The sequence below is a fragment of the Pseudomonas tremae genome (assembly GCF_001401155.1).
Lineage (GTDB): Bacteria > Pseudomonadota > Gammaproteobacteria > Pseudomonadales > Pseudomonadaceae > Aquipseudomonas > Aquipseudomonas tremae.
The window spans coordinates 115,344-173,014 of record NZ_LJRO01000384.1; the positions used below are offsets into that span (position 1 = coordinate 115,344).

Sequence of the window (57,671 nt, forward strand, 5' to 3'; positions counted from 1 at the left end):
GCGCGGCCACTCATGCTCAGGCGATTGCCACCGGCATGGCGCTGACCCGCGACCTGGGCAACCTGCCGCCGAACATCTGCCACCCGGTCTATCTGGGCGAAGAAGCCAAGGCGCTGGGCAAGGCGCACAAGAATCTGAAAGTGGAAGTCCACGACGAGAAGAAACTTGCCGATTTGGGCATGGGCTCGTTTCTCGCAGTGGCCCAGGGCAGCGCCCAGCCACCTCGCCTGATCGTCATGAACTATCAGGGCGGCAAGAAAGGCGACCAGCCTTTCGTGCTGGTCGGCAAAGGCATCACCTTCGACACGGGCGGTATCAGCATCAAACCCGCTGCCGGCATGGACGAGATGAAGTTCGACATGTGCGGCGCTGCCAGTGTGTTCGGCACCCTGCGCGCCGTACTCGAACTGAAACTGCCGATCAACCTGGTGTGCATTCTGGCCTGCGCCGAGAACATGCCAAGCGGCACCGCCACGCGACCGGGCGACATTGTCACCACCATGAGCGGCCAGACAGTCGAAATCCTCAACACCGACGCCGAAGGCCGCCTGGTGCTGTGCGATGCACTGACCTACGCCGAACGTTTCAAGCCACAGGCGGTGATCGATATCGCAACCCTGACCGGCGCCTGCGTGGTTGCATTGGGCGGCCATACCTCCGGCCTGCTGGGCAATAACGATGCGCTGATCAATCAGTTGCTCGACGCGGGCAAGCTCGCGGATGACCGTGCATGGCAACTGCCGCTGTTCGACGAGTATCAGGAACAGCTGGACAGCCCGTTCGCCGACATCGCCAACATCGGTGGCCCGAAAGGCGGCACCATTACGGCGGCCTGCTTCCTGTCACGCTTCACCAAGGCTTATGACTGGGCTCACCTGGACATCGCCGGCACTGCGTGGCTGAGCGGCGGCAAGGAAAAAGGCGCCACCGGGCGTCCGGTTCCTCTGCTCACTCAATACCTGATCGACCGCGCTGGCGTTTAAGTAAAGCAACCCTGGCGTATCGGGCTGCCCCCTGATACGCCACAGGTTCCGGACCGCACATGACCCAAGTCGACTTTTACATTCTGCCCAGCGCCGATCCAGCAGCGCGCCTGGACTTTGCCTGCAAGCTCACGGAAAAGGCCTGGCGCCTGGGCCACAAGGTTTATCTGCATTGCAGCAATGCAGCGCAGCGTACCGACCTTGATGCCCGGCTCTGGCGTTTCAAGGGCGAAGTGTTCCTGCCCCACGGCGACGCCGAGAGCGATCACGATGCCGCAGTGGTGCTGGGCCTGGGCGATGACTCGGGCACGCATCAGGACCTGCTGGTCAATCTGGACTTGAACATTCCGGCGTTCTTCACCCGCTTTGCCCGCGTGGCCGAAGTGGTTGTCGAAGACCCGGCCATACGCCTTGCCGCACGCGAGAGTTTCCGTTCCTACCGGGAACGAGGCTATCCTCCGCAAGATCACCGACTGCAGCGTCTTTGAGGACACGATGGACACTTCAAAAAAAGCTGAATCCGCGCATTTGCTGGACGACCTTGAATCGATCCGCCAATTGCTCGGCGAAGACTCCACTCATTCCACCCTGCCGAACGACCCCGCTCGCTCTGAAGGTCAGATCCCGCTGCTGTTCGACGTGGTCGGCGCCCGCTCCGACACCGCGCATCGACAGGACTTCGACGAAGACGATATTCCGACCCTGACGCTTGATGCGCCTGATGCGCAAGTCGAGCAAGTGCAGCAGGCTCAACAGGCATCCCCTGCCCCCCAGCCTCAGGCGTTGCCCAATCCCGATGCGTTGCTGCATCTGGATAACGAGTTGCGTGCCGCTGCGCAGTTGATCATGCAGGATGTGATCGACGACTTCGCCCCGCACATCGAAAACGAAATCAAGCGGCGGCTGGAGGCAAGGCTGGAGCGGCTGTTGGCGCAGCAGAAGTGAACTGTGCGGTTCGCGAGTCACAGTTGGGAGCGGATTCTGGTTGCCAACTGTTGCATCCCTCTGCGCTCAAGGGTGAGTGAATTCAACTTTTTGTTCAGTCCTGCCAACTCGTTCACTGCCCAATCAATATTTTCTAATATGTCGGGATTCTTCGCGTACAACTTCCTATCACCATCGACCTTAGCCTTAAAATCTTTGTAGGTGGCACGCGGCCGCATCGTCACGCTATCAAGAAAAACCTGCACGTCATTATCAACCCTCGCAACATGAGCACTCAAATTTAGATCGGTACGCCTCGCTACGTCACCAATATGTGCTCTGACATGTTCTTTGTAGAGGGCGTTATTCCCGGGCACGCCCGTTCCGCTTTGCAAATTGCGTTGAATGGTCAACAGTGCGCTTGGATCGTCTGTATCGATCTTGGGAATATTTAACAACCCGTATATTTTCTCACGCATCGTACGGGATGTTTTACTCAGTGAAACCAGATCCGATGGGGGCAGGTGCTTGATCACCTGACTGAACATTTCATTCGGTAGTTTATGAAAATAAAAGCCCGTGAGTCTTGGCGCATGCCCACCAGGATCACTCCTGTTCACCGGATCGCCCTGACAATACGCATATGCATTCATGCCTCCCCGCCCGAATGGGCTCAGGCTGTCCGGGCTATTGAACCGCATCAGCACCGGATTGAAAGCCCGATAGCCGTTACCCAGCAAGTAATGCCCGGTCACAGGGTCCGGGCGCTCTCCGTTGAAGCCCGACATGGGGCTGCTCTGCAAGCGATGTCCATAAGGGCTATAGGCCAGCGAATGCTGCCCCTGCGAACTCACCGCTTGCAGCACAGTGCTTTGCAGGTCGGTGCCCAGCAGGTCCAGACGGGCGCTTGTGCCGCCAGTCTTATACTCTGCAAGCAAGTGTCCTTGGCTGCGAAATACACGACGATGCACCGCGCCCTGTATCTCGACGGTCAGACGGTTCTTTTGATAAAAACGCGACACTGCGCCCTTCACCCCGGGATCAACTACGGCTATCCGGTCCAGCGCGTCGTAGCGATATCGACACAGTATGCGGCTGCTTTCAGGTGTCTCGTTCATGGCGGTGTGCGCCCGGCAATCAAAGGTTTGAATAGCGGATAATGCTCCCTCGCCCACTCGCCGCCTACTGACAGATCTGCCAGTTGTGGCCCGGCGCTTATGGCTTGTCGCTTGCCGTCAGGTCTATACTTACCGGTTTCCGAATCAATGCCACAGGTTCCCGCCGCGCATGGACAAGACTTACCAGCCGCACGCCATCGAAACTTCCTGGTATCAGACCTGGGAGTCCGAGAATTACTTCGCTCCGCAAGGCGTGGGTGACTCGTACACCATCATGATCCCGCCGCCGAACGTCACCGGCAGCCTGCACATGGGCCACGGTTTCAATAACGCGATCATGGACGCGCTGATCCGTTTCCGTCGCATGCAGGGTCGCAACACGCTGTGGCAACCGGGCACCGACCACGCCGGTATCGCCACGCAGATGCTGGTGGAGCGTCGTCTCGAAGCTCAGGGCGTGAGCCGCCATGAGCTGGGCCGCGAAAAGTTTCTCGACAAGATATGGGAATGGAAAGCCGAGTCCGGTGGCAATATCAGCCGTCAGATCCGCCGCCTGGGTTCGTCCGTCGACTGGAGCCGTGAACGTTTCACGATGGACGACGGCTTGTCCGAGGCCGTGAAAGAGGCGTTCGTGCGCCTGCATGAAGACGGTCTTATTTACCGTGGCAAGCGTCTGGTCAACTGGGACACCAAGCTGCACACGGCGATCTCTGACCTCGAAGTGGAAAACCACGACGAAAAAGGTCACCTGTGGAACCTGCGCTACCCGCTGGCTGATGGCGCAAAAACCGCCGAAGGCCTGGATTACCTGATCGTCGCCACCACCCGTCCGGAAACCATGCTGGGTGACGCGGCCGTTGCCGTGAACCCGCAGGACGAGCGTTACCAGGCCTTGATCGGCAAGTTCGTCGAACTGCCACTGGTAGGCCGTCGCATCCCGATCATCGCGGATGATTACTGCGACCCTGAATTCGGCACCGGCTGCGTGAAAATCACCCCGGCCCACGATTTCAACGACTACGAAGTCGGCAAGCGCCACAACCTGCCGCTGCTGAACATTTTCGACAAGAACGCCGCCGTTCTCGCGGTAGCCCAGGTGTTCAACCTTGATGGCACACTGAACGAAAGCGTCGACGGCGACCTGCCTGCGGCCTATGCCGGCCTGGATCGTTTTGAAGCGCGCAAGCAGATTGTCGCTGCGTTCGATGCTGCCGGACTGTTGGTCAGCGTTGATGACCACGCCCTGAAGGTGCCGAAAGGCGACCGCTCCGGCACCATCATAGAACCGTGGCTGACCGACCAATGGTACGTGTCCACCAAGCCATTGGCCGAGCCTGCGATTGCCGCTGTCGAGGACGGCCGCATCGCGTTCGTGCCCAAGCAGTACGAAAACATGTACTTCTCGTGGATGCGTGACATTCAGGACTGGTGCATCAGCCGTCAGCTCTGGTGGGGCCACCGCATTCCGGCCTGGTATGACGAGTCCGGCAAAGTCTATGTCGGTCGTGACGAAGCCGAAGTCCGCGCCAAAAACAACCTTGGCCCGGAGATCACGCTGCAGCAGGACAACGACGTACTCGATACCTGGTTCAGCTCGGGCCTGTGGACCTTCTCCACGCTCGGCTGGCCGGAAAAGACCAAGGCACTGGAAACCTTCCACTCAACCGACGTGCTGGTTACCGGCTTCGATATCATTTTCTTCTGGGTCGCCCGGATGATCATGCTCACCATGCACCTGGTGAAGAACGAAGACGGCACGGCGCAAGTTCCGTTCAAGACTGTTTATGTGCACGGCTTGGTACGTGATGGCCAGGGCCAGAAGATGTCCAAGTCCAAGGGCAACGTCCTCGACCCGCTGGACATCGTTGACGGTATCGACCTCGAAACCCTGGTAGAAAAGCGCACCAGCGGCCTCATGCAGCCGCAACTGGCGAAGAAGATCGAGAAGCAGACCCGTCAGGAGTTCGCTGACGGCATCGCCAGCTACGGCACCGACGCGCTGCGCTTCACCTTCTGTTCGCTGGCCTCCACGGGTCGCGACATCAAGTTCGACATGGGCCGCGTCGAAGGCTATCGCAACTTCTGCAACAAGATCTGGAACGCCGCGCGCTACGTGCTGGACAAGGGCGAAGACTGCGGCCAGAACGGCGAAGCTGTCGAACTGTCGCTGGCTGATCGCTGGATCATCTCGCAACTGCAGCGCACCGAAGCCGAGGTGACCCGTCAGCTGGATCAGTTCCGTTTCGACCTCGCGGCGCAGGCGCTGTACGAGTTCATCTGGAACCAGTATTGCGACTGGTATCTGGAGCTTTCCAAGCCTGTGCTGTGGGACGAAACCGCGCCGGTCGAACGCCAGCGCGGCACGCGTCGCACGCTGGTTCGCGTGCTGGAAGTCGCGCTGCGTCTGGCGCACCCGTTCATGCCGTTCATCACTGAAGAAATCTGGCAGCGCCTTGCGCCGCTGGCCGGCGTGCAAGGCAAGACCATCATGCTGCAAGCCTGGCCGGTGGCCAACGAAGCACGCATTGATCAGGCTGCCGAGGATGACATCGAATGGCTCAAGGGCCTGATGCTCGCCGTGCGTAACATCCGTGGTGAAATGAACATTGGTCCGGGCAAACCGCTGCAACTGTTCCTCAAGAACGTCAGCGCCGAAGACCAGCGTCGCCTGAGCGAGAATGACTACCTGCTCAGGAAGCTGGCCAAGCTCGAGTCCATGACTGTGCTGACCGATGGTGCCGAAGCGCCGTTGTCCGCCACCGCTCTGGTCGGTGACATGGAAGTGCTGGTGCCAATGGCCGGGTTGATCGACAAGGGCGCCGAACTCGCACGCCTCGACAAGGAAATCCAGCGCCTGCAGGGTGAAGTGCAGCGTGTGGGCGGCAAGCTGTCCAACGCAGCCTTCGTCGACAAGGCGCCGCCTGAAGTGATCGCCAAGGAACGCGCCAAGCTGGCCGAAGCCGAACAGGCTCTGGGCAAACTGGCCGAGCAGCACGCACGCATCGCCAGCCTGTAAGGTGGCCAGACAAGCCAGCCCATAATATGGGCTGGCTTTTTGTTATCTGAAGTTTCTCTACTGACTTATTCTCGAGCAAGGCGTATTACCGGCTTGCTCGAGAATAAGCCGGACAACTCAACATCACGGCTGAAAAATCGAACCCATGACCGATACCCGGAAACCACCGCGCAAAAAGCCTCAGCGCCCGGCAAAACCAGCAGCGCCACGCGAAAAGGCCACTTTGCACCCGCGCAATCGTCATCAGGGGCATTACGATTTTCCGAAGCTGATCAAATCCAGCCCCGAGCTGGCAGCATTCGTGATCCTCAACCCCTACGGCAAGGAAAGCATCGACTTTGCCAATCCGCAGGCAGTGCGGGTGTTCAACCGCGCATTGCTCAAGGCGTTCTATGGCATCGCGCATTGGGACATCCCGGCAGATTACCTGTGCCCGCCCATTCCGGGCCGTGCGGACTACCTGCATTTCCTCGCCGACCTGCTGGCCGAGGACAATCAGGGGGTAATCCCACGCGGGCCGTCGGTCAAGGCACTGGATATCGGCACCGGGGCCAACTGTATTTACCCGCTGTTGGGGCACAGCGACTATGGCTGGGAGTTTGTCGGTTCGGACATTGACAGCGTAGCCATCGCTGCAGCCACCACAATCGTCAAAGCCAACGGCCTGCACAAGGCCATCAGCGTGCGCCAGCAGGCCAATCGCAAACAGATCCTGCTAGGGTTGCTCGACAACAGCGAACGCTTCCACGTGAGCCTCTGCAACCCTCCGTTCCATGCCTCACTGGACGAAGCACAACGCGGTAGCCAGCGCAAATGGCGCGCACTGGGCAAAGCCGACCCCAAGCGCAAACTGCCGGTACTCAATTTCGGCGGTCAGTCCCAAGAGCTGTGGTGCGAAGGCGGCGAAATAGGTTTCGTGACGCAACTGATCCAGGAAAGCGCGAAATTGCCTGCCCAGGTGGTCTGGTTCAGCACACTGGTGTCCAAGGCATCCAACCTGCCGCCTATCCAGAGCGCTCTGAAAAAAGCCGGCGTGCTTGAGGTGAAGGTCGTGGAGATGGGCCAAGGCCAGAAACAAAGCCGCTTCGTGGCCTGGACCTTTCTCGACAAGGCACAGCGTACACCCCACTGATCTCGCCGCCGCACCGCTGCTTGGCGTGAGGAACAATGGTGTCAGGGCTGGCGCGTGAGGGATGAGTAGCGCGCGCCCACAAAAAAGCCGTGCCCGGTTGACCGGCGCACGGCTTTTTACAGCAAGCGGATGCTTACTTGTTGATCGAGTCAGTCAGCACTTTGGCTGGTACGAACTTGATAACTTTCTTGGCAGCGATTTCGATGGCAGCGCCAGTCGAAGGGTTGCGGCCAGTGCGAGCTGGACGCTCTGCAACTTTCAGCTTGCCGATACCTGGCAAAGTGATTTCCACGCCGTTTTCCAATTGGTCGGCAACAATTTGGCCCAATTGCTCAAGAGCATTACGCGCGGTGGTTTTTGGCGCGTCGATGGCTTCAGCGATATCGGCGATCAATTGGTCTTTAGTAAGAGCCATGGTGGTGTTCCTTCCCTATCAAATTCATTTGGATTGCAGAGCGCAACGTCGGCCCGTGGCCAGGCAAAGAACCTGGCCACCCGCTAGCAGCCACGATTAATCGCGAAAGTGTAGATACTGAAACCTGGCAATGGTTCGACCTACGTGTGCGCTAACTGCATGCTTGACGCGCTAAGTGCGCAAGACCGCGCAAAACTAGCACAGAGCCGGGCAAATATCCGCCTCTACCTATCCTTTTGGTCAGGTTTTAGTGGTAATCGCACAAAAAACGCTCAACACACACACACTGTAGGCGAAATCCCGTCAGCCCGGAGGTCACTGACGTATGCGTGCGTTACACTTGGCGCCTGCAACGAGCTGCACGCTCTTCACCCTTTTCAACCGAGACGCCCATGCCGATCCGTCACTGCATCGTTCATCTGATCGAAAAAAAACCCGACGGTACGCCCGCTGTTCTCCATGCCCGCGACTCCGAACTCGCTGAGTCCCAGGCCATCGAGAACATGCTGGCAGACCTCAACGAAAGCTATAACGCCAAACAAGGCAAAGCGTGGGGCTTGTTTCATCCCGAGTCCGGCGCGCATCCCTTCAGCGGCTGGCTGAAGGAATACATCGACGGCGGCAGCGACTTCACCGCGTTCTCCCGGGTGGCCGTCGAACACCTGCAGAAGCTGATGGAAGAATCCAACCTGTCAGTGGGCGGCCATGTGCTGTTCGCGCATTACCAGCAAGGCATGACTGATTACCTGGCCATCGCCCTGCTGCACCACAGCGAAGGCGTGGCTGTGAATGCCGAGCTGGACGTGACCCCGTCCCGGCATCTCGACCTTGGCCAGTTGCACCTCGCCGCGCGAATCAATATTTCCGAGTGGCAGAACAACAAACAGTCCAAGCAATACATCTCGTTTATCAAGGGCAAGAACGGCAAGAAGGTCTCGGAGTATTTCCGCGACTTCATTGGTTGCCAGGAAGGTGTGGACGGTCCCGGCGAAACCCGCACGCTGCTCAAGGCCTTCAGTGACTTCGTCGAAAGCGAAGACTTGCCCGAAGAGTCGGCTCGCGAGAAGACCAAGACGCTGGTCGACTACGCCAGCAGCCAGAGCAAGATGGGCGAGCCTATGGGCCTGCAAGAGCTCTCCGAGCTGATCGATGAAGATCGACCTCGAGCGTTTTACGATCATATTCGTAACAAGGATTACGGCCTGTCGCCGGAAATCCCGGCGGACAAGCGCACCCTGAACCAGTTTCGCCGTTTCACCGGTCGTGCAGAGGGCCTTTCGATCAGCTTCGAAGCGCACCTGTTGGGCGACAAGATCGAGTACGACGAAACTGCAGGCACCCTGATCATCAAGGGGTTGCCGACCCAGCTGACCGACCAGTTGAAGCGACGGTAACCAGCATGCTGATGCGCACCCTCAAGAAGTTTGCCCTGATCATGCTCGTGGTGGTCATTTACCAGAACTGGGGCAGAATCGAAAACTTCGTCAATCCGCCCCCGGCGGACGTCGCACAGAGCTACAGCCAGGCAAGGGTGGTGATGTACGCCACCGAATGGTGTGGCTACTGCAAACAGACGCGGCGTTTTCTGGACAGCAAAGGGATTGCGTATCAGGAGTTCGACATCGAGAAGTCCGAGGAAGGCCGCAAGGCCTATGAGGCCTTGGGCGGACGAGGCATCCCGCTGATCGACGTGAACGGCACACTCATCCGCGGTTTCGCCCCGGATGAGATATTGGCGGCCTTGAAATAGGCCACCGTGGCTATCGGCCAGTACTCTGCGTCGGCATGTCGTTCAGGACGCTCTAAGTCAGCGCTTCTCGATCCGGTACCCCATTCTCGGGAAGTGTACGTGTACAGCACCCGCACGATCGTCCTCGCGGCGCAGGATCAGCTCTTCGCGCCCTGAAAACACCAGCTCGCCCTCAACCGCTTCAACGCCATAATCGACCGCGGCAATGGCAACCTTGTCACCCGCCTTGAAGCCGCTCGGGTCAACCAACACTTCGTCGGGCAGCGGCGCAGGCGTGGCGTTTCTGGCGATGTCGATGGCCTCGGTCGAACTCAGGTCGGTAAATGTGCCGTGACCAAAGCCCAGAACGCGATCCAGCCAGACGCTGACGCTTGGGTAATCATCGACGAATGGCGCCGTCACGGCTGTTTGCTTGAGAAACCACAGCGTGTGGGCGACCGAGAAATCAGCAATCGAAGGTTCGCCGAACAAAAAAGCACCACCACGTGAAAGCTGTAGCTCGAGCCGCGACATAAGTGTCGGCCATTGATGTTTGACCTGCTCGACCGGCGGACGAGACGCCGTACCACCGTTGAACAGCGTCGAGCGATCGGCAATGAAGGCTTTGGCAGCATCTGCTGGCACTTTGGCAAACCGCACCGCCATTGATTCAGGCTGAAACACTAGGCTCACGGCGTGCATGAAAAGCACCGAATCGGCCCAGGCAGCCAGACCGGCCACCGCAAATTCCTGACCTTGCGGGAAAAACGCGGGCGAGGCCTTTTCCTGCTCCAGACGCCGCGCCATCAATGCCGTGTCACAGTAGATATCCGCACCGGCCTGCAAAACTGGCGTTCTGCGATAGCCGCCAGTCAGTGCGGTCAGGTCAGGCTTGGGCATAATCGAAGGGATGGTCACCGAGCGCCATGCAAGGCCTTTGAAACCCAGCATCAGACGGGCTTTTTCGGCGAACAGCGACGTGGGGTAATGGTGAAGAATCAGTTCGGACATGTTCAGCCTCTGCGCAGGTGGAAACATTCAGCTTAACGCCCTGCGCCCTGCCCGCCCACAGGCTCAAACTGATGGGACGCCATCACGCGCATGAATCGGCAGTTTTGCGTAGCTGGCTACCAGTGACTCCTTGGCGCTTTTTCTCAGCTTTTTGATCAACCGCTCGTGGCGCAGCGCTTCTCCCTTGCTGGGCCATTGTTCAACGTAAACAAGCGCAGTCGCCGGACTGGAACAGAAAAAGCGCGCACCCTTGCCGCTTTGGTGCGCGGCGAAGCGTCGCTGCGGATCGTCGCTGATGCCGCAGTACAGCGAGCCGTTGGCAGCTCGCACCAGATAGACAAACCAGGGCTTGGCGGTTATCTGCTCGGCAACCTGAGCTGTGGCATCAGTCAAAACCTCAGGCACGGCGGCTCTCGGTAAAGGCCTTCAGGCCCTTGAGCGCCTGGGCCCTGACTGCATTGCGTACCAGCGGCGTCCAGCCAAGCAGCAGGCCTTTGACGCCCAGGGCTTGCCTCGACCAGCGCCACATATCGAAATGATCGCGATGCTCGCAGATCTTGCCATCGCGAAACACGAAGCGAGCCTGAATGTCATTCACCACCGTGCGCCCGGTCTGACTGAACAGATAAGTCGCCACCCAATGGGCACTGCCCGCACGATCGTCAGCCCGCACCTGATCGAAGATCACCGAAAAGTCCTTCGCCTTCGAGGTCAGCATGCGCCACATGTCGCTCACCTGAGGCCCTCGCAATTCGCCAAACGCAGGGTCACTGAACACCACGTCTTCGGTGTAGCAGGCACTCATTGCCTCGGCATCCAGCTGCGCGAACGCTTCATAAAAACGGGCGATCAGTGCGCTGTTGGCCTGACTTTCTTCTTCGTAACTCATGCGTGCAAATCCCTTGGCGATTTATCCGTGCACGATAAGCGGCGCAGCGAAAAATGGCGAGGGGTTGATGGCCTTATACTTTCTCGCTGCTGACCTGCACATGCAGCGCTCGACCGGCGCCCATGCCAGCAATCATCGCGCCCAGGCCCAGTACGGCGAAAATCCAGCCAATCGCGTTCCAGCTGCCGGTCATGTCGTGTACCACGCCCACCGCAAACGGGCCGGTCGAGGCAATGGTGTAGCCAAAGCCCTGCGCCATGCTCGACAGGTTGGCTGCCACATGGGAATCCCGTGAGCGAAGAACGATCAAGGCCAGCGCCAGACTGAACGTGCCGCCCTGCCCGATTCCGAGCAGGATCGCCCAGCCCCAGAGCCCGCCCAGCGGCGCGTACAGGCAGCCGAACAGGCCGGTCAGGGTCAACGACATGACCAGCATGATCGCCAGGCGTTGGTCTTTCCCGCGGGTCGCCAGATACGGTACGGCCAGAGAGCTGATGACCTGCGCAATGATCGAGCCGGACAACAGCAACCCGGCCTCGGTCGGTGTCATACCGCGGCCGATGAGGATAGACGGCAACCAGCCGAAAACGATGTAAGACAGCGACGATTGCAGCCCCATGTACAGCGTGACCTGCCATGCCAGCGGGTCACGCAGCAAACCGCGCACTCGATAGACGTCGCGATGCGTGCCATGTACTTCGCGCGTTTGCGGTAACCAGAAGAACGCAGCGATGAGCGCAGGAATCAGCCAGAAACCCAGGCCAATCTGCCAGCTTCCATCGAAGTACTGGCTTAACGGTACGGTCGAACCTGCGGCAATCGCAGCGCCCAGGCACAGCGCCATGGTGTAGACCCCGGTCATTGCACCGGCCTTGTGCGGGAAATCGCGCTTGACGATACCGGGCAGCAACACACCGATCACCCCAATGCTCGCGCCTGCCAGCAGGCTGCCACCAAACAGCCCGACTTCGCCAGCCAGGCTACGCAGCGCCAAGCCGCCTGCCAGCGTCAAAAGCACCATCAACACCACACGCTCGCTGCCGAAACGACGGGCCAGAATCGGTGCCAGTGGCGCAAACAGACCCAGACACAGCACTGGCAATGTGGTCAGCAGGCCAGCTTCGGCTGCCGACATGCCGAGGCTTTCGGACACGTTATTGAGCAGAGGCGCAATACTGGACAACGCTGGGCGCAGGTTGAGCGCTACCAGCACCAGGCCCAGCAGCAAAAGCCAGGGACGCTTCAGGACAGGATGGGGTTGAGCAGGATTCGGTTGAGGGCTGGATTGAGCCTTGGCAGTCATCGGTTTCTCGGTAATCAGGTATGTCGACCCGTTTCAGGGGGGCGGTATCCTGTTGGAGAATCGTCTTGAATACAAGGTTCAGCTGAAATTGCACACAAGGCCGACAGCAAAAGACGGCCCAAAAAAACCGGGCGCCTGGCCCGGTTTGCTGTGCAGCCTCTGCGACTCAGTGAATGATCTGACTGAGGAACAGCTTGGTACGGTCGCTTTGCGGGTTGTCGAAGAAGTCGTTTGGCGCGGCCTGCTCGACGATTTCGCCCTTGTCCATAAAGATCACCCGGTTCGCCACGGTGCGGGCAAAGCCCATCTCGTGAGTCACGCAGAGCATGGTCATGCCTTCTTCCGCCAGGCCGACCATGGTGTCGAGTACTTCCTTGACCATTTCCGGGTCCAGCGCCGAGGTCGGTTCGTCGAACAGCATGATTTTCGGCTTCATGCACAAGGCACGGGCAATCGCCACACGCTGCTGCTGACCGCCGGAAAGCTGACCCGGAAACTTGTGGGCCTGCTCCGGAATACGCACACGCTCCAGATAGTGCATGGCGATTTCTTCGGCTTTCTTCTTCGGCATCTTGCGTACCCACATCGGTGCCAGCGTGCAGTTCTGCAGGATGGTCAGGTGCGGGAACAGGTTGAAATGCTGAAACACCATGCCGACTTCACGGCGGATGGTTTCGATCTGCTTCAGATCGGAAGTCAGCTCGGTACCATCAACGATGATACGACCCTGCTGGTGCTCTTCCAGACGGTTGAGGCAGCGAATGGTAGTGGATTTGCCCGAGCCCGACGGGCCGCACAGCACGATACGCTCACCCTGGCGGACGTTCAGGTTGATGTCCTTGAGCACGTGGAACTGGCCGTACCACTTATGGACGCCCTCCATGCGGATCATGCCTTCAGCGCCCAGAGGCTTATTGATAGCTTCACTCATCACAAAACTCCTAACGCTTGTGGCCTGTGTCCAGCTTACGTTCCAAATGCATGGAATAGCGGGACATACCGAAACAGAAGATCCAGAACACCAGGGCCGCGAAGACGTAGCCTTCGGTGGCCATACCCAGCCAGGCGGGGTCGGCGGTGGCTTGCTTGACGCTGTTGAGCAGGTCGAACAGGCCGATAATGATCACCAGACTGGTGTCTTTGAACAGGGCAATGAAGGTGTTGACGATACCGGGGATGACCATCTTCAACGCCTGCGGCAGAATCACCAGGCCCATGCTGCGCCAGTAACCGAGGCCCATCGCAGAAGCGGCTTCGTACTGACCTTTAGGGATGGCCTGCATGCCACCGCGCACCACTTCGGCGATGTACGCCGACTGGAACAGGATGACGCCGATCAGCGCCCGCAGCAGTTTGTCGAAGTTCATCCCCTCAGGCATGAACAGCGGCAGCATGACCGAAGACATGAACAGCACGGTAATCAACGGCACGCCGCGCCAGAACTCGATGAACGTCACGCACACCACACGCACAGCCGGCATGTTGGAGCGACGGCCGAGCGCCAGCAGGATACCCAACGGCAAGGCACCGACGATACCCACGGTGGCAATCACCAGGGTCAGCATCAGGCCGCCCCACTGGCTGGTCGGTACGTTGGTCAGACCGAACACGCCGCCGTGCAGCAGGTAAAACGCGACGACCGGGTAGATCACCAGGAAGCAGATGCCGTAGACAGCCTTGCGCTGAAACTTCGAAATGAACAGCGGCGCAGCACCGACAATCGCCAGGATTGCAGTCAGATCGACCCTCCAGCGCAGTTCATTGGGAAAGTATCCGTACATGAACTGGCCGAATCGCTGCTCGATGAACACCCAGCAGGCGCCAGCCTTGGTGCAGTCCTCCTTGGTGGTGCCGACCCAGTTGGCATCCAGCAAGGCCCAACTGAGAATCGGCGGCACGATCAGATAGATCAGGTACAGCGAGAGCAGGGTCAGCAGGGTGTTGAGCCAGCTGGAGAACAGGTTCTGCCGCATCCACGCCACCGGGCCGAACACTTTGCCCGGTGGTGGCATATCAGGTTTGAAAGTATGAGTTGTCATGCGCGTTTCCTCACCGCTCGATCAGCGCAATGCGCTTGTTGTACCAGTTCATCAGCATGGAAATGCTGATACTGATCGCCAGGTACACGCTCATGGTGATGGCAATGACTTCAATGGCTTGGCCGGTCTGGTTGAGCACCGTACCGGCGAACAGGGAAACCATTTCCGGGTAACCGATGGCCGCTGCCAGCGAAGAGTTTTTCGCCAGGTTCAGGAACTGACTGGTCAACGGCGGAATGATCACCCGCAGAGCCTGCGGAATGATGACCTTGCGCAACGTCGGCCCAGGGCGAAGCCCCAGTGAACGGGCAGCTTCGGTCTGACCGTGGCTGACCGACTTGATACCCGACCGCACGATTTCAGCAATGAACGCTGCGGTGTAGATGGTCAGTGCCAGGGTCAGGGAAATCAATTCCGGGATCAGCACCCAGCCGCCCGTGAAGTTGAAGCCTTTGAGCTGCGGCAACTCCCAATGCACCGGGCTGCCGAAAATCAGCATGCTCAGGCCGGGAATGACCAGCAATAACGCCAGGCCGACCCAGAACTTGTGGAACGGCTGGCCAGTGGCTTCGAAACGCTTGTTGGCCCAGCGCACCATCATCACGATCGCGATCACTGCGACCACCAGACTGATCAGAAATGCCCAGGCACCTTCGGCAGGCAAGGCTCTGGGCATGTTGAGCCCGCGGCTGCTGACGAAGAACATGTCCAGATAACCATGCGCCTGACGCGGACCGGGCAGCGTCAGGAATACAGCGGTGTACCAGAACAGAATTTGCAGCAATGGCGGGATGTTGCGGAAGACTTCTACATAAACGGTTGCCAGCTTGCTGATCATCCAGTTCGGAGACAGACGAGCGACGCCGATGATGAAGCCCAGCAAGGTCGCCAGGACAACACCGATAACCGACACCAGCAGGGTATTCAGCAGGCCGATGACGAACACACGTGCATACGTGTCCGATTCGGTGTAGTCGATCAGGTGTTGAGCAATACCAAAACCGGCACTGTTCTCTAGAAAACCGAAACCCGAGGTAATACCACGGTGTTGCAGGTTGGTCTGGGTATTATCGAATATGAACCAGCCCAACGAGATCACCGCCACGACAGTGATGATCTGAAATAACCACGCGCGCACTTTCGGATCGCTCAGCGTGAGCTTTTGCTTGGGTGCGACGATTTGCTTTTCCATGAAAGGCCCCAGGAAAAATCCAACAGAACAACGCCCGACAGGCTGGAAAGCCTGTCGGGCGCCGGGTCAATCAACGAATCGGTGGAGCGTACTGGATGCCGCCGGCATTCCACAGAGCATTCTGGCCACGCTTGATTTTCAGCGGGGTGTTTTCGCCCAGGTTGCGTTCGAACACTTCGCCGTAGTTGCCGACTTGCTTGACGATCTGTACGACCCAGTCCTTCGGCAGTTTGAGGTCCTTGCCGTAAGTACCGTCGGCACCCAGCATACGGGCTACGTCAGGGTTCTTGGTCGACTTGGCTTCAGCTTCGACGTTCTTGGAAGTGATCTTTGCTTCCTCGGCGTTGAGCATTGCGAACAGGGTCCAACGAACGATCGAGAACCACTCTTCGTCGCCTTTACGTACGACAGGGCCCAGAGGCTCCTTGGAAATCACTTCAGGCAGAACAACGTAATCGTCTGGCTTGGCCAGCTTGCTGCGCTGTGCGTAGAGCTGCGACTGGTCGGAGGTCAGTACGTCGCAACGGCCGCCTTCCAGCGACTTGGCGCTTTCATCGGAGGTGTCGAAGGTGATCGGGGTGTATTTCAGGCCGTTCGAGCGGAAGTAGTCGGAAACGTTCAGCTCGGTAGTGGTACCGGCCTGGATGCAGATGGTCGCACCGTCCAGTTCCTTGGCGCTTTTGACGCCCAGCTTGTTGTTCACCAGGAAGCCGATACCGTCGTAATAAGTCACGCCGGTGAAGACCAGGCCCATGCCCGCGTCGCGGGAGCTGGTCCAGGTGGTGTTACGCGAAAGGATGTCGATCTCGCCGGATTGCAGCGCAGTGAAGCGTTCCTTGGCGTTCAACTGGCTGAACTTGACCTTGGTAGCGTCGCCGAATACAGCAGCGGCTACTGCGCGGCAGACGTCAGCATCGATACCGGTGATCTTGCCGGTAGAGTCCGGAACGGAAAAGCCCGGCAGGCCGTCGCTGACGCCGCACTGTACAAAGCCTTTCTTCTGGATTGCGTCAAGGGTGGCGCCTGCATTGGCAGCCCCGGCCACACCGAATGCGGCAAGCGCCGTGACAACAGCAAGGGTGGATTTCAACATCTTCATTCAAAAACTCCAGTTTGCTCTTTGTTGTGTGGAAGCTTCAGCCGCATCGCACCTTTGTGAGGCGCTTATAACCCGTGCTGGCTTATTTTTGGGTCATGCGGTACCGAGTATGAATATCGAGTCTGCCGCAGGATCGCCCTGCAATTGCTTTTCGTCATTCAGAATCGACCCCGTGGACTGAAGCCTCATGATTTCCCGAACCAGAGAGGTACGGGTCGAACCGTGCCGCGAATCCTGACGCAGGAACTCCCGGGCCGCTTTTCGATCGCTACAAGTAATAGCCTTATAGTGTTACCGAACGATGAGAATGCCTAGACTCCAGCTCTGCTGTAGCAAAGCCCGTACCAGCATGCTGGCGATGTCGAATTAGCGGCAGGTCAAGACAAAAACTTGTAACCTTGCGACATCTTCTTTCATTTTTAATCTATCTGCGCACCTTATTAAAGCGCCATAAACGCGCCCGCGCACACAAATGGAGCAGTCATGAGTGAGCCACTAGTCATCCAACCCTCCGGCACCGCAGATGCGTGCGTCATCTGGCTGCATGGACTGGGCGCCGACCGGTACGATTTTCTGCCGGTCGCTGAAGCCCTGCAGGAAACGCTGCTGACTACCCGCTTCGTTCTGCCACAGGCGCCGACACGCGCCGTGACGGTCAACGGCGGCTATGAAATGCCTAGCTGGTACGACATCAAGGCCATGAGCAGCGAGGCTCGCGCCATTGATCACGACCAAATGGACGCCTCGGCGCAGAGTGTTCTGGAGCTGATCGAGCAACAGCGGGACAGCGGCATAGACCCGGCGCGGATATTTCTCGCAGGGTTTTCCCAAGGCGGCGCAGTAGTGCTGCATACCGGCTACAAGCGCTGGCAGGGTCCACTGGGTGGCGTGCTTGCCCTCTCCACTTATGCCCCGACATTCAGCGCCCAGATGCAATTGTCGGCCAGCCAGCAACGCACACCGGCGTATTGCCTGCACGGTCAGCACGACGAGGTGGTCCCCAATGCGATGGGACGCACCGCTTACGAGCATCTGCTGACTCAGGGTGTAACCGCACAATGGCAGGAATACCCAATGGGCCATCAAGTGTTACCGCAGGAAATTCATGACATCGGTGTCTGGCTCGCTGAAAAGCTTCGCTAAGACCGGTTTTTCCTCTCGGGACGGACCGCTTCTGTAGCTCGCCAAGGATGGCACTACGCCGAGCACGGTTCTTGCTTTACACTCCCCGGCGTACATTCCTTAACCAATTGACGAGATGACCGTGCTCAAAGCACTTAAAAAGATGTTCGGTAAGAGTGACGCTGAGCAACGCGCGCCTATACCGACAGCCTCCATCCCTGCTTCCCCTTCGCCTGACAACGGCGCCCCACCGGATCATGCTGTCCAGACTCAGGCTCTGGACACCGTCGCCGAGCACTCCAAAGTCACAGCGCCGCGTGCCGACAAGCCAAGGGCCGAGCGCCCACGTCGCGAACGTGTGACCAAGCCGCCTGCGCCGGAATGGAAACTCGAAGATTTTGCCGTAGAACCGCAGGAAGGAAAAACCCGCTTCCACGATTTCAACCTGGCTCCCGAGCTGATGCACGCTATTCAGGACCTGGGCTTTCCGTATTGCACGCCCATCCAGGCAGGCGTGCTGGGCTTCACCCTCAAGGGCAAGGACGCAATCGGCCGCGCCCAGACCGGCACCGGCAAGACCGCTGCATTCCTGATCTCGATCATCGAGCAACTGACCCAGACGCCACCACCGGCCGAGCGCTACATGGGTGAGCCCCGCGCGCTGATCATCGCGCCGACCCGCGAACTGGTGGTGCAGATCGCCAAGGACGCCGCCGACCTGACCAAGTACACCAACCTGAACGTCATGACCTTCGTCGGCGGAATGGACTTTGACAAGCAGCTCAAGCAGCTTGAAGCGCGCCACTGCGACATTCTGGTAGCCACACCTGGCCGCCTGCTGGACTTCAACCAGCGCGGCGAAGTGCATCTGGACATGGTCGAAGTGATGGTCCTCGACGAAGCCGACCGCATGCTGGACATGGGTTTCATCCCGCAGGTACGGCAGATCATTCGCCAGACCCCGCACAAGGGCGAACGCCAGACCCTGCTGTTTTCCGCGACATTCACCGAAGACGTGATGAACCTCGCCAAACAGTGGACCACCGAGCCTTCCATCGTCGAGATCGAGTCGCTGAACGTTGCCAGCGATAACGTCGAGCAGCATATCTACGCCGTGGCCGGTGCCGACAAATACAAGTTGCTGTACAACCTGGTGACCGACAACGGCTGGGAACGGGTCATGGTCTTTGCCAATCGCAAGGACGAAGTACGCCGCATCGAAGAACGCCTGGTGCGCGACGGCGTCAACGCTGCGCAATTGTCAGGCGACGTGCCGCAGCACAAGCGCATCAAGACCCTAGAAGGCTTCCGCGAAGGCAAGATTCGCGTGCTGGTCGCCACGGATGTAGCAGGTCGAGGCATCCACATCGATGGCATCAGCCACGTGATCAACTTCACCCTGCCGGAAGTGCCGGACGATTACGTCCACCGCATAGGCCGTACCGGTCGTGCAGGTGCCGACGGCGTCTCGATCAGCTTTGCCGGCGAAGACGATTCGTATCAGCTACCCTCCATCGAGGAAAAACTGGGCCGCAAGATCAGCTGTGAAACACCGCCGACTCACTTGCTCAGGGCCGTGGTACGCAACAACGCCTGACGGTTATTTCCAGCGATCAGCCGCTTGGTGATCGCTGTGGCGGCCTTCTACCCAACGCGGACCTTCAGGTGTGTTTTCACGCTTCCAGAACGGCGCCCGGGTCTTGAGGTAGTCCATGACAAAATCGCAGGCCTCGAATGCGGCCTGCCGATGAGCACTGGCAACGCCGACGAAAACGATGGGCTCGCCCGGCTCCAGCGCACCTACCCGGTGCAGCACATCAACCCTGAGCAACGGCCAGCGCTGCCCCGCCTCTTCGGCGATCGTCGCCAGCGCCTTCTCGGTCATGCCCGGATAATGCTCCAGGAACATGCCGGATACCTCGCGGCCGTCGTTGAAATCACGCACGTAGCCGACAAAACTGACCACCGCACCGATGCCACGATTGGCGGCGTGCAGCGCGTTGACTTCAGCGCCAGGATCAAAGGCGGCTGCCTGTACACGAATCGCCATGATCAACCTCCGGTCACGGGCGGAAAGAACGCGACTTCATCGCCGTCAGCCAACGGCTCGGTCGGCTTGCACAATTCCTGATTGCGAGCGCACATCAGGTTCTGCTCGGCCAGAACCTGCCAGGCCTCACCGCGCTGCAACAGCGCCTGCCTCAGTGTTTCAATAGTGGCGAACCGGCCTTCGACAGACTCGCCGTCCAGGCCCAACGATTCACGATAGCGGGCAAAGTACTGGACCTGAATCTTCATGAAGAAACCTGTGCCTGATCGGCAGTGAAATGACCACTTTTGCCACCAAGCTTTTCCAGCAGACGAACCGACTCGATAACCATGCCGCGGTCGACCGCCTTGCACATGTCGTAAATCGTCAGCGCCGCGACGCTGGCCGCAGTCAGCGCTTCCATCTCCACGCCGGTCTGTCCGGACAGTTTGCAGCTTGCGGTGATGCGCACTGCAGCATCGCCTTCGGCGGCGAGATGCACTTTGATACTGGTCAACATCAGCGGATGGCACAGCGGGATAAGGTCGCTGGTTTTCTTGGCGGCCTGGATACCTGCAATACGCGCGACAGCAAACACATCACCCTTTGGATGACCACCGCTGACAATCATTTGCAGCGTCGCGGGCAGCATACGCACATACGCTTCAGCCACAGCCTCACGGGACGTCACGGCTTTATCAGTGACATCGACCATATTGGCGCGACCCTGGGAATCGAGATGAGTGAGCACAGCGTTACTCCTTGGCAGATGCAAGAAGTGTAGAGGGTGTGGCAGTTACAGGCTACCGGCAGCAAGCTCGGAGGGCGTAGGAGCGAAGGCTATGTTTCGGGTGATAAAGAATTTTTGAATGCACAACACTCTTCGCGAGCAAGTTCGCTCCTACAGCCTTCGGCCAGGAGCGAACTTGTTATACGTGTGAGCTGGAGCATGCAAGCAAGGGGATCTCGTAAAACGAGGCTCCCCCGCTTGAAGCTTTCGCTCTACAGATGACTCTCTGCGTATTCGGCCAGTATTGAGCGTGGCACGCCTTGCAGGGCGATGTGTACGCCGTTCGGGAAGTCTTTGAAGCGCTCCGTGAGATAGGTCAGACCAGAGCTGGTGGCTGACAGGTAAGGGGTATCGATCTGCGCCAGGTTGCCCAGGCAGACCACTTTGGAACCGGCACCGGCGCGGGTGATGATGGTTTTCATCTGGTGCGGGGTCAGGTTCTGGCATTCATCGATCAGGATCAGGCTTTGCTGGAAGCTGCGACCCCGGATGTAGTTAAGGGATTTGAACTGAAGTGGCACTTTGCTCAGGATGTAATCGACACTGCCGTGAGTATTCTCGTCATCCATGTGCAGGGCTTCGAGGTTATCGGTAATCGCGCCGAGCCACGGCTCCATTTTCTCGGCCTCGGTACCCGGCAGAAAGCCGATCTCCTGATCCAGACCCTGAACGCTGCGCGTCGCTATGATGCGGCGATAGCGCTTGGTGACCATCGTCTGTTCGATGGCAGCCGCCAGGGCAAGGATGGTTTTACCCGAACCCGCCGCGCCTGACAGGTTGACCAGATGAATATCCGGATCAAGCAGGGCGAACAGCGCCAGCCCCTGATAGATGTCACGCGGCTTCAAACCCCAGGCTTCCTGATGCAGCAAAGGCTCCTGGTGCATATCGAGAATCAGCAACTCGTCGTTTTTGACGCCCTTGATCCAGCCCACGAAACCCTGTTCGTCGACAATGAATTCGTTGATATGAACAGCCGGCAGCATTTCATTGAGCTGCACTCGGTGCCAGGTACGGCCTCGTTCCTGGCGGGTATCGACCTTGTTGACCCGGTCCCAGAACGAGCCGGTCATGTCATGGTAGCCACGCGACAACAGTGAAACGTCGTCCACCAGCTGGTCGGTGCTGTAATCCTCTGCTGCAATGCCGCAGGCACGCGCCTTTAGGCGCATGTTGATGTCTTTGGTCACCAGTACGACGCTCAAGTCCTTGTTGCGCGCGTGCAGGTCGATCAATTGGTTGATGATGATGTTGTCATTGAGGTGCTCGGGCAACAGACTGTTGGGTTCCTCGCGCTTGCTCATCAGAATAGACAAAAAGCCTTTGAAAACACCGGTCCCGCGATCAATGGGCACTCCCTTTTCGACATCTGCAGGGCAGGCTTCACCCAGGGTCTTGTCGATCAGACGAATGGCCTGGCGGCACTCGGCGGCAACGGAATGTTTGCCGGCTTTCAGTTTGTCCAGTTCCTCCAGGACCGTCATGGGAATGGCGACGTGGTGTTCTTCGAAGTTCAACAAAGCGTTTGGATCATGGATCAATACGTTGGTATCGAGCACGTAAAGGATTGGCTGGTTAGTGGAGGGGGTGCGTCCGTGATCATCCATACTCGCTCACCTTTTCAAAAGCCGGGCGACGCAGAACCAAGACAGTACTGCGCCACGAAAAGGCCGCCGGATTCTTCCCTTGAGGCAGGGTAGAAATGTCGCTCAAGGTGGGTCTTGGAAGACGCCACCTGTGTTGCAGGTTTCGGCGGTCTGTATTCGTAATACAGCAAAAGGGATGACAGAAAAAAGCGTTTTGACAGTTTTTTGAAGTTTATTTCACAGGATGACGAATAGGACTTGGCGGGCGTCCGCAGCACGTTTAAAGTCGGAAGTCCGCCCACGCCGAATCAGCCTTCATTCCCCCTCCGGCGCAGCCTCCTCGCTACTCTCCGGCCCTTGCTCCACGGTCGTTTCAGAGATATTTCGACAGTCATCCCAAATCAGCTCGCTTTGCGCCGTATTGGCCAGCAGCAATGGCAGCGCAGACTGCGCCTTGTTGGCGACGTCATGAAACACGACCGTGCCTTTGCGCCAAAGCAGCATCAAGGTCAGCACGCGGTCGCTGACCTGCTCTGCGGTGAGCCGCCCGGTGTCATCCTGCGCGTCGATGTTCCATAGCGATACACGCAGGTGCCGGTCACGAAAGAAGTCGCCACTGTCGGCCCGACGGTGACCATAAGGCGGGCGAAACAAAGGCACGAAGTTATCCGGCAGCACCTGCTGAACCAGCGCCTCGCTGCGCAGGATGGAATCCTGCCAGTCCAGCCACTGACTGTGCGAACGGTACTCCCAGCCCTGCAGGCCGACGCACTGCTGGCGGTAAAGCGCCTGCAGGCCGACAGCCGAGCTGGTGTCGAGGCGCTCCTGAAGGCTCTTGCCGAGCACAAAGAAGGTGGCAGTCATCTTTTGTTGACGCATGAAGTCGGCCAGCCAGTCGGTTCCGCCATCCAACGGGCTGGGGCCGCCTTCGAAATTGAGCATGAACGTGCGATCAGGCAGCTCGTCGCCGCTCATCTCATCGGAGTTATAACGCTCGATCTCGCTGCTGGTCTGCGGAAACAGCGCGGCCATGAACAGCAACTCATTCAGGTAGCGGCGATGAAACGCCGCACCGGGGCCAGCCCAGCCGGCATAGAACGAATCGTTCGATACCTGATACTCCTCGGCGCGCAGGCGAAGTTGGTCCATGTCCTCGACCAGCACACAGAAGTTGGCATCTTCTTCACAGCTCTTCTGAGCAGCCTGATAGTTCTCGAGCAGGCGCAGCCACAGGCGATGGCGGACGACGTTCAGTGAAGGCACATTGACAAATCGCAGACCCAGCCGTTGTTTGAGCCCCTCTTCGTCGAGCTTCTCACTCAGATACAACTCATGGGCGAAGGAGAGGATCTCTGCACGCGACGCCACGTCGAACAAGCCCGGCGTCTCCAGCCGCTCGGGCCAAACACTACGGTCGATGGTGGCAATGACTGGCGCGGCCGCCTGAGCCTGAAGCCACAGCAGACTCGCACACACAGCTAAAACAATACGCAAACCCGACGCCCTCTTGATGAGCCCTGGCCGATGACCGGCGTGCCACTATAGCCGATATAGCCACGGCTTCTTATGTCGAGATCCATACAACGCGCACCTGCATGACATCACTGACAATGCATCATCGACCATCGCCATCGCTGGAGTCATGGGTCGTCAACCCCTAGAATCGCAGGACGATCAAAGGAGACGACTTCATGCTGATGGTGATTTCCCCAGCGAAAACCCTCGATTTCGAGACGCCACCCACTACCGCACGCTTCACTCAGCCACAGTATCTGGAGCACTCTCAAGAGCTGATCACTCAGTTGCGAGAGCTGACCCCCGCGCAGATCGGTGAACTGATGCACCTGTCCGACAAGTTGTCCGGGCTGAACGCAGCACGCTTTGGCAGTTGGGACCCGGCCTTCACCCTCGACAATGCCAAACAGGCGCTGCTGGCGTTCAAGGGTGACGTCTATACCGGTCTGCAGGCCGAAACACTGAGCGATGCGCAACTGGACTATGCCCAGCATCACTTGCGAATGCTGTCAGGCCTTTATGGCCTGCTGCGCCCGCTGGACCTGATGCAGCCCTATCGCCTGGAGATGGGAACAAAGCTGGCCAACGCCCGGGGCAAGGATCTTTATGCGTTCTGGGGAACAAGGATCAGCGAATGGCTCAACGAGGCACTTGCCGATCAGGGCGATGACCTGCTGCTGAACCTGGCGTCCACTGAATACTTCTCGGCCATCAAACGTGCGGCGCTGAAGGCGCGGATCATTGACACCGAGTTCAAGGATCTGAAAAACGGCCAGTACAAGATCATCAGCTTCTACGCCAAGAAAGCACGCGGCATGATGAGCCGCTTTGTTATCGAAGAACGGATCAATACGCCGGCTGCACTAAAGGAGTTTGACGTGCAGGGCTATCGTTATAGCAGCGAACAGTCAACCCCCGACAAGTTGGTGTTTCTGCGAGACACTGCTAACCACTAACGCCGTCAAAAATGTGTAACAGGCTACTGTTACACAGCCTTGATCTGCTGTTCCGCGCCCGCTGACGACAAGTTAGTGACGCCAAGGAATCGTCAAAACAACGCCGTCATGCAACGTGTCTTTTTTTCGTGAAAAAATAATCAATTTTTTTAAGTAGTGGCCTTTTAGCTTTTCGCTGTAGTAGCACTTACGCCCTCTGCCCGCTGCGCCCCCTGCAAAATAAGGCTTTGGTAAAAATTCACCACGCCTTGTCTACGTCTTTGTCACGGGGTTGATACATCAAAATCTGCAAATCAGGACGAGTGGCCCGGAACTAAATACGAATTCATGCGCTCCTACATCCCGTAACAATTCAGGGCTAACCTGTAAGAGATCACTTACAGGTGGGCAGAAAATCGGAAAGTTACTGACAGGGACGCATGATCTTCCGGGTACCCGGTATCTGGAATCAGACTCACATCACTAGTTGATGTTGGTAGACAGGCGACGCCGAACGGGTGGCATGCGCAGGATCCGAGAGGGACGCTACGGCTCTGGCCGGGGCTTTCCAAGCGAGGTCCGCCATCGATCGTCAGACAAGGAGTGGTTTACTGCATCCAAGGAGAGCAGGGCCCTGCCCGCCGGACAGGACACTTGCCGCTTGCACTTAGTGTCATTTGAGTTCGCCTCGTTTGTTTGGGCACTCACTCATTAACTCTGCCTGTGTTAGTTGAACGGTTTATAAGCCGTGTGCACTGACGCGTGATACCTGCTGGCAAAAATTTATATCCAGCCACTTGATGGCGTGAAAAATCGAGGAGAATACGATGCGTATCAGCATATTTGGTTTGGGTTATGTCGGTGCCGTCTGTGCCGGTTGCCTTTCTGCACGCGGTCACGATGTAGTGGGCGTGGATATCTCCAGCACCAAGATCGACCTGATCAATAACGGCAAGTCGCCTATCGTTGAACCAGGCTTGGAAGAACTGCTGCAAAAAGGCCTTGCTACCGGCAAGCTGCGCGGTACTACCGACTTCGCAGAAGCCATTCGCGCCACCGACCTGTCGATGATCTGCGTCGGCACGCCTAGCAAGAAGAACGGCGACCTGGAACTGGATTACATTGAATCCGTGTGCCGCGAAATCGGTTATGTCCTGCGCGACAAATCCACGCGTCACACCATCGTTGTTCGCAGTACTGTACTGCCGGGCACTGTCGCCAATGTGGTTATCCCTATCCTCGAAGACTGCTCTGGCAAGAAAGCCGGCGTTGATTTCGGCGTGGCGGTAAACCCTGAGTTCCTGCGCGAAAGTACCGCCATCAAGGACTACGATCTGCCGCCAATGACCGTCATCGGCGAATTTGACAAAGCCTCGGGCGACGTCCTGCAATCGCTGTACGAAGAACTCGACGCGCCGATCATCCGCAAGGACATCGCCGTTGCCGAAATGATCAAGTACACCTGCAACGTATGGCACGCCACCAAAGTAACCTTCGCCAATGAAATCGGCAACATTGCCAAAGCCGTGGGCGTCGATGGCCGTGAAGTAATGGACGTGGTCTGCCAGGACAAGGCTCTGAACCTGTCCCAGTACTACATGCGCCCAGGTTTCGCATTCGGCGGTTCCTGCCTGCCGAAAGACGTTCGCGCCCTCACCTACCGTGCCGGTAGCCTGGACGTTGAAGCCCCTCTGCTCAACTCGCTGATGCGCAGCAACACGTCGCAAGTGCAGAACGCTTTCGACATGGTTGCAAGCCACGATTCGCGCAAAGTTGCACTGCTGGGCCTGAGCTTCAAGGCCGGTACCGACGATCTGCGTGAAAGCCCGCTGGTAGAGCTGGCCGAAATGCTGATCGGCAAGGGCTTCGACCTGAGCATCTTCGACAGCAACGTTGAATATGCACGCGTTCACGGCGCCAACAAGGACTACATCGAATCCAAGATTCCGCACGTTTCGTCGCTGCTGAATTCGGACTTCGATCAAGTCATCAATGACTCTGACGTCATCATCCTGGGCAACCGCGACGAGCGTTTCCGCGCCCTCGCCAACAAGACCCCTGAAGGCAAGCGTGTGATCGACCTGGTGGGCTTCATGTCCAATGCCACCACCGAAGACGGTCGTGCCGAAGGTATCTGCTGGTAAATCAGCCGCAAGCCACAAGCGCCAAGCTCCAGGCCACAAGCTCAAGCCAACTGCTTGCAGCCTGGGGCTTGAGGCTTGCAACTGACTTAGGGATACAGATTATGCAGAGGCTCAAGCACGGCCTGTTACAGGCCGCCGGTTGGCTGTTCTATCTGAGTTTATTAATGGGCATTGCAACTGCATTGCCCACCAGTATCTTCGACTCACAGTCGAAGAACTTTATCTTCCTGATTGGCGCCGTCGGCATCTGGCGCTACTCGATGGGGATCACACACTTCGTGCGCGGGATGATCTTTCTGTACATCGTCTACCCTCACTTGCGCCGCAAGGTACGCAAGCTGGGCAGCGCTGCAGACCCCTCGCACGTGTTTCTGATGGTCACCAGCTTTCGTATCGACGCACTGACCACCGCTCAGGTGTACAACTCGGTAATCCGAGAAGCCATCGACTGCGGACTGCCGACCACCATCGTCTGCTCGCTGGTGGAAATGTCCGATGAGCTGCTGGTCAAGAGCATGTGGGCGAAGTTCAACCCGCCGGAACGCGTCAAACTGGACTTCGTACGGATCCCGGGCACCGGCAAGCGCGATGGCCTTGCCTACGGCTTCCGCGCCATTTCGCGTCACTTGCCCGACAGCCGCGCGGTTGTTGCAGTGATCGACGGTGACACCGTGCTCAACGAAGGTGTGGTTGCCAAGACCGTGCCCTGGTTCCAGCTGTTCGACAACGTCGGCGGTCTGACCACCAACGAGTTCTGCGAAGTGCGTGGCGGCTACATCATGAGCGAGTGGCACAAGCTGCGTTTCGCTCAGCGTCACATCAACATGTGCTCGATGGCCCTGTCCAAGCGCGTGTTGACCATGACTGGCCGCATGTCGGTATTCCGCGCCACGGTGGTCACCGACCCGGAGTTCATCGCCGACGTGGAAAGCGATTCGCTCAACCACTGGCGTCTGGGCACGTTCAGGTTTCTGACCGGTGACGACAAGTCCAGCTGGTTCAGCCTGATGCGTCTGGGCTACGACACCTTCTACGTGCCGGATGCGGCGATAAACACGGTCGAGCACCCGCCCGAGAAGAGCTTCCTGAAAGCCAGCCGCAAACTGATGTATCGCTGGTACGGCAACAACCTGCGTCAGAACTCGCGCGCACTGGGCCTGGGCGTTCGTCGTCTGGGGATTTTCACCAGCATCGTGCTGTTCGACCAGCGTGTGTCGATGTGGACCTCCATTCTCGGCCTGACCGTCGCCATCATCGCCAGTTTCAAATACGGCGGCGCGTTCCTGCTGATGTACCTGCTCTGGATCGGCATGACCCGTCTGATCCTGACCCTGCTGCTGTCCCTTTCAGGACACAGGATCGGGCCTGCCTACCCGATAATTCTCTATTACAACCAGATCGTCGGCGCCCTGATGAAGATTTACGTCTTCTTCCGCCTGGACCGCCAGTCCTGGACGCGCCAGGACACAAAACTCAGCCGCGACATGGCCAGCTTTCAGGGCTGGTTCAACACGTGGTCGTCCCGAACCATGACTTTCTCGGCTGGCACCATCTTCGTCGCCGTGCTGTTGACGATGGTTTGACCGGGCCAACGGATTAATTGCTTAAGTAGGAAAAATAGCCATGAATACAGCCGTGAATGCGAACGTCGTACATGAATCCGAAGCACAGCGCCAACACGCCCGGATCAAGATTCCTGCCAAGCTGCGCCTGCTGAATGATCAGCCGAACGCGCCGCTGGTGCGCATCGAAGACCTGTCAGCCGGTGGCCTGAGCTTCGTTGCTCCAGCAGGGCAGAAATTCACTGAAGGTCAAATTGTAAAAGGACGCCTGCAGTTCATCATCGACAACCTTGGCCTGGCCATGGACGTCGATCTACAGGTTCGCTCCATAGACAACGCCAGCAATCGTATCGGTTGCCAGTTCCAGAACCTGGAGCCTCAGGACATCGCTACCCTGCGTCACCTGATCACTTCGCACCTCTCAGGCGAAGTTGTTACCCTGGGCGAAGTACTCGCTACGCTGCAGCGCGACAACTTCACCAAGGCGCGCAAGGTCAAGGGCAAGGACGGCGGCATGTCGACAATGGGACGTCTGCGCGCAGTCACCTTCAGCCTTGGCGTGTTCATTGTCGGTCTGGCTGCTTTCGGCTTTATCTTCAAAACCGTCTACGGCCTGTATTTCGTCAGCCACGCTTCGGCCGGTCTGGTGTCGATTCCAAGCATGGATGTAACCATGCCACGTGAAGGCACCGTGCAGAGCCTGGTCGGTCCGAATGGCGAAGCCACCAAAGGCGCGCCACTCGCAACCTTCAACACCAGCATGCTGGAAATGCTCAAGGGCAGCCTGACCGGTGAAGACCTGCAGCCAGCCAAGATCGAAGAGCTTTACGGCAAGCAAATGAGCGGCACCCTCACCAGCCCATGTGATTGCGTTGTCGGTCGCCAGCTGGTTGCCGATGGTCAGTTCGCTTCCAAGGGTCAGGTCATCTTCCAACTGGTCCCACGCAACGCACCGGCCACAGTGGAAGCACGCTTTACCTATCGTCAGTTCAACGACGTCAAGCCAGGCACCCGTGTGAGCTTCCAGATCGCGGGCGAAGACAAGCTTCGTACCGGCAAGATCATCAGCAGCACCAACCTGAGCGATGCCGACCTGTCTACCGACATTCGTGTGCAGATCCAGCCTGACGAAACCCTGAGCAGCGCGCTGGCCGGTCGTCCTGTAGAAGTTGTCAGCGATCGCGGCCCATCCGTGAACTGGCTGCTCGACAAAGCCATGGCTGCGGGTCTGTAACCATGAACAGCCCACTACGACGCCTGTCGACCCCCACGCTATTGAGCCTCGCCGTCGCGCTCGGCCTGAGCGGCTGTGCCGGCCTGCCTGATCAACGCCTTGCCAATGAAGCCCTGAAAAACGGTGACACTGCGCTGGCGGAGCAGAACTATCGGCAGCTGGCGGACCTGGGCTACAGCGATGCACAGGTCGGTCTGGCCGACATTCAGGTGAACACTCGCGACCCGGCCCTGCTCAAGCAGGCCGAGGCCACTTACCGCGCTGCGGCAGAGACTTCGCCTCGTGCGCAGTCGCGCCTTGGCCGATTGCTGGCGGCCAAGCCCGATGCGACTGAAGCTGAACACCGCGAAGCCGAAGGCCTGCTGAAAAAAGCATTCGCCAATGGTGAGTCCGGCACCCTGATCCCGTTGGCCATGCTGTACCTGCAATACCCGCACACGTTCCCGGAAGTGAATGCGCAGCAGAAAATCAGCGAGTGGCGCGCGGCAGGTTACCCGGAGGCCGGTCTGGCTCAGGTACTGCTGTACCGCACTCAAGGCACCTATGCGCAGCATCTGGATGAAGTCGAGAGCATCTGCAAGCAGGCGCTGTCGGCGACTGACATTTGTTACGTCGAGCTGGCCACGGTCTATCAGACGCGCGGCCAGGCCGAACAGCAGGCTGCACTGATCGAAAAACTCAAGAGCGAACATGCGGCAGGCCGCGTCAACGCTCAACGAGTGGACAGTGTCGCGCGCGTACTGGGCGACTCCACCATCGGTACACCGGACGAGAAAACCGCCCAGCAATTGCTGGAAGGCATCGCGCCGGGCTACCCGATTTCCTGGGTGACGCTGGCCAAACTGCTTTACGACTTCCCCGAACTGGGCGACGTCAACAAGATGATGGAATACCTGAACAACGGCCGTGCCGCAGATCAGCCCCGCGCCGAACTGCTGCTGGGTCGCCTGTATTACGAAGGCAAATGGGTCACACCTGACGCATTCAAGGCCGAAGAACACCTCAAGAAAGCCACAGCGACTGAGATCTCCGCCCATTACTACCTGGGTCAGATCTATCGCCGCGGTTACCTGGGCCAGGTCTATCCACAAAAAGCTGTGGACGAACTGCTGACCGCCGCACGCGGTGGCCAGAACAGCGCTGACTTCGCCCTTGCGCAGCTGTTCTCGCAGGGTAAAGGCACCAAACCTGACCCCGTCAATGCCTGGGTATTCGCCCAGATGGCACTGGCCAGCCAGACCCCGCAAGCCACCGAGCTTGCCGAAGCCCTCAACACCCAACTGCCGCCTGAAAAGCTTGCCACCGCCAAAGATCTGTTGGCGCGCGAGCAAAAAGTCCGGGGCGCTACCGCCACTCAGAACGCGATGGCAGCGCAAGCCCTGCAAGAAGAAAAAGACGGTGAGGAAGCATTATGAAGTTGAATCCCCTGATGGCCGCCGGCATGGGCCTTGGCTTCACCCTGTTGTGGGCCTGCCCGACGCTGGCAGCGCTGACCGAACAACAGAATTTCGGTATCGAAATCAAGGCCACGGCACAGGCCGAGGATGATCGCGATCTGGGCACCCGTTCGGGCGGCGACGTCAACGGTGTGGGTCTGGACCTGCGTCCCTGGGTATATGGCGAACGCGGCGACTGGAGCGGTTATGCCATGGGCCAAGTGGTGACTGCTACCGACATCATTCAGACCGACCCGCTGGAGCAGAGCAACGCCGACGGTAGCGGTACGCAAACCTCGCGCGGCACTGCCAGCGAGCGTGAGACCGACAAGACCTACGCCGCACTGCGTGAATTCTGGATTGGCTACAGCGGCTTCACGCCCTACCCTGGCGAGATCCTGAAAGTCGGTCGCCAGCGTCTGCGCAATGATGACGGCCAGTGGCACGACACCAACATCGAAGCCATCAACTGGTCGTTCGACACCACGCTGCTGCGCGCTGAACTGGGTGCCGCCCAGCGTTTCAGCGAATACCGCACCGACCTGACCGAGCTGGCGCCTGACGATGAAGACCGCAAGCACCTGTTCGGCTCGGTGAGCTACCAGTGGACACCTGGCCATTGGGCCGGTATCCGCGCGCACCACAGCGCTGACGACGGCAAGCTCAAGTCGCAAGGCCAGGTGCTCGACGACCTGGACAAGACCTCGAATGGCGATCTGACCTGGGTCGGCCTGCAAGCCGACAGCGATGCCTACAACTATCGCAACAACACCCATCAGCTCAACTATTGGGGCAGCCTGACCTGGCTGGACGGCACGCGCGACGAAATCGGCGTGACTTCCGCAGCCAACGACCAGTTCATCGCGGGCCAGAAGAACAGCCGCGACATGAACGGCTGGGCCACTGACCTGGGCCTGCGCCTGCGTCTTGACCCGCAGTGGCAAGTCGGCGCGGCCTATTCGCGCGCCAGCAGGGATTACGTCCAGAACGGTCTGGAAAGTAACCGCTCCAACTGGACCGGCACACGCTCGCGCATCCATCGCTTCGGTGAAGCCTTCCAAGGCGAAATGGCCAACGTGGAAACCGGTTCGCTGTTCGCTTCCTGGCAGATGAACGAGGAATACGACGCGTCGCTGATCTACCACAAGTTCCGTCGTGTGGACGGCAACACCGGTATCGGCGGTTCGGGCATCAACGCGGTAAACGACAATCAGGACGGCACGTTCAGTTCGCTGCCACTGGAAGACGGAAGCAAGGACCTGGGTCAGGAGATGGACCTGGTTGTGACCAAGTACTTCAAGCAAGGTCTGTTGCCAGCGTCGCTCAGCCAGTCGTTCGATGAACCTTCGGCCCTGGTGCGTTTGCGCGCAGGTGTCTTCAAGCCCGGCGACGCCTATCAGAACAACGTGGACAGCTACATGCACCGCGCTGTCGTCGACGTCATCTGGCGCTTCTGATGCGAACCGCCAAAGGAGTGCCAGAGATGAACAGTCAAGCTAGCAACGGGCGCAGCCGCAACTGGTCACACGCCCTGCTCGAAAGCGCAGTGCTGACCAGCGCCCTGCTGATGGTCAGCAGTCTGGCGCTGGCCAATGCGCCTGTCGTACCCGAGACCCCGAAGCTGGTCAAAGGGCTGCAACAGGCCAAGACCTACACCATCACCAGCCCGCCCACCGCGCCTCTGGAAATGGCCAAACCGGTGCTGCCGGACCTCAGCGGCTACACCGCCGAGGCGGCACTGAAGAAGATCGTGCGCAACAAGCCGGGCAAGGTCACTGTCTCGCGGATGATGGAAGAAACCGGCCTGAAGGAATTCATCGGCGGTGACAACAAGATGACTGAATGGGTGGCCCGCCAGAAGGGTATCCCGCAGGCCATCATGATTTCCGACGGCTACGTGAGCCTGCAGGACTTGGCGAAAAAGGTCCCGAAACAGTTCCTCAACGAAGTGTCGCCGGGTGTCTACGTGGCGCGCCTGCCGATTCTCGTCAAAGAGACCGGGATTTTCGAGATCGACAGCAAGACCAAGGAATTGCGTCTGTCTCAGGAAAAGGGTTCGTTCATTGTCAGCGAAGGCAAGATGCTGATCACCCACACGCAGGTCAACGCCTGGAGTGAAACCCGCAACGGCCTGGCGACCTATCGCAAGCCCGACGAGTTTCGCCCGTTCCTGTTGACTTGGGGCGGCTCGGAAACCTGGATCGCCAACACCAAAATGGCGAGCATGGGTTACAACCAGAGCAAGTCGTACGGCATTAGTATTTCCCAGTACACGCCTAACACTGCGAAGGTGCTCAAGCGTCCCGAGCCAACTGGCTGGATCGTCGACTCCGAGTTCTCGGACATGTGGTACGGCTTCTACTGCTACGAAACCCGCGACTTCGTGGTCAAGGGCAATACCTACCGCGACAACATCGTGTACGGCATTGACCCGCATGACCGTTCACACGGTCTGATCATCGCCGAGAACGACGTTTACGGGACCAAGAAGAAGCACGGGATCATTATTTCCCGGGAAGTGGACAACAGCTTCATCTTCCGCAACAAGAGCCACGGCAACAAATTGTCCGGCGTGGTTCTGGACCGTAACAGCGTCGGCAACATCGTCGCCTACAACGAGATCTATCAGAACCACACTGATGGCATCACCCTGTACGAAAGCGGCAACAACCTGTTGTGGGGCAACCGCGTCATCGCCAACCGCCGCCACGGCATTCGCGTGCGCAACAGTGTGAACATCAAGTTGTACGAAAACGTTGCCACCGGCAACGGCCTGATGGGCGTGTATGGCCACATCAAGGACCTGAGCGACACCGACCGCGACATCGAGCTCGACCCGTTCGACGCCCAGGTGTCGCTGATCATGGTGGGCGGCGAACTGGCCGGTAACGGCTCTGGCCCGCTGTCCATCGACTCGCCACTGAGCGTCGAGCTGTATCGCGTCTCGATGCTGATGCCGACCAAAGAAGTGGGCATCAGCCTCAACGGCATCCTCGGTGATCGCCAGGACGAAATCCTCGACCTGCTGGTACGCCAGAAGAAAGCCGTATTGATCGACCCCGTCGAAAGCCAGACCGAGCTGCGGGAATGAGGAAGGGTATTGTTATGCACGCACATCTGATCAAGCTGTTGAGCCTGTCCAGCCTCACCGCCGCGCTGATGGCCGCCGCCGGTGTCGCTCGCGCGGACGACTCGCAAGCGCCGACCTTCAAGGCCGAGCCATGCTGCAGCCTGTGCCCGGCCGCGCACGACGCAAAAAACTACGTCTCGCGCTATCAGCAGAACTTCACCACGCTGATCCAGGCGCAAGGTGACTGGCTGTTTCGTACCCAAGAAGACCTGCGTACAGAATTCGACACGTCGCCTTCCGGCTACCGTCGCATGAAAGAACTGCACGATGCGTTCAAGAGCAAAGGTGTTGAACTGGTTGTGGTCTATCAGCCGACTCGCGGTCTGGTAGATCGCAACAAGCTGTTCCCGGCAGACCGCGACAAGTTCGACTACGACAAGGCACTGAGAAACTATCAGGCCATGCTCGGTCGGTTCAGCAAAATGGGCTATTGGGTGCCTGACCTGGCGCCGTTGACAAACGAACAACAGGCGCACGACTTCTATTTCCGCGGTGACCAGCACTGGACGCCGTATGGCGCTCAACGCACCGCGAAAATCGTCGCCGAGACGGTCAAGAAAATCCCTGCGTATTCCGACATTCCGAAACGCGAATTCGAAAGCCACATCTCTGGCCGCATGGGCAAGAACGGCACGCTGCACAACATGGCCGGCCAACTGTGCGGGACCAGTTACGCCGTGCAGTACATGGACCAGTTCAGCACCGAACCCAAAGGCGAGGCGGCTGACGGTGACCTGTTCGGCGATTCCGGCAACCCGGAAATCACTCTGGTCGGCACCAGCCACAGTGGCAAGAACTACAACTTCGGCGGCTTCCTGCAGGAAGACCTAAGCGCCGACGTACTGAACGTGGCCTTCCCCGGCGGCGGTCTGGAAGGTTCGATGCTGCAGTACCTGGGCAGTGAAGACTTCCAGAAGCGTCCACCGAAGATCCTCATCTGGGAGTTTTCGCCGCTGTACCGCCTGGACCAGGAAACCATCTACCGCCAGATGATGTCTCTGCTGGACAACGGTTGCGAAGGCAAACCTGCAGTGATGAGCGCCAGCACCACCCTCAAGCCGGGCACCAACGAAGTACTGGTCAACGGCAAGAACGGTATCAAGAACATCCGCAACGGCAGCAACCAGATCGATATCAAGTTCGATGACACCTCGGTCAAAACCCTTCAAGCCAGACTCTGGTACATGAACGGCCGCCACGAGGACCTGAAAATCGAAAAACCGGAAACGTCTGATACAGACGGACGCTTCGCCTTCGAACTACGCGAAGACGAGGACTGGGCCGACCAGCAATTGCTGGCACTGGAAATCCAGGGACCGGAAGCAGGCGCAGCACCACAGAAAGTCGAAGCCAAAGTATGCAAACGCAACGTGTTCCCGAGCGATGCGAAACACAACGCTCAAGCTGGACTATGAGGTGAATTATGCAGACTCCTAAACTGATCCGCCCTACCCTGCTGTCGCTGGCAATCCTGTCATCGATGGCCTGGGCGACGGGCGCGTCCGCCGCGCTGGTTCCACCCAAGGGCTACGACGCCCCGATCGAAAAAATGAAGACTGGCGATCACAACTTCAGTTGTGCCGCCGTTCCCAAGCCGTACACCGACAAACTGGTTTTCCGCAGCAAGTACGAAGGTTCTGACAAGGCGCGTGCAACTCTCAATGCGGTGTCGGAAGAAGCCTTTCGCGACGCAACCAAGGACATCACCGACCTTGAGCGTGGCGTCAGCAAAGTCGTGATGCAGTACATGCGCGACGGCCGTCCTGAGCAGCTCGATTGCGCGCTGAACATGATGACCACGTGGGCCAAAGCCGATGCGCTGGAGTCCCGCGAGTTCAACCATACCGGCAAGTCGATGCGCAAATGGGCACTGGGCAGCATGTCCTCGGCTTATCTGCGCCTGAAGTTCTCCGATTCGCACCCGCTGGCCAATCGTCAGCAGGAAGCAAAGATCATTGAAAGCTGGTTCAGCAAGCTGGCCGATCAAGTGGTCAGCGACTGGAGCAACCTGCCGATGGAAAAAATTAACAATCACTCGTACTGGGCCGCTTGGTCGGTGATGGCAACAGCCGTCGCGACCAACCGCCAGGACCTGTTCGACTGGGCAGTCAAAGAGTTCAAGGTTGCCGCCAATCAAGTCGACAAGGACGGCTTCCTGCCCAACGAGATGAAGCGCCGCCAACGCGCATTGTCGTATCACAACTATGCCCTGCCACCGCTGGCGATGATTGCCAGTTTCGCTCAGGCCAACGGCGTAGACCTGCGTCCGGAAAACAACGGTGCCTTGAAGCGTCTGGGCGACCGGGTGCTGGCTGGCGTCAAGGATCCTTCGATTTTCGCTGACCACAACGGCGAGAAACAGGACATGACGGACCTCAAGAAAGACCCGAAATTCGCCTGGCTCGAACCGTACTGCTCGCTCTACAACTGCAGCCCGGATGTGCTGGAAGAGAAACACGAAAAGCAGCCCTTCAAGACTTTCCGCTTGGGCGGCGACCTGACCAAGGTCTACGACCCTTCGCATGAAAAAGGCGACAAGGGCGACAACATCGGTGAGTGATGCGCCGTTGATTGCAGGTGCGGGCCTGTCGGCGAAGACGTAGCACCAGACGACGCCTGAACGAGATCAGGTCTCGTTCGGGCAGCTTCGCCGACAAGCCGTGAAGTGACGTAATTTACCCCCCTTTTTTACGGGGGGTTTGGGGGGGCTTTGAGCCCTTGAATGTTGGACCAACGGAGAGATAAGGATGGTTTTCTCATCCAACGTGTTCCTGTTCCTGTTCTTGCCGATCTTTCTCGGCTTGTACTACCTGAGCGGGCAACGCTATCGCAACCTGCTGCTGCTGATTGCCAGCTATGTCTTCTACGCCTGGTGGCGTGTGGACTTTCTGGCGCTTTTCGTCGGCGTGACGGTCTGGAACTACTGGATCGGCCTGAAGGTGGGCGCAGCAGGTGTGCGGACCAAACCGGCGCAGCGCTGGCTGCTGCTCGGCGTCATAGTGGACCTGTGCATTCTGGGCTACTTCAAATACGCCAATTTCGGCGTGGACAGCATCAACGCGGCCATGACCTCAATGGGTCTGGAACCGTTCATCCTGACCCACGTGCTGTTGCCGATCGGTATCTCGTTCTATGTCTTCGAGTCCATCAGCTACATCATCGACGTTTATCGCGGCGACACGCCGGCGACACGCAACCTGATCGACTTTGCTGCGTTCGTTGCAATCTTCCCGCACTTGATTGCCGGGCCGGTACTGCGCTTCCGCGATCTGGCCGACCAGTTCAACAACCGTACCCACACGCTGGACAAGTTCTCCGAAGGCGCCACGCGATTCATGCAGGGTTTCATCAAGAAAGTGTTCATTGCCGACACCCTGGCCGTGGTCGCCGACCACTGCTTCGCCCTGCAGAACCCGACCACTGGCGATGCCTGGCTCGGTGCTCTGGCTTACACCGCACAGCTGTATTTCGACTTCTCCGGTTATAGCGACATGGCTATCGGTCTGGGCCTGATGATGGGTTTTCGCTTCATGGAAAACTTCAAACAGCCTTACATCAGCCAGTCGATCACCGAGTTCTGGCGGCGCTGGCACATCAGCCTGTCGACCTGGCTGCGTGACTACCTGTACATCACCCTGGGTGGCAACCGCGGCGGCAAGGTCGCGACCTATCGCAACCTGTTCCTGACCATGCTGCTGGGCGGTCTGTGGCACGGTGCCAACGTCACCTACATCATCTGGGGTGCCTGGCACGGCATGTGGCTGGCGATCGAAAAAGCGGTAGGCATCAACACCAAGCCTTACAGCTTCAATGTCATTCGCTGGGCACTGACCTTCCTGCTGGTGATCGTGGGCTGGGTCATCTTCCGCGCAGAAAACCTGCACGTTGCCGGCCGTATGTACGGCGCCATGTTCAGCTTCGGCGAATGGCAGCTGTCCGAACTCAACCGCGCCAGCCTGACCGGGCTGCAAGTAGCAACTCTGGTAGTGGCCTACCTCACTCTGGCGTTCTTCGGTCTGCGTGACTTCTACCAGAACCGTGAAGCCGAAAGCGGCAAGAGCAGCAAGGCCGACGGCCCTGCGACGGCGCAACCGGGCACCATCAAGGCGGTTCCTGGTGATGCTCCCGGCAGTCTGCACATGCCTGGTTACACCGTGGGCAGCGAAGCCCAGGTGCAACCGGCTTACTGGGAAGCCGACTGGCCACGTTACGCCATGCGCGCGCTGATTCTGCTGTTGTTCGTGGCTTCGATTCTCAAACTCTCGGCGCAAAGCTTCTCGCCGTTCCTTTACTTCCAGTTCTGAGGAGCCTGACATGACACGTTCATTACGAATCCTCTATATCGCCATCTTCCTGGCCATTCTGCTGGTCCTGGGCGTCTGGTCGCTGCGCAGTTTCAGCACGTTCTCGACCTCGGCCGAGACCACCGTGCTTAACGGCAAATGGACCAAGGCGGCGGAAACCCATTATGACGATGAGTTCCCGATCAAGCGTCTGGGCACCAACCTCTGGGCGGCGCTGGACTTCAAACTGTTCAACGAAGGTCGTCCGGGCGTAGTGCTCGGCAAGGACCAGTGGTTGTACACCGATGAAGAGTTCGATGCGGTTGCCAATGGTGAGCAGAACGAAGCCGACAACCTGGCGCTGATCCAGGGTGTTCGCGACGCACTGGAAAAGCATGGCACTAAACTGGTCCTGGCAATCGTTCCGGCAAAAACCCGTCTGTACCCGGAACACATCGGTGACACCAAACCTGCCAGCCTGCATGTCGATCTGTATCAACAGTTCCACGATCAGGTGGCCAAGGCCGGCATCTTTGCCCCGGACCTGCTGGCACCGCTGCAGGCGGCCAAACAGCAAGGTCAGGTCTTCCTGCGTACCGATACCCACTGGACGCCGATGGGTGCCGAAGTTGCCGCGCAGCAACTGAGCGCTGCAATTGCCCGGCAAACCCCGCTGGAAGGCGAACCTGAGCAGTTCGTCACACAAGCAAAGGGAACTGAAGCTTACAAAGGCGACCTGACTACATTCCTGCCACTCGATCCGCTGTTCAGCAATCTGCTGCCCAAGCCCGACGAGCTGCAGAAACGCAGCACTGATCCGGTAGAAGGCGCTGCGGCAGGCGATGACGCCCTGTTTGCAGACAGTGATATCCCGGTGGGTCTGGTGGGCACCAGCTACAGCGCAAACCCTAACTGGAACTTTGTCGGTGCGTTGAAGCAGGCGCTGCGCAGTGACGTCGTCAACTACGCCGAAGACGGCCACGGTCCGATTCTGCCGATGCTCAAGTACCTGCAGACCGATGCGTTCAAGAACACCCCGCCGCAAGTCGTGATCTGGGAATTCCCGGAGCGCTACCTGCCGGCCCACAACGACCTTGGCGAGTTCGATCCCAAGTGGATCGCAGAGCTCAAGAAGTCGCGTGACACCCAAGAAAATGTGGCACTCAACGCCAAACAATCCGAGTCGCCCAACCGGGCGCAAAACTGAGAGGACTGACTCATGACTTTTAACACTACTGCTAACCGTTCGACCGCAAAACGCCTTTTCAAGACCTGCGCAATGGCTGCCGGTCTGGGCCTGATGTCCCTGCAAGCATTTGCTGGCGACTCCGCCCTCTACGGCCCGACTGCCCCTAAAGGCTCGACGTTCGTGCGTGTCTACAACGCCAGCAGCGCAGAAATCAGCGCCAGCGTCGGCAACACCAACCTCAACGAAGTGGCGCCACTGGGCAGTACTGCGTTCAGCTTCATGCCACAGGGCGACTACACAGCCAAGCTGGGCAGCCAGAGCCTGCCGGTCAAGCTGGCGGGTGATCACTATTACACCCTGGTCAACAACGCCAGCGGCAAGCCACAACTGGTTGAAGAACCTCCGTTCAAGAACAAGCAGAAATCCTTGGTTCGCGTTCAGAACCTGAGCGACAAGTCACTGACCTTGAAAACCGCAGATGGCAAGACCGATGTGGTCAAGGCTGTAGCGGCCAAAGGCACCGGCGAGCGTGAAATCAACCCGGTCAAGGTCAGCCTGGCGCTGTACGACGGCGACAAGAAAGTCACCGATGTGAAACCAGTGGCGCTGGAGCGTGGCGAAGCCGCCGTGCTCTACATCACCGGCAGTGGCAGCAGCCTCTCGCCAGTGTGGGTCAAGCCACCGGTCGCAACCCGCTAATACGGATTATGCCGGTCGGTTCAAGGCATCAGCGTTGAACCGGCCCGCGCGGAACAAGAACAAGACTGAAACGACAGACACCTCGTACAGCCCTAATTGAATGCTTTTGGAGAAACAAAATGATTCCAGTTATCTTGTCAGGCGGTAGTGGTTCACGACTCTGGCCGCTTTCGCGTAAACAATTTCCTAAACAGTTCCTTGCACTGACCAGCGACCACACCCTGTTCCAGCAAACACTGGAGCGTCTGGTGTTCGAGGGCATGCAGGAGCCTATAGTGGTCTGCAACAAGGACCACCGCTTCATCGTCAACGAGCAACTCGCCGCACTTAACCTGAAGACCCAGTCCATTTTGCTGGAGCCTTTCGGCCGCAACACGGCGCCCGCCGTTGCGCTGACCGCCATGAAACTGGTCAACGAAGGCAACGACGGCCTGATGCTGGTGCTGCCTGCCGACCACGTCATCGAAGACCAGAAAGCCCTGCAACGCGCGCTGGCACTGGCGACCGTCGCTGCAGAACGTGGCGAAATGGTCTTGTTCGGCGTACCGGCCAACAAACCGGAAACCGGCTATGGCTATATTAAGTCCACTGCCGATGCCCTGCTGCCGGAAGGCGTCAGCCGCGTGTCGCAGTTCGTCGAAAAGCCTGACGAGAAACGCGCTAAAGAGTTTGTCGACGCCGGTGGCTATTACTGGAACAGCGGCATGTTCCTGTTCCGTGCCAGCCGTTTCCTCGAAGAGCTGAAAAAGCACGATCCGGACATCTACGACACTTGCCTGCTGACGCTCGAGCGCAGCGTGCTGGATGACGATGCTCTTGAAATCGATGCCTCCACCTTCGCCTGCTGCCCGGACAACTCCATCGACTACGCCGTCATGGAAAAAACCCAGCGCGCCTGCGTTGTGCCGCTGTCGGCTGGCTGGAGCGATGTCGGCTGCTGGTCGTCGCTGTGGGAAGTCAATGCCAAGGATGCCAACGGCAACGTGACCAAGGGTGACGTGGTTATTCAGGACAGCCGCAACTGCATGATCCACGGCAACGGCAAGCTGGTGTCGGTCATCGGTCTGGACAACATTGTCGTTGTCGAAACCAAGGACGCCATGATGATTGCCCACAAGGACAAGGTCCAAGGCGTCAAGCAGATGGTCGCCACCCTGAATGAACAGGGCCGCACCGAGACCCAGAACCACCTTGAAGTGTACCGTCCGTGGGGCTCGTACGACTCGGTAGACATGGGTGGCCGTTTCCAGGTCAAGCGTATCTCGGTCAAGCCAGGCGCCTGCCTGTCGCTGCAGATGCACCACCACCGTGCCGAGCACTGGATCGTGGTATCGGGCACTGCGCAAGTGACCTGCGACGATAACGTGTTCCTGCTCACCGAAAACCAGTCCACCTACATCCCGATTGCCTCGGTACATCGCCTGAAGAACCCAGGCAAGATCCCGTTGGAAATCATCGAAGTGCAATCGGGCAGCTACCTGGGTGAAGACGATATCGAGCGTTTCGAAGATATCTATGGTCGCTCGAATGTACTGGAAGCGGGTGTCAAGACACAGACTATCGCTCGTTGATAGGGTTTTAGCTACAAGCTACAAGCTACAAGCTACAAGCTACAAGCTACACAGCCTCCAGCGACTCATTGTTGCCGGGGGCTTTTTTTTGCGTGCCTACACATATTTGTAAACGGCTCGGTACTGACAGCGCTGTGAATTTCAAGTCACTGCAACCTGAAATACGCGGCGAATAGCCACTGTCATTTCTGTCAGTAGAAACCGCTCCTCATCATCTTTAGGATTGCTTGAACGTAACGGCCAGTCCCTCTCCAGCCAAAGCTACACGTTCAAACAGGAGCTATCAGATATGACTACGCAATCTGCACCAAGCCTTCCAGTCCCCTTTATAAAAGGCGCCTCAGCAAAAAACGAAGTTCCGTCGAACGCAGATATCACGTTGGTACTTCCAGCATTTACTGGGCCCACCTGTACGCAGGTAATGCTGACTTTGATAAGTGAGCCGGAAGACTTCAACCGTCAGATCAATCAACTGGTTGAGATAATGCAAGATAAAGATACTGTTGTGACCGTGTCCAATCTCAAGGATGGGAAAAAGATCTTCGAATCGTCGCATAAGGCTAAAATTTCAGGTTCCGTAGACGCCGGTAACGGCCAGTGGATTGAAACGCCTGAGTCTGTTACTTACACGTTTATCGACTAAAACCGTTTTAATACATCAGGACTTCAATGACGCCTCCCCAGGCGTCTTTTTTGTCGTTCTGCCTCGCCGCCCCATTGGTCAACCCATCCTCAATGTCTGTAGGATATCCAGCACTGCCCCTGCTGGAGACTCGTATGTTTATCGGCATCCTTTTGATCCTGACCTGGCTAATCCTGCTGCTCCGTTACCCGGCCAAGGCCTTGCAGGTCTCGCTGGCAGCGGCGGCCGGGCTGGGGATCGTGGCGGCCATCGTGATCTGGCAGGACAGCCGCGAGGCGCGCCAGCTCGAGCATCTGGAAATGCGCCTGAGTTACGATCCGCAAGGCTGCCCGGCAGATCGCCCGTTACAGGTCAGCATCACTAACACCAACCAGGTCGCTCTGCAGGAACTGCGCTGGCGGATCGCTGCCTATGCGCCGGGGGACTCGGTGAATCTGGCGGACAATACTTACACAACCGCCCGCTATCGCGGCCCCGGCGAACTTCAGGCAAAGGGCGCGTGGAAGGATTGCGTGCCGTTGCCTGTATTGCGCAGCGGCTATCGTCCACAAACCCTGGAATTTCGCGCCGAACATCTGCAAGGCAGTTTCTCGGACTGACCCTCAAGGACTTCACATATGCCCATTGCTCTGATCACCGGCTGCTCGAGTGGAATCGGCCGCGCCCTGGCCGACGCGTTCAAGGCCACGGGCTATGAAGTCTGGGCGACGGCACGCAAGACCGAGGATGTTGCAGCGCTGAGTGCTGCCGGGTTTATTGCGGTGCAGCTGGACGTCAACGACGCGCTGGCGCTGGCGCAACTCGCCGCAGGGCTTGAACACAGCGGGCTGGACGTGCTTATCAACAATGCGGGCTACGGTGCGATGGGACCTTTGATGGACGGCGGCGTGGATGCCATGCGGCGGCAGTTCGAAACCAATGTGTTTTCGGTTATCGGTGTTACCCGGGCGCTGTTTCCGGCGCTGCGTCGCAACAAAGGGCTGGTGGTGAATATAGGCAGCGTGTCAGGTGTGTTGGTCACGCCGTTTGCGGGGGCTTACTGCGCGTCCAAAGCAGCCGTTCACGCCCTCAGTGATGCGCTGCGTCTGGAGCTGGCGCCGTTTGGCGTGCAAGTGATGGAAGTACAACCGGGCGCGATTGCCTCCAGTTTCGCGAAAAACGCCAGCCACGAAGCCGAACAGTCGATCAGCGAGCAGTCACCCTGGTGGCCGATCCGCGAAGGTATCCGCGCACGTGCCAAGGCGTCGCTGGACAACCCGACACCCGCCACCGTTCTGGCTAGCGAACTGCTCAAAGCGGTGCAACAGGCCAACCCGCCACGCCTGCTGCGCATAGGCAACGGCTCGCGCATCCTGCCGCTGATGGCGTGGCTGTTGCCCAAGGGGCTGCTGGAAAAAGGCTTGAGAAAGCGCTTTGGTCTGGATACTGATTTGTAGCGTAGAGCTTCACGACAGGCAGTTTTCTGCACGCTCCGCATCCTTGATGATCAGCCACCTGTTGGCCGGACGATCACGGTGCAGGTCATCCCCGCTGCCAGCAGTACACCTTCAGGCACGTGATCAAGATGAATGCGCACCGGCACGCGCTGGGCCAGGCGTACCCAGTTGAAGGTCGGGTTCACATCAGCGATCAGCTCGCGGCTTTGCGGATTATCGCGATCATAGATACCGCGCGCGATGCTTTCGACATGGCCCGCGAGCACTTCGCCGCTCATCAGTTGCATATCCGCCGGATCACCCGGTTTCAGGTGCGGCAATTTGGTTTCCTCGAAAAAACCGTAAACCCAGAACGAGTTCATGTCGACCACCGCCATTTTCGCTTCGCCAATGCGCGCGTAGTCACCGCGATGAACGTTCAGGTTGGTGACATAACCGTCCACCGCGGCCACTACCCGGGTGCGTGAGAGGTTCAGTTGAGCGGCCTCCAGTTGCGCTTGCGCCAGTTGGTAATCGGCCAGCGCCGAGGTGGCCACATTGCTGGCGTCGTCACGATTTTCCGCTGAAATCACCAGCTCATCCATATCGGCGCGGCGCTTGGCGTTGAGCTTGCGCATCTCCCAGGTTGCCTTGCGCGACGCCAGCAAGGCCTGCGCCTGCCTGACGGCGATCTGGTAATGCTCGGGATCGATCTGCATCAACAGATCGCCGCGTTTCACCTGCTGATTGTCGCATACCGGCACCTCCACCACCCTGCCGGACACATCGGCGGCCACGTTGATAACATCGGCACGCACCCGACCATCACGCGTCCACGGTGTATCCATGTAATCGACCCACAGCGCCCGACCGACGCACAGTGCCAAGGCGAGCACCAGCAAGGTGGCAATCAGGCTGAAAAGCTTTTTCATCAGGGAGTTCTCGACCCAGGCATCAACGATAAAGGGGCAGCGCCAAAGCGCCGAAAATGCAGACGAACAGGCTCAGCCGCAGCAAAGCCGGGTGCCAGAAATACCGATACAGATCGAAGCCGGCCAACAGCCGGTCCAGCGTCCAGCCCAGGACCATCGCGAGCAGAAACATCAGTGTCAGGGTCGGCATGTATACCCCGTGGAACGCTATTTCACGTGGCATGGGCCTGTCCTGAAGCCGCTTGGGTGCACGCCGTAGACGGCCAGCGGTGACTGTGTGTCCAGCAGCGAGGTGCGAATGAAGTGCAGGTAGCTCTTCACTCGACGCAACACAGATGTATCGAAGTGCGAGGCAAATGGCTCATCCGCTTCCTGCACGCGTTTGATCGCCTGATCGACAGCCAGCAGGCCGCGCTGCAGATTGACGGCATCGGGCTTAATGAACAGCCGGATCAAGGCCCGCCCCATCACCCGTAATGCGACACGCCAAGGCTGATATTCAGCGTAAGCAGGATGAACAGGCAGCGTGGCCTGCTCACGACGCAGTTCGATGATCGCGTGACCGATTTCCAGCACCACGAACATCCAGCGCAGCAATTCGCGTTGCACCAGCGGCCTGCTGACGGCCAGACCATAGGCTTGGTGCATCAGGTCGCGAGTCTGGCTTTCAAAGCTTGAACCGAGGCGATTCAGCGGTGCGCTGATGGCGAACACCACTTGATTGCGCAGCGCCTGCTCCAGTCGCCGCCACATCCAGTGGCTATCGGGCGGCAGAATGATCGCCCCCGCCGCTGCACAGATCAGCATGCCGATGACCATCGCGAGGTAATCGTTGATGAAGGTATAGGGGTTGTAGCGGGTCAGGTTATCCGGCACCGAGCCGAGGCTGAAAAAGATCAGCAGTCCCAACCCATAACCCGCCCACTGCGGGCGCGAACCGAGGAACGCGCCGAACATGAATACCGGTGCCAGCAGCATGCACAACAGCGCAAAGCCATCGATAAGCGGGAACAGAAAGAAGGTTTCGACAAACCCCAGCAACGCACCGAGCAGCGTGCCGCAGGCCATCTGAAACGACATGCGCTTCGGGTTATTGGTGGTCGATGACAGCGCAACCGTCGCCGCCGAAGCCAGGGTCATGCTTGCGCCGCTGGGCCAGGCGGTCAGCACCCACCAGGCACTCATCAGCCCGACCACGCTGGTTGCGCGCGCACCCGCGGCCAGTGCAGTCAACCAATGGGTACGCGGCACGAACGACTCTTTCCATTGCTCGCGAACATGCGTGTGCTCGGCCAGCGATGCATGGGTGCGCGCGTAATCAAGCAATTCGCTGATCAGCCGGTACAGCAGCTCGAATGCCGTATGGAAATCGAGCCGCTCGGCATCACTCGGTGCCGCTTGCTCAAGCTCGGCACGCAAGCGTCTGACGAGGTCGGGCCATTGCGCTTTGCAATACTCCAGCTGACTGACCAGTACGCAGGCATCATCAGGGATCAGGGCGAGGCCAGCGAACCTGTCCAGCAGGCCGGCCAAGTGTTCAAGACCAGGATCGATATGCGTCAACACGGCCCCGGACTGCCCGTTGCGAAGCCGTTCAAGCAGTTGATGCAGCGCGTTGAAGCGCGTGGTGACAGCCATGAATTCGCTGTTCAGCCGATTAAGCCGCCCATTGCGCCGCCGCATGTGCGGGTCTTCGAATACCGTGACGCTGCGCATGCCCTCCAAACCGATAGCCTCCGCAACGAAGCGTACGTTGCCGGTTTCAAACGCAGCGCGTGATGTATCGCCGCGCAAGCCTTCTGTCACGAAACGCGCAAATACCCCGAAGCGCAGATACAGCGCGTTACGCATGGCGGCACTGGCGCTTTGCGGCAATATGGCAGCACTCACCGCCGTGGCGCAGAGAATCCCCAGTGTAATTTCCAGTACGCGCCAGACGGCGGCCATGAATGCCCCTTCAGGGTGCGCCAGCGCAGGCAGGCCGACCATGGCGGCGGTATACCCGGCGAGCACAAAACCGTAAGCACGAAAGTTACGATAACGCGCAGCGCCCGCAGAGCAGGTGCCGACCCACAATGCCAGACAGCCGAGAAACGGCACCGGGTCCTGGGCAAACAGGGCCATCAACAGCACCATCATGGCCGACCCGGCCAATGTGCCCAGCAGTCTATAGAAACTCTTGGCGAACACCTGCCCGCTCTGCGACTGCATGACGATGAACACCGTAATTATCGCAGTGTGCGGTTGCGGCAACTCCAGCCGCAGTGCCAGCCAGTAGGTCAGAAATGCAGCGATCAACACCTTGAAGATGTATATCCATGTCACCCCGTCACTGCGCGCCCAGCTATTGAATTCTCGGCGCCAGGGCAAAACGTGAAGGCGTTGCAGGGTGGCGATCATTGCAGCGCAGTCCCGCGATCATCGCCTGCCGACAACCCGCCTCCCAGCGCCACCACCAGACCGGCATACGCATTCAATCGCGCCGCCTCGACCTGCTGCTGGATTTCCTGTTGATGGAAGAGTCGCGTGCGTGCGTTGAGCACGTTCAGGTAATCGGTCAAACCGCGTTGCCAGGCAATAAGCGCAATGTCATAGGTCTTCTGCGCCGAGGCCACCGAGCGGGCCGCGAACACCTGCTGTTTGCCCATCGATGCGCGCCGAATCAACTGATCGGAAATGCTCTGCAGCGCTGTCACCAGCGTCTGGTTGTAACGCGCCACCGCCAGGTCGTACCCGGCCGACGCCTCGCCCAGCTCCGCTCGCAAACGTCCACCATCGAAGATAGGCAGGCTGATCGCCGGGCCAACCTTGTAACCCAGCTTGCTGCCAGTCAGAAACTCCAGCATGCCGCCGCCCGTGGCCATAAAGCTCAGGCTGCCAACCAGATCGATGTCGGGATAAAAGCTTGCGCGGGCCACATCAATACCCCGCGTTTGCGCCTCGACCTGCCAGCGCGCAGCTACCACGTCAGGGCGCTGCCCAAGCAGCTCGGCCGGCAACGCGGAAGGCAGGCTCAATGCGCTGTGCAACGATAGCGCGGGCCGTTGCAGACCGGCGCCCAGCCCAGGCCCCTTGCCAGCCAGCGCTGCCAGTTGATTGCGGTTTAGCGCGATGGCCTCTTGCAGCGCATCGATCTGCCGGTGGGCTTCAGGCAACGACGTTTCGGCCTGACTGACATCGAAATGCGTACCAAGCCCGCCCTTCAGACGACGTTGCGCCAGCTCGAGTATCTGTTGCTGCTGGTCCAGCGCGGCCTTGGCGATGTCCAGGCGCGCGTAATTCAGCGCCAGTTGAATATAGGCGCGAACGATATTTTCCTGTAATTCGAGTTGTGCCTGGCGCAACTCGGCAGCACTCACATGCGCCATGTCGAGCGCCCGCTCACTGGCGTTTTGCTCACGCCCCCATATATCCAGTGAGTAACTCAGGCCCAGCGACGCATTGTTGTCCCAGGTGCGAGTATCGGCCAGCGCGCCTGGACCATAAAACTGATCGTTCGGCCAGTCGTGACGTTGCAGGCTGGCATTGCTCTGGATGTGCAGCGATTCGTCCGACTCGGCAATGCCCGCCATCGCCTTCGCCTGCCTGACTCGTGCCGCAGCCATTGCCAGACTCGGGCTGCCGAGCGTTGCAAGTTCGACCCAGCGATCAAGTTGTGCGTCCCCATAAGCACGCCACCATTGCGCTGTGGGCCAACGTGCGTCGACTGCAGCGTGCTGGATAGCCTGGTCAGTCGCCAAAGTGGCGGCGGGCAGCAGCCTTTCGTGCGGTTTGATTCCGTGAGTCCCGATACAACCGCTGACAATCAGCGTCAAAGCCAGACTACCGAGGGGCTTGAGCCCTCTGATGATGCGCGACGGCACAGCTGCGAGTTCCCGACAGGAGGTGATACACCTTGAATGGCGGCGATTCTAGGCGGCGCTCTGCACGGCGATAAGCAGGGAGTTATGTGAATCTTTGTTACAGAAACGGTGATAATGCTTTGGTCTGGCTGACATGTGCTCGTTACTTCATGTCACAATTTGCCATCACTTCAAAGAAGTACCCACTAGAGAAGTACTCATGGACACCCTGCAAAACATGCGTGCCTTCAGTTGCGTGGCCCAGGCGGGCAGCTTCACCGCCGCCGCCGCAGTGCTGGACACCACGACGGCCAACGTCTCGCGCGCAGTCTCCAACCTTGAAGCGCATCTGCAGACCCGACTGCTCAACCGCACCACCCGCCGCATCGCCCTCACTGAAGCAGGCAAACGCTATTTACTGCGCTGCGAGCAGATTCTCGCGTCGGTCGAAGAAGCAGAAGCCGAAGCCAGCGATGCCCATGCACGCCCCGCCGGACAGCTCAAGATGCATTCGATGCCAGGTGTCGGCCAGCATTACGTGATCGACGCCATCGCCCGCTATCGACGCAATCACCCGGACGTCGCGTTCGACCTGACCATGACTCATCGGGTGCCGGACTTGCTCGAAGAGGGTTTTGACGTGTCGATCGTGCTGGCCAGCGAACTGGCAGACTCGGGTTTCGTGTCGCAACGCCTAGGCATCACTTACAGCATCGTCTGCGCATCCCCCGAATACGTCAGGACCTTCGGCATGGCGCACAAACCCGCCGACCTGCTGAATCACGCGTGCCTGCGCCTGGTGAGCCCGGTGTTTCCGCTGGAAAAGTGGCTGTTCGACGGCCCGGATGGCCAGGAAATGGTCACCATCAACAGCTCGCCATTGCTGGTCAATTCGGCGGACGCAATGAAAACCGCGATTTCCAGTGGCATGGGCATCGGTATTTTGCCGATCTATTCGGCCATCGACGGGCTGCGCAACGGCACGCTGGTGCGCGTGCTGTCTGACTACCGCTCGCAGGAGCTGAACCTGTACGCCATCTACCCGTCGCGCCAGTATCTCGATGCGAAGATCAGAACCTGGGTCGAATACCTGCGAGGCTCGCTGCCTGAAATCCTCGCAGCCGATGAGGCCGACCTGCATGTGCAAGCCCTGAAAGCATCGTCCTGACATCGTACAACTGCAAAAAGCGGCTGCCAAAGAGCGGGCAGGAATGTTAGCGTGCTACTCATTCAACCGCTCAAGAGTGACAGTCCAATGAAAAAAACCGTACTCGCCTTCAGCCGTGTTTCACCGGAAATGGCCGAGCGCCTTGCGCAAGATTTCAATGTGATCGTGCCCGACTCCAAAAAGGGCGACATAAACGCTCAGTTTGAAGAAGCCCTGCCCGAGTCGCACGGTCTGATCGGCGCAGGCCGAAAACTGGGCCCTGACCAGCTCAAGCACGCAGCAAAACTGGAAGTGGTTTCCAGCATTTCAGTGGGCTACGACAACTACGATGTCGGCTACCTCAGCGAGCGCGGCATTCTGCTGACCAACACTCCGGACGTACTGACCGAAACCACCGCAGACCTTGGCTTTTCGCTGATAATGAGCAGCGCTCGCCGTGTCGCCGAGCTGGACGCCTACACCAAGGCCGGTCAATGGACGCGCAGCATCGAAGCGCCACACTTCGGTACAGACGTGTATGGCAAGACACTGGGCATTGTCGGCATGGGCAATATCGGCGCGGCCATTGCGCGAAGAGGTCGTTTGGGCTTCAACATGCCGATCCTGTACAGCGGCAACAGCCGCAAAACCGAGCTGGAGCAGGAACTGGGCGCACAGTTTCGCAGGCTGGACCAATTGTTGGCCGAAGCGGACTTCGTCTGCCTGGTCGTACCATTGAGCGAAAAGACCAAACATCTGATCGGCCGTCGCGAGTTGAGCCTGATGAAGCCCGGCGCTATCCTGATCAACATCGCCCGCGGCCCGATTGTCGACGAGCCGGCACTGATCGAAGCCTTGCAGAACGGCACCATTCGCGGCGCTGGTCTGGACGTTTACGAAAAAGAACCGCTGAGCGCATCGCCACTCTTCCAGCTCAAGAACGCTGTCACCCTGCCCCACGTCGGCTCGGCCACCACCGAAACCCGTCAGGCCATGGCCGACCGCGCCTACCACAACCTGCGCAGCGCACTGCTGGGAGAGCGCCCGCAGGATCTGGTCAACCCGCAGGTCTGGAAAGGTTGATTCAGGAAGCCTTTGGCCATCCTTATGGCCACAGGCTGCCTGACATTCAATTACCTGGAAGCAGGGTCAGCAGGTGTTTGCTCCTCGGCAGTTGTCCCGGATAACGCCACTGACCCGAATAAAAATTTCTGCGTTGAATCATTGTTTAAGGGTGCTTGCGTCACGGTTGAGTTAGTGGGCGATGCCGTTATGAAAGTGCCCGTAGTAATATTTTGCACTTGAGACCATGGCAGACCCGGAAAGTCCGCTCGCCGAGTCCATTGATGAGTATCAAGACTGACCTGACATTCCCTCATTTTCAAACCCTCCACCAAGCAACGACTGCCATCAGGGGTGACGAGATTGAAGTGCGGCCCGCGTGCGTCATAATCCTTGAGTCCGCCAGTTCGCCATTGCTGGTTAATGTTATTGACGCAAGGCTGTGTAATGACCCCCTCCCCAAGACGCGTCAGACATTTTTGGCCGATTGAATTAATCTTTATTAAAGGCGAAATATCATCGGGCCCGAGACGGTCAAAGTTTTGCTCCGCACCGTACGTAACGCCTTGCATCACTACTCTACCGCTCTGCTCTGCGGTGATGAACTTACCGTCCTCCCCTCCTTGAAGTACTACCGCCCCAGACGGTGCTATATCCGGGCGCACCCTCCATTGAAATTGCAGCGTATTGATATCGCACGCAGACAGGGTCAACGTTTTGCCCAGACACGCTGCTGACGTGGGGCCGGTCAATATAAACGCTTCCCCTGAACCGTTGAAAAAGCTGGACATGGCCCACTGCTGTCTGGCGTCACCCACATTGCAGGTCTCCTGAGTCAAACCGGTCGCTGCACGTGACAGGCACAGCTTGTTAAGTCTGGAGCGCAGATACTGAGGTGTAATGACAGGGTAGCCTGCCTCAGCGCCCACCAGGATGGCAGGCGGCAATTCGGGCTGAGTGTCGAGCATTCTCTTGTTGAGACTAAGGTTGTTTCTCCGCAGCTCGGCAGAAACCGGCTTGCGCGCGGAAGACACATTGATGGCAACCGAAACAACATCCCCAGCATCCACGTTTCCTGAGTAAAGCGACCAAGTGTCGGTAAGACCGTTGGCATACTGAACGCGTAACGTATAGTTGTCCGGCGCAGTATTGCTTGGCGTCGTGTAGAACTCCTGCTCTTTGCCACTATAACTTGTCATGTACGCCGTGCTTCCATCACCCGCCGTTATAAACTTGCCGTTCTGCTCATTCTGCAGTCTGAGTATCGTTTTGCTGTGGGTAATATCCTCGCGAAATGTCCAGAGATGAGCCCGGTTCTGCCTACAACTGACCATCATCAAATTACCGTCAAGGCATTTGTCAGTTACGTCATTGACAAGGTTAACCAATTGCTCATTAGCGGTTTTAACGGCAGTCCAGCGCTGCTGATACGACGTTACCGAACACCGTTCAAAACCAGGTATATTGTTAGTCAACAACGAGAGACACAGGCCTGTCGGCGCAGATTGGATTCTTTCACTCGTAAAGGTCTTTGAAAGAGCTATGTCACGAACCATTGAAACACTTCCATCCTTCAGGCTTGCCTGGGAGGGCTGAGTTTCCGCATTCACAATGGCATTTGCCTTGGGTACGTCACTCACGGATAAAGGCTGGGCTGTAGGCGAAAACACGTTGCCATAGTTGGAGATGATAGGCGGGTATATCTGGCTCAGCGTCTGACTGTCATGCTGCGCGTCGGCCAGTGTCATCACCAAGGTCTGTACAGGGACGCCTTTCAGCAGAGGGACCTGCCGCGGTTGCATCATTTTCAACTGCGTTCCAATGTCATGAGCCGACTCATCAATGCCCGGATCGATCAACTGCTCTGGAGCCACCTGCGTTTTCAGGCCTTGAGCCTGCGCAGCGTTCGGAGGCTGCCGATGATCATCCCATAGCCCGGCATACTTCAGGTTCGCCGGAAAACTGCCAAAACGCTGCTGCACACGCAACATCTGTTGATGCGTGTAAGGCGCAATGTAGTGAAGCCAGTCAGCAGTCGCAGGAGGATTTTTACTGCGCAACGCTTCAAACTCATCTACTTGTGGGGCCGATGCTGTAGCGGATGGCCAGTCAGGCAGTTCCAGCGCACCCATGACATGACCGAAGTAGTGGTAGCCAAGGTAGTCTACTCCGAGTCCATATTTCTTCGGATCAACATGATAATTAGGCAATAACTTCCGATCGTAGGAACGATAGGCCCACTTTTCATAACGCGGCGGTGTGTCATGGGGTAGCCCAAGGCCGTGGCCGGTTTCGTGCCAGAAGCCCTCGGGCCTCGAAGGGTAATTGCAGCTGTTTCCTCCACAACTTGCCCCGACGCCAGGCGGTAAAACAGGGATGTCATCTGGCACATCCAGTAATTGTCCCGAGATCGCTACAAACTTGCCGGGCTGCTTGTATCCAAGGTCGGAGGCTGCTCTCCAGTAAATACCCATGCCGACTTCAGCAGGCAATGTCTTGCCGCCAAGCTCGGCCCACTCTCGGTAGTCGGTGTCTGACGTTGAATAACGATGAGGCCTGCTATCCTTACCCCGGGCAATGATATAGGGCCAGTAACTCTGACCCATACCCAAAACCAACTGCCTGATCGGTAGCTCGGAGAACATTTCCCGGGCCGCGATTTTCGCCAGTTGCGGATTTTTTTCGATATCGTATTGATCGAGTGTGGTCTTGCAGGTGCTCTCACTCTTGAAAATACAGCCTTTGATGTTCATCAACACCAGGCCATCGCTTTCGCTGTTCAGAAATATCATTTTGCTCTTGGCCAACGTCGCCACTTCATTCGGAAAGTCGACGTTATAAAAGCTCAGGCTTGTGTCAGCAGAAAACTGGTCGTACGGAATCGTCGCGGTGAATGTCCATCTTTTGAACTTCGGATACATCCCCACGATGGGCTTTCCCGAAAAAGTGTTGCTTTGGTCGTACACAGCGCTCTCAGGCATCCATTGATACGGAGCCATGGGAATTACGGTTCTCCTGCCCCGATGGCTCAATACCATGTTCACCGCCGTGTACCACACCTGCGGAGGCGGTGTAAGTACTACCAGCGCCTCGCGATCAGGGACCAGAAGTGGATCAAACACTTCGCGCTGTGCGCTGACCACGTGCGTTTGCGCGAAATCTATCTGCCCGCTCACCGGGCCATGAAGATCGTTGCGCCACTCTGCCAAGGCCGGAGTCACCTCGGTAGCAGTCTCGGCAATAACCTCTGCCTGCAATGACGAATAGACCAAAGAACAACTGATTAAAAATGCCAGCGAACCTACACGCAAGAATACCCTGTCCATTAACGAGTCCTTTCAGGAGTGAGCGCACATTGAAAGCTGCCCTCAGTCCTGTTGCCATTCCATGGCCACGAGCCGGTGATGACGGCAGATACCCGCTCATAATCGGACGAGCATTGCCGTCGCTCAACTAGCAGAAGTACTAGGCATCACGCCCACATCTCCGTCTTTCAGGACACGCCTCCGGCAGCCAGCTTCATGGCAACGACAGGTTTGACACGCGGTTTTCTGAACACCAGCACATTCCCCGCCATTACCAGCACAAGCCCCAGCAGGGCCGCCAGCGTCCATTGATAACCTTCGACCCACATCGAAATATTCAACGCCACTATCGGGAACAGCACGGTGCAGTAAGCAGCGCGTTCCGGGCCCATACGCCCGACCAGGGTCAGGTAGGCGGTGAAGGCAATCACCGAGCCGGGTATCACCAGAAACAGCAATGAGCCTACGTAGCGCGTGTTCCACTCAAACGTGAACGGTGTGCCGCTGAGCAGGCAGTAAACGGCCAGAATGCTTGCCCCGTAGAACATTCCCCAGGCATTGGTGGTCAGCGGGCGCAGCCCTGCTTTCTGTTGCAGGCTCGACAGCATATTGCCTGCCGAGAAGCACAGCGTGCCCAGCAGGGCCAGGCCCAGACCTACAAGGGTCTCGCGGCTGGCGCTGTGCCCGGACAGCTCGGGCCAGAACAGACACGCCAGCCCCAGCAAGCCCATCGCGCCACCAGCCAGCACATTGCCAGCGATTTTCTGGCGAAAGAATACTCGCGCATTCAGTGCATTCCACAAGGTTGAGGTCGAGAACACCACAGCGATCAGGCCGCTGGGTATCCATTGGCTGGCGGTGTAGAAGCACATGAAGTTGACACAGAACAGGCACACGCCTTGCGCCAGACAGATCAACTGACCACGACGATTGACCGGTTGCAGACGTTTGCTCAGCAACAAAAACGCGAACAGCACCAGCGCCGCCAGTGCGAAGCGATACACGATTGAGACCGGAATGGCGACATCACCGAGCTGAAGTTTCAGGGCAATCCAGGTCGTGCCCCAGATCAGCACTGTCAGCAGATAAAGCGAAATGTTCATGATGCAGGCTCCTCAATGAGCCATCAGTCTGCTGCGTCGGGCATGCAACCCGTTTGCATAATCTTGCGCTTTTGATTCAACAGGTAATGGCAGCGGCATGGGCTGCGGGTAGGATACGAAGCCTAGAGGAATCACTATGTCAGCCATCGACTCCATTCAGGTCTTTCAGGCCTTGAGCAGCTCCCCCCATGCCCGTCTGGAGCAGAGCGCGCCGCTGGGCGACGGGTTGATGGCTGCGCAGTGGAACAATCGGCATGACTCGCAGGAATATCACGCACCGACTCACCATACATTGTCGTGTTACGTCGCAGACGGCACCGGCACTTTCCGCCGCGACCAGCCTGATCAGAAAGGCTCACCGGGAAAACTCTGTGTATTGCCTGCAGGCCATGAGTCGGCCTGGGTGGTGAATGGAGAGATCCGCCTGGCGCATTTGTATTTCAGCCCGGAACACTTCGCCCTTGGCTGCGTGACGTTGCTGGATCGCGAGCCCCGTGAGATGCAACTGCGCGAGCACACGTTTCTCGACGATGAAGTACAGGCTGATCGCTTCCAGCAACTGATCCGCCTGAACTGGACAGAACCCGCTGAGCGCTTGCTGACCAGCAGCCTGGCGCACGAGATGGTCAGCCATGCGCTGCTCAGTCAGGCGGGCATGCGGGAGGGGCTGCGCCTGAAAGGCGGGCTGGCTCCGCACCTGCGCCGTCATATGGTGGACTTCATCGAAATGCACCTGGCCGACCCGCTAAGCCTTGGTCAACTGGCGGGCATGTGTGCGCTCTCGGAATACCACTTCGCTCGCATGTTTCGTGAAAGCTTCGGCCTGCCGCCGCATCAATACCTGCTGGCACGGCGCATCGAACAGGCTCGCCAGTTGCTGCGACACACCGTCAGCCCCCTTGGCGAAATAGCACTGGCCTGTGGTTTCGCAAGCGCCAGCCATTTCAGCAACCGCTTTCGTCAAACCGTGGGGGCAACGCCCGGCGAATACCGGCAGGTGCTGGGCGCTGTCCATCACGGCCTGGAAAAATGAAGCGCAATATGAATGATAAATATTCTCATACGCAAAAGAGTCTGCCAGAATCGTCGCCATTATCGAATCGCGTGGATTGTTCTCCGAGATGCACACCGCCCATTCTGCCCTCAATCACTCTGTCGCAAGCCTGTATCAGGCACATAACACCTGGCTGACGACCTGGTTGCGGCGCAGGCTCGGCTGCCCTCACAACGCTGCGGACCTTGCCCAGGACACCTTCATCAAGGTGCTCGGCGCACGAGACAGCGCGCAGATCATAGAGCCTCGTGCATTCCTGACCACAATCGCCAAACGCGTATTGAGCAATCACTACCGCCGCCAGGATCTGGAGCGCGCCTACTATCAGGCGCTGTGCGAGCTGCCGCAAAGCGTGGCGCCTTCAGAAGAAGAACGAGCAATCATCCTCGAAACCCTGGTGGAGCTGGACCAGTTGCTGGATGGCCTGCCGACAGTGGTCAAGCGCGCGTTTCTGATGTCGCAGGTCGATGGCCTGAGCCACGGCCAGATCGCCGCCGAGCTGGATATTTCCATCGCCACGGTCAAACGTCACCTGAACAAGGCCGCGCTGCGCTGCTACTTCGCCCTATGAGCCTGAGCAACGACTCCCTGAACAAATCCGACATTTCGCCTGCCGTCGCGCAGCAGGCAGTCGGCTGGCTGCTGGAAATGCAGGAGGGTGCGCTGGATGCCCGACGCCAGCACGCCTGGCAGTCGTGGCTCAACGGCCACGCTGAACATCAGCGGGCCTGGGCGCACATGCAACGGGTCAATCAGCGCCTGAGCGGTCTGTCCTCGCCGCTGGCCCATGCGGCGCTCGGCGCACCGAAATCCGCGGGCCGCCGGCATGCATTGAAGCTCCTGTTGCTGCTCGGCGCGGGTTCGGTGGCAGGCTGGAGTCTGCGCGAGCAGATTGCCCTGCAACCGATGCTGGCCGACTACAGCAGTGCTGTTGGCGAACAACGCAAAGTGGCGTTGGGCGATGGCAGTCAGGTGCAATTGAATACAGCGAGCGCGGTCGATGTGCGGTTCGATGAACAGCAGCGTCTGATCAAACTCTTGCAGGGCGAAATCCTCATGACCGCGTCGGCAGACGCGCGTCCGCTGAAGCTGC

Annotated in this window: 49 protein-coding genes and 2 pseudogenes (2 of these 51 cut by a window edge); 30 read left to right on the forward strand and 21 right to left on the reverse strand. The window is 58.3% G+C overall.

Annotated elements, in window-relative coordinates; all coding sequences use genetic code 11:
- The 3 genes and pseudogenes from ALO43_RS21810 to ALO43_RS21820 form a co-directional block, all read left to right on the forward strand.
- Window positions 1-983 (forward strand): annotated as a pseudogene (locus tag ALO43_RS21810) (leucyl aminopeptidase) (it extends 492 nt beyond the left edge of the window).
- A gap of 59 nt (window positions 984-1,042) precedes the next feature.
- Window positions 1,043-1,471, forward strand: coding sequence for a DNA polymerase III subunit chi (locus tag ALO43_RS21815; RefSeq protein WP_024671330.1), 429 nt, complete (start codon window positions 1,043-1,045; stop codon window positions 1,469-1,471).
- Window positions 1,472-1,478: 7 nt separating this feature from the next.
- A complete protein-coding gene (locus tag ALO43_RS21820; RefSeq protein WP_024671331.1) occupies window positions 1,479-1,928 on the forward strand; it encodes a hypothetical protein in 450 nt (149 codons plus the stop codon).
- Window positions 1,929-1,945: 17 nt separating this feature from the next.
- Here ALO43_RS21820 and ALO43_RS21825 read toward each other — a convergent pair whose 3' ends face one another.
- Complete coding sequence (locus tag ALO43_RS21825) at window positions 1,946-3,025, reverse strand: RHS repeat-associated core domain-containing protein (protein ID WP_054998040.1); 1,080 nt, start codon at window positions 3,023-3,025, stop codon at window positions 1,946-1,948.
- Window positions 3,026-3,194: 169 nt separating this feature from the next.
- On the opposite strand from ALO43_RS21825, the gene ALO43_RS21830 reads away from it, so the two are divergent.
- Window positions 3,195-6,041, forward strand: coding sequence for a valine--tRNA ligase (locus tag ALO43_RS21830; RefSeq protein WP_054998041.1), 2,847 nt, complete (start codon window positions 3,195-3,197; stop codon window positions 6,039-6,041).
- 145 nt (window positions 6,042-6,186) lie between these two features.
- On the forward strand, window positions 6,187-7,173 hold the full coding sequence (gene rlmF, locus ALO43_RS21835; protein ID WP_005891377.1) for a 23S rRNA (adenine(1618)-N(6))-methyltransferase RlmF: 987 nt from the start codon (window positions 6,187-6,189) through the stop codon (window positions 7,171-7,173).
- 133 nt (window positions 7,174-7,306) lie between these two features.
- Here rlmF and ALO43_RS21840 read toward each other — a convergent pair whose 3' ends face one another.
- A complete protein-coding gene (locus ALO43_RS21840) occupies window positions 7,307-7,588 on the reverse strand; it encodes an HU family DNA-binding protein (RefSeq protein WP_002552279.1) in 282 nt (93 codons plus the stop codon).
- Window positions 7,589-7,980: 392 nt separating this feature from the next.
- Here ALO43_RS21840 and yejK point away from each other — a divergent pair, with 392 nt between their 5' ends.
- Both yejK and ALO43_RS21850 read left to right on the forward strand, forming a co-directional pair.
- On the forward strand, window positions 7,981-8,982 hold the full coding sequence (gene yejK, locus ALO43_RS21845; RefSeq protein WP_005891376.1) for a nucleoid-associated protein YejK: 1,002 nt from the start codon (window positions 7,981-7,983) through the stop codon (window positions 8,980-8,982).
- 5 nt (window positions 8,983-8,987) lie between these two features.
- The gene (locus ALO43_RS21850; RefSeq protein ID WP_024671335.1) at window positions 8,988-9,338 is read left to right on the forward strand and encodes a glutaredoxin family protein; all 351 of its coding nucleotides are present in this window, start codon (window positions 8,988-8,990) and stop codon (window positions 9,336-9,338) included.
- Window positions 9,339-9,395: 57 nt separating this feature from the next.
- On the opposite strand, the gene ALO43_RS21855 is transcribed toward ALO43_RS21850, so the two are convergent.
- The 8 genes from ALO43_RS21855 to ALO43_RS21890 form a co-directional block, all read right to left on the reverse strand.
- A complete protein-coding gene (locus ALO43_RS21855; RefSeq protein ID WP_054998062.1) occupies window positions 9,396-10,328 on the reverse strand; it encodes a glutathione S-transferase family protein in 933 nt (310 codons plus the stop codon).
- A gap of 63 nt (window positions 10,329-10,391) precedes the next feature.
- Window positions 10,392-10,733 carry a GIY-YIG nuclease family protein gene (locus tag ALO43_RS21860; protein WP_024691778.1) on the reverse strand — a complete coding sequence of 114 codons (342 nt, stop codon included), beginning with the start codon at window positions 10,731-10,733 and terminating at the stop codon, window positions 10,392-10,394.
- Window positions 10,726-11,217 carry a nuclear transport factor 2 family protein gene (locus ALO43_RS21865; RefSeq protein ID WP_005891366.1) on the reverse strand — a complete coding sequence of 164 codons (492 nt, stop codon included), beginning with the start codon at window positions 11,215-11,217 and terminating at the stop codon, window positions 10,726-10,728. Before ALO43_RS21865 ends, ALO43_RS21860 begins: the two co-directional genes overlap by 8 nt.
- A gap of 73 nt (window positions 11,218-11,290) precedes the next feature.
- Window positions 11,291-12,520 carry a CynX/NimT family MFS transporter gene (locus ALO43_RS21870; RefSeq protein ID WP_005891364.1) on the reverse strand — a complete coding sequence of 410 codons (1,230 nt, stop codon included), beginning with the start codon at window positions 12,518-12,520 and terminating at the stop codon, window positions 11,291-11,293.
- A 166-nt stretch (window positions 12,521-12,686) separates the two neighbouring features.
- Window positions 12,687-13,451, reverse strand: coding sequence for an amino acid ABC transporter ATP-binding protein (locus tag ALO43_RS21875; protein WP_005891362.1), 765 nt, complete (start codon window positions 13,449-13,451; stop codon window positions 12,687-12,689).
- A 10-nt stretch (window positions 13,452-13,461) separates the two neighbouring features.
- Window positions 13,462-14,559 carry an amino acid ABC transporter permease gene (locus ALO43_RS21880; protein WP_005891360.1) on the reverse strand — a complete coding sequence of 366 codons (1,098 nt, stop codon included), beginning with the start codon at window positions 14,557-14,559 and terminating at the stop codon, window positions 13,462-13,464.
- Between the two features lie 10 nt (window positions 14,560-14,569).
- Window positions 14,570-15,751 carry an amino acid ABC transporter permease gene (locus ALO43_RS21885; protein ID WP_054998042.1) on the reverse strand — a complete coding sequence of 394 codons (1,182 nt, stop codon included), beginning with the start codon at window positions 15,749-15,751 and terminating at the stop codon, window positions 14,570-14,572.
- 70 nt (window positions 15,752-15,821) lie between these two features.
- Window positions 15,822-16,850, reverse strand: a complete 1,029-nt coding sequence (locus ALO43_RS21890) for an amino acid ABC transporter substrate-binding protein (protein ID WP_024671340.1) — start codon at window positions 16,848-16,850, stop codon at window positions 15,822-15,824.
- A 483-nt stretch (window positions 16,851-17,333) separates the two neighbouring features.
- Between ALO43_RS21890 and ALO43_RS21895 the strand changes: the two genes are divergently transcribed.
- Window positions 17,334-17,993 carry an alpha/beta hydrolase gene (locus ALO43_RS21895; RefSeq protein ID WP_005891356.1) on the forward strand — a complete coding sequence of 220 codons (660 nt, stop codon included), beginning with the start codon at window positions 17,334-17,336 and terminating at the stop codon, window positions 17,991-17,993.
- 115 nt (window positions 17,994-18,108) lie between these two features.
- Window positions 18,109-19,569, forward strand: a complete 1,461-nt coding sequence (rhlB, locus tag ALO43_RS21900) for an ATP-dependent RNA helicase RhlB (protein ID WP_162235615.1) — start codon at window positions 18,109-18,111, stop codon at window positions 19,567-19,569.
- Window positions 19,570-19,572: 3 nt separating this feature from the next.
- On the opposite strand, the gene moaE is transcribed toward rhlB, so the two are convergent.
- From moaE to ALO43_RS21925, 5 genes are all read right to left on the reverse strand, one after another.
- Window positions 19,573-20,022, reverse strand: a complete 450-nt coding sequence (gene moaE / locus ALO43_RS21905; RefSeq protein ID WP_053480727.1) for a molybdopterin synthase catalytic subunit MoaE — start codon at window positions 20,020-20,022, stop codon at window positions 19,573-19,575.
- A gap of 2 nt (window positions 20,023-20,024) precedes the next feature.
- Complete coding sequence (gene moaD, locus ALO43_RS21910; protein WP_005891353.1) at window positions 20,025-20,270, reverse strand: molybdopterin converting factor subunit 1; 246 nt, start codon at window positions 20,268-20,270, stop codon at window positions 20,025-20,027.
- Window positions 20,267-20,752 carry a cyclic pyranopterin monophosphate synthase MoaC gene (gene moaC / locus ALO43_RS21915; protein WP_024671343.1) on the reverse strand — a complete coding sequence of 162 codons (486 nt, stop codon included), beginning with the start codon at window positions 20,750-20,752 and terminating at the stop codon, window positions 20,267-20,269. The genes moaD and moaC overlap by 4 nt, the downstream gene beginning before the upstream one ends.
- Before the next feature lie 251 nt (window positions 20,753-21,003).
- The gene (locus ALO43_RS21920) at window positions 21,004-22,398 is read right to left on the reverse strand and encodes a PhoH family protein (protein WP_024671344.1); all 1,395 of its coding nucleotides are present in this window, start codon (window positions 22,396-22,398) and stop codon (window positions 21,004-21,006) included.
- 294 nt (window positions 22,399-22,692) lie between these two features.
- Window positions 22,693-23,871, reverse strand: a complete 1,179-nt coding sequence (locus ALO43_RS21925) for a polysaccharide deacetylase family protein (RefSeq protein ID WP_005891348.1) — start codon at window positions 23,869-23,871, stop codon at window positions 22,693-22,695.
- 197 nt (window positions 23,872-24,068) lie between these two features.
- Here ALO43_RS21925 and yaaA point away from each other — a divergent pair, with 197 nt between their 5' ends.
- The 16 genes from yaaA (at window position 24,069) to ALO43_RS22005 (ending at window position 44,154) form a co-directional block, all read left to right on the forward strand.
- Window positions 24,069-24,848, forward strand: a complete 780-nt coding sequence (gene yaaA / locus ALO43_RS21930) for a peroxide stress protein YaaA (RefSeq protein ID WP_005891347.1) — start codon at window positions 24,069-24,071, stop codon at window positions 24,846-24,848.
- A gap of 806 nt (window positions 24,849-25,654) precedes the next feature.
- Window positions 25,655-26,971 (forward strand): nucleotide sugar dehydrogenase, encoded by a 1,317-nt coding sequence (locus tag ALO43_RS21935; protein ID WP_005891346.1) that lies wholly within the window; start codon window positions 25,655-25,657, stop codon window positions 26,969-26,971.
- A 101-nt stretch (window positions 26,972-27,072) separates the two neighbouring features.
- On the forward strand, window positions 27,073-28,554 hold the full coding sequence (alg8, locus tag ALO43_RS21940; protein ID WP_024671347.1) for a mannuronan synthase: 1,482 nt from the start codon (window positions 27,073-27,075) through the stop codon (window positions 28,552-28,554).
- 40 nt (window positions 28,555-28,594) lie between these two features.
- Window positions 28,595-29,767, forward strand: a complete 1,173-nt coding sequence (locus ALO43_RS21945) for an alginate biosynthesis protein Alg44 (RefSeq protein ID WP_005891344.1) — start codon at window positions 28,595-28,597, stop codon at window positions 29,765-29,767.
- Window positions 29,768-29,769: 2 nt separating this feature from the next.
- On the forward strand, window positions 29,770-31,182 hold the full coding sequence (algK, locus tag ALO43_RS21950; protein ID WP_024671348.1) for an alginate biosynthesis TPR repeat lipoprotein AlgK: 1,413 nt from the start codon (window positions 29,770-29,772) through the stop codon (window positions 31,180-31,182).
- Window positions 31,179-32,660: an alginate export family protein gene (locus tag ALO43_RS21955; protein ID WP_024690122.1), complete on the forward strand. Its 1,482-nt coding sequence runs from the start codon at window positions 31,179-31,181 to the stop codon at window positions 32,658-32,660. The genes algK and ALO43_RS21955 overlap by 4 nt, the downstream gene beginning before the upstream one ends.
- A gap of 26 nt (window positions 32,661-32,686) precedes the next feature.
- A complete protein-coding gene (gene algG / locus ALO43_RS21960; protein WP_054998043.1) occupies window positions 32,687-34,294 on the forward strand; it encodes a mannuronan 5-epimerase AlgG in 1,608 nt (535 codons plus the stop codon).
- A gap of 14 nt (window positions 34,295-34,308) precedes the next feature.
- A complete protein-coding gene (locus ALO43_RS21965; RefSeq protein WP_005891338.1) occupies window positions 34,309-35,748 on the forward strand; it encodes an alginate O-acetyltransferase AlgX-related protein in 1,440 nt (479 codons plus the stop codon).
- An 8-nt stretch (window positions 35,749-35,756) separates the two neighbouring features.
- Window positions 35,757-36,893: a mannuronate-specific alginate lyase gene (locus ALO43_RS21970; RefSeq protein ID WP_054998044.1), complete on the forward strand. Its 1,137-nt coding sequence runs from the start codon at window positions 35,757-35,759 to the stop codon at window positions 36,891-36,893.
- 187 nt (window positions 36,894-37,080) lie between these two features.
- The gene (locus tag ALO43_RS21975; protein WP_054998045.1) at window positions 37,081-38,637 is read left to right on the forward strand and encodes an MBOAT family O-acyltransferase; all 1,557 of its coding nucleotides are present in this window, start codon (window positions 37,081-37,083) and stop codon (window positions 38,635-38,637) included.
- Between the two features lie 10 nt (window positions 38,638-38,647).
- Complete coding sequence (locus tag ALO43_RS21980; protein WP_005891333.1) at window positions 38,648-39,823, forward strand: alginate O-acetyltransferase; 1,176 nt, start codon at window positions 38,648-38,650, stop codon at window positions 39,821-39,823.
- A 12-nt stretch (window positions 39,824-39,835) separates the two neighbouring features.
- On the forward strand, window positions 39,836-40,504 hold the full coding sequence (locus ALO43_RS21985; RefSeq protein WP_005891331.1) for an alginate O-acetyltransferase AlgF: 669 nt from the start codon (window positions 39,836-39,838) through the stop codon (window positions 40,502-40,504).
- 119 nt (window positions 40,505-40,623) lie between these two features.
- Window positions 40,624-42,075, forward strand: coding sequence for a mannose-1-phosphate guanylyltransferase/mannose-6-phosphate isomerase (locus ALO43_RS21990; protein ID WP_054998046.1), 1,452 nt, complete (start codon window positions 40,624-40,626; stop codon window positions 42,073-42,075).
- A gap of 289 nt (window positions 42,076-42,364) precedes the next feature.
- Complete coding sequence (locus ALO43_RS21995; RefSeq protein ID WP_005891328.1) at window positions 42,365-42,718, forward strand: hypothetical protein; 354 nt, start codon at window positions 42,365-42,367, stop codon at window positions 42,716-42,718.
- A gap of 134 nt (window positions 42,719-42,852) precedes the next feature.
- Complete coding sequence (locus ALO43_RS22000) at window positions 42,853-43,317, forward strand: hypothetical protein (RefSeq protein WP_024671352.1); 465 nt, start codon at window positions 42,853-42,855, stop codon at window positions 43,315-43,317.
- An 18-nt stretch (window positions 43,318-43,335) separates the two neighbouring features.
- Window positions 43,336-44,154, forward strand: a complete 819-nt coding sequence (locus ALO43_RS22005) for an SDR family oxidoreductase (RefSeq protein ID WP_054998047.1) — start codon at window positions 43,336-43,338, stop codon at window positions 44,152-44,154.
- Window positions 44,155-44,204: 50 nt separating this feature from the next.
- Here the strand turns inward: ALO43_RS22005 and ALO43_RS22010 are convergent, their stop codons facing one another.
- From ALO43_RS22010 to ALO43_RS22025, 4 genes and pseudogenes are all read right to left on the reverse strand, one after another.
- Complete coding sequence (locus ALO43_RS22010; RefSeq protein ID WP_054998048.1) at window positions 44,205-45,065, reverse strand: efflux RND transporter periplasmic adaptor subunit; 861 nt, start codon at window positions 45,063-45,065, stop codon at window positions 44,205-44,207.
- Window positions 45,066-45,087: 22 nt separating this feature from the next.
- Window positions 45,088-45,288 (reverse strand): DUF1656 domain-containing protein, encoded by a 201-nt coding sequence (locus ALO43_RS22015; protein WP_053931912.1) that lies wholly within the window; start codon window positions 45,286-45,288, stop codon window positions 45,088-45,090.
- Window positions 45,278-47,465 (reverse strand): annotated as a pseudogene (locus ALO43_RS22020) (FUSC family protein). Before ALO43_RS22020 ends, ALO43_RS22015 begins: the two are co-directional and overlap by 11 nt.
- Entirely contained in the window at window positions 47,462-48,928 is a 1,467-nt protein-coding gene (locus tag ALO43_RS22025; RefSeq protein WP_054998050.1) for an efflux transporter outer membrane subunit, read from the reverse strand. Before ALO43_RS22025 ends, ALO43_RS22020 begins: the two are co-directional and overlap by 4 nt.
- A 199-nt stretch (window positions 48,929-49,127) precedes the next feature.
- Here ALO43_RS22025 and ALO43_RS22030 point away from each other — a divergent pair, with 199 nt between their 5' ends.
- Window positions 49,128-50,075, forward strand: coding sequence for a LysR family transcriptional regulator (locus ALO43_RS22030; protein ID WP_005891316.1), 948 nt, complete (start codon window positions 49,128-49,130; stop codon window positions 50,073-50,075).
- Window positions 50,076-50,162: 87 nt separating this feature from the next.
- Entirely contained in the window at window positions 50,163-51,137 is a 975-nt protein-coding gene (locus ALO43_RS22035) for a 2-hydroxyacid dehydrogenase (RefSeq protein WP_005891315.1), read from the forward strand.
- Window positions 51,138-51,187: 50 nt separating this feature from the next.
- Here the strand turns inward: ALO43_RS22035 and ALO43_RS31630 are convergent, their stop codons facing one another.
- Window positions 51,188-54,442 carry a TagA domain-containing protein gene (locus ALO43_RS31630; protein WP_053480736.1) on the reverse strand — a complete coding sequence of 1,085 codons (3,255 nt, stop codon included), beginning with the start codon at window positions 54,440-54,442 and terminating at the stop codon, window positions 51,188-51,190.
- Window positions 54,443-54,609: 167 nt separating this feature from the next.
- Complete coding sequence (locus ALO43_RS22045; RefSeq protein WP_005891313.1) at window positions 54,610-55,524, reverse strand: DMT family transporter; 915 nt, start codon at window positions 55,522-55,524, stop codon at window positions 54,610-54,612.
- 136 nt (window positions 55,525-55,660) lie between these two features.
- Here ALO43_RS22045 and ALO43_RS22050 point away from each other — a divergent pair, with 136 nt between their 5' ends.
- The 3 genes from ALO43_RS22050 to ALO43_RS22060 form a co-directional block, all read left to right on the forward strand.
- Complete coding sequence (locus ALO43_RS22050; RefSeq protein ID WP_024690113.1) at window positions 55,661-56,557, forward strand: AraC family transcriptional regulator; 897 nt, start codon at window positions 55,661-55,663, stop codon at window positions 56,555-56,557.
- 88 nt (window positions 56,558-56,645) lie between these two features.
- Window positions 56,646-57,149, forward strand: coding sequence for a sigma-70 family RNA polymerase sigma factor (locus tag ALO43_RS22055; protein WP_005891311.1), 504 nt, complete (start codon window positions 56,646-56,648; stop codon window positions 57,147-57,149).
- On the forward strand, window positions 57,146-57,671 hold the 5' portion of the coding sequence (locus ALO43_RS22060) for a FecR domain-containing protein (protein ID WP_054998051.1). Its footprint extends 452 nt past the window's final position; the window shows 526 of its 978 coding nt (coding positions 1-526); it begins with the start codon at window positions 57,146-57,148; its stop codon lies off the right edge, out of view. The genes ALO43_RS22055 and ALO43_RS22060 overlap by 4 nt, the downstream gene beginning before the upstream one ends.

Coding starts and splice junctions, on each gene's coding strand:
- algG (WP_054998043.1), top strand. CDS start 32,687: ATGAACAGTCAAGCTAGCAACGGGCGCAGCCGCAACTGGTCACACGCC.
- ALO43_RS21890 (WP_024671340.1), bottom strand. CDS start 16,850: ATGAAGATGTTGAAATCCACCCTTGCTGTTGTCACGGCGCTTGCCGCA.
- ALO43_RS21980 (WP_005891333.1), top strand. CDS start 38,648: ATGACACGTTCATTACGAATCCTCTATATCGCCATCTTCCTGGCCATT.
- ALO43_RS21985 (WP_005891331.1), top strand. CDS start 39,836: ATGACTTTTAACACTACTGCTAACCGTTCGACCGCAAAACGCCTTTTC.
- ALO43_RS21945 (WP_005891344.1), top strand. CDS start 28,595: ATGAATACAGCCGTGAATGCGAACGTCGTACATGAATCCGAAGCACAG.
- yejK (WP_005891376.1), top strand. CDS start 7,981: ATGCCGATCCGTCACTGCATCGTTCATCTGATCGAAAAAAAACCCGAC.
- rlmF (WP_005891377.1), top strand. CDS start 6,187: ATGACCGATACCCGGAAACCACCGCGCAAAAAGCCTCAGCGCCCGGCA.
- ALO43_RS21855 (WP_054998062.1), bottom strand. CDS start 10,328: ATGTCCGAACTGATTCTTCACCATTACCCCACGTCGCTGTTCGCCGAA.
- ALO43_RS22000 (WP_024671352.1), top strand. CDS start 42,853: ATGTTTATCGGCATCCTTTTGATCCTGACCTGGCTAATCCTGCTGCTC.
- ALO43_RS21820 (WP_024671331.1), top strand. CDS start 1,479: ATGGACACTTCAAAAAAAGCTGAATCCGCGCATTTGCTGGACGACCTT.
- ALO43_RS21965 (WP_005891338.1), top strand. CDS start 34,309: ATGCACGCACATCTGATCAAGCTGTTGAGCCTGTCCAGCCTCACCGCC.
- ALO43_RS21935 (WP_005891346.1), top strand. CDS start 25,655: ATGCGTATCAGCATATTTGGTTTGGGTTATGTCGGTGCCGTCTGTGCC.
- ALO43_RS21975 (WP_054998045.1), top strand. CDS start 37,081: ATGGTTTTCTCATCCAACGTGTTCCTGTTCCTGTTCTTGCCGATCTTT.
- ALO43_RS21815 (WP_024671330.1), top strand. CDS start 1,043: ATGACCCAAGTCGACTTTTACATTCTGCCCAGCGCCGATCCAGCAGCG.
- ALO43_RS22005 (WP_054998047.1), top strand. CDS start 43,336: ATGCCCATTGCTCTGATCACCGGCTGCTCGAGTGGAATCGGCCGCGCC.
- alg8 (WP_024671347.1), top strand. CDS start 27,073: ATGCAGAGGCTCAAGCACGGCCTGTTACAGGCCGCCGGTTGGCTGTTC.
- ALO43_RS21870 (WP_005891364.1), bottom strand. CDS start 12,520: ATGACTGCCAAGGCTCAATCCAGCCCTCAACCGAATCCTGCTCAACCC.
- ALO43_RS21825 (WP_054998040.1), bottom strand. CDS start 3,025: ATGAACGAGACACCTGAAAGCAGCCGCATACTGTGTCGATATCGCTAC.
- ALO43_RS22010 (WP_054998048.1), bottom strand. CDS start 45,065: ATGAAAAAGCTTTTCAGCCTGATTGCCACCTTGCTGGTGCTCGCCTTG.
- ALO43_RS21990 (WP_054998046.1), top strand. CDS start 40,624: ATGATTCCAGTTATCTTGTCAGGCGGTAGTGGTTCACGACTCTGGCCG.
- ALO43_RS22015 (WP_053931912.1), bottom strand. CDS start 45,288: ATGCCACGTGAAATAGCGTTCCACGGGGTATACATGCCGACCCTGACA.
- moaE (WP_053480727.1), bottom strand. CDS start 20,022: ATGGCGATTCGTGTACAGGCAGCCGCCTTTGATCCTGGCGCTGAAGTC.
- ALO43_RS21995 (WP_005891328.1), top strand. CDS start 42,365: ATGACTACGCAATCTGCACCAAGCCTTCCAGTCCCCTTTATAAAAGGC.
- ALO43_RS21880 (WP_005891360.1), bottom strand. CDS start 14,559: ATGACAACTCATACTTTCAAACCTGATATGCCACCACCGGGCAAAGTG.
- ALO43_RS21840 (WP_002552279.1), bottom strand. CDS start 7,588: ATGGCTCTTACTAAAGACCAATTGATCGCCGATATCGCTGAAGCCATC.
- ALO43_RS22055 (WP_005891311.1), top strand. CDS start 56,646: ATGCACACCGCCCATTCTGCCCTCAATCACTCTGTCGCAAGCCTGTAT.
- ALO43_RS22035 (WP_005891315.1), top strand. CDS start 50,163: ATGAAAAAAACCGTACTCGCCTTCAGCCGTGTTTCACCGGAAATGGCC.
- ALO43_RS21955 (WP_024690122.1), top strand. CDS start 31,179: ATGAAGTTGAATCCCCTGATGGCCGCCGGCATGGGCCTTGGCTTCACC.
- ALO43_RS21970 (WP_054998044.1), top strand. CDS start 35,757: ATGCAGACTCCTAAACTGATCCGCCCTACCCTGCTGTCGCTGGCAATC.
- ALO43_RS22030 (WP_005891316.1), top strand. CDS start 49,128: ATGGACACCCTGCAAAACATGCGTGCCTTCAGTTGCGTGGCCCAGGCG.
- yaaA (WP_005891347.1), top strand. CDS start 24,069: ATGCTGATGGTGATTTCCCCAGCGAAAACCCTCGATTTCGAGACGCCA.
- ALO43_RS31630 (WP_053480736.1), bottom strand. CDS start 54,442: ATGGACAGGGTATTCTTGCGTGTAGGTTCGCTGGCATTTTTAATCAGT.
- ALO43_RS21850 (WP_024671335.1), top strand. CDS start 8,988: ATGCTGATGCGCACCCTCAAGAAGTTTGCCCTGATCATGCTCGTGGTG.
- ALO43_RS22045 (WP_005891313.1), bottom strand. CDS start 55,524: ATGAACATTTCGCTTTATCTGCTGACAGTGCTGATCTGGGGCACGACC.
- ALO43_RS21830 (WP_054998041.1), top strand. CDS start 3,195: ATGGACAAGACTTACCAGCCGCACGCCATCGAAACTTCCTGGTATCAG.
- ALO43_RS21920 (WP_024671344.1), bottom strand. CDS start 22,398: ATGGATGATCACGGACGCACCCCCTCCACTAACCAGCCAATCCTTTAC.
- algK (WP_024671348.1), top strand. CDS start 29,770: ATGAACAGCCCACTACGACGCCTGTCGACCCCCACGCTATTGAGCCTC.
- ALO43_RS21865 (WP_005891366.1), bottom strand. CDS start 11,217: ATGAGTTACGAAGAAGAAAGTCAGGCCAACAGCGCACTGATCGCCCGT.
- ALO43_RS21895 (WP_005891356.1), top strand. CDS start 17,334: ATGAGTGAGCCACTAGTCATCCAACCCTCCGGCACCGCAGATGCGTGC.
- ALO43_RS22050 (WP_024690113.1), top strand. CDS start 55,661: ATGTCAGCCATCGACTCCATTCAGGTCTTTCAGGCCTTGAGCAGCTCC.
- ALO43_RS21875 (WP_005891362.1), bottom strand. CDS start 13,451: ATGAGTGAAGCTATCAATAAGCCTCTGGGCGCTGAAGGCATGATCCGC.
- ALO43_RS21885 (WP_054998042.1), bottom strand. CDS start 15,751: ATGGAAAAGCAAATCGTCGCACCCAAGCAAAAGCTCACGCTGAGCGAT.
- moaD (WP_005891353.1), bottom strand. CDS start 20,270: ATGAAGATTCAGGTCCAGTACTTTGCCCGCTATCGTGAATCGTTGGGC.
- rhlB (WP_162235615.1), top strand. CDS start 18,109: ATGACCGTGCTCAAAGCACTTAAAAAGATGTTCGGTAAGAGTGACGCT.